Below are 57,671 nucleotides of genomic sequence, written 5' to 3' on the forward strand. Positions count from 1 at the left end.
GTTACTCCCGGTGATCCTGTTAAACCAGTTGGACCCGTCGAACCGGTCATTCCCGTTAAACCAGTTGGGCCCGTTGGAATATAAATTGGGGGAAGAACTGGAAACGTAGGTCCAATGTTTTCAGGTTCTATCATAGCTTTATTTATTGATAATTTATTATCTCGCTTCACTTTAATACCTCGTTCCACATTTTTGTTTACTACTTAACAAAATAATACATTTATCATTTTAGAAAAATTTCATAACTACTTTTTTCATTCTCAAATGATTTTTACATATAGTAAACTTTTTACCGTTGCTATAACTAGTAGTATTAATATAATAAAATGATAGTTCCATTTCAAAATACTAAATCGGTTACGTTCTAATTTAAAAATGAGGTGATTTATATTCAAGATAAGAATGAAAAAATGAAAAAAGAACTATTATCACTGGCTCTTGAAATTATTCTTCCATACAGACTGACAGGTCCTACTGGGCCCACAGGTAATACCGGTCCTACAGGCATTACTGGAACCATTATTACAACAAACTCTATGTTCGCTAATAATACATTAGGTGGTCCCATTTCAGTCATATTAGGTGGAACTAATATTCCACTTTCTAATAACCAAAGTCTCGGTAATTTTACAGTGAACGCTACAAATGATATATATACAATTCCTGTTACTGGAAGATATTATTTAACCTATCAAATTAATACAACAACTTCTCTACTTGCTGGTACAAGGCTACTATTAAACTCTTCGACTCCACTTCCCGGATCTATTTTTTCACCCGCAATATCAACTTCAAACTATAATAATAATTTAATAACCAATTTAATTGCTGGTAATACAATTTCCCTTCAAATATTCGGCGTATTATCCATAGTTAATTTAGTTGGAGGTGGTTCAACAGGTGCCTCTTTAACAATTATACGAATCGATTAATAAATGATTCATTCTTTTTTATAATAAACATTCTTAGCTGCTAAAGTAGTAACTATTACGTCATTCCTAAAGCTAATAATATTTCAATAATTTCACGACAGTGATTAAGCAATAAAAACAATTTGTACTATATTCATAGTAGTAACCATCTATACTAAATTTTCCGTATATACATTATCAATTTACACTTCTCCCTGCCAATGTTACATTGAATAAGAAGACAGTTTCCCAAATGCGAACCATCTCAAAACGTATTTGAGAAACATACTCCAATCCTATACGCGAGAGCAATACTATGTTGACACTCAAACGAGTGTCTTTTTTTATGAATTAATAAAATAAAACCATCTCTTATAGATGGTTTATCAACACACATTTCTTTATACTCTTAAAATAATTATAAGTTTATGCAGCTGGATAATAAATGGTCATACTTAACCGAGTTAGCGTACTTCCGGAATTATGATAAGAGTGCGGTCTATCCGCCTTAAAGCGAATTGCATCTCCGCTATTTAATGTATATTGACAATCATTTATTTCAATTATCAATTTCCCTTCAAACACCGTTATAAATTCTTCGGTCCCTTCTTTATGGCCTTCCGAACTTAATTTTCCTTCTGTTTCAATTTCAACCGTATAGATTTCAAAGTTCCTATCATCTTGAAAAGGAAAGGAAGGATACACTTTATATCTCCCATTGTCTTCTGATAATACTTGTACATCATTTCGTAAAACAACTTTCGTATCTGGTTGCGGATTATTGATTAAAGAAGTAAAAGACACTTTCAAACCATTAGCGATTTTCCATATCGTTGTTAATGTTGGACTTGACTCTCCTCGTTCAATTTGTCCAATCATCGTTTTACTCACACCTGTTAATTGAGAGACCTTTTCTAAACTCATTTTCTCTTTTTCACGTATTGTTTTTAAATTTTTTGCTAAAATAAGTTGAATTTCTTCCATAAGAAACACCCCTACACTATATACAATATAACGACCGTTATGTATAATAAAAAGCACACGTTATATTGTTCTTTTCGGTCATTATAACACACACTAAATAATTAGGGGGTATTAAAATGCCTATATTTTCTTTTTTGTTATTTGTTTTTATAAGTAGCTTCACACCCGGACCTAACAATTTTTTAGCTATGACATACGCCAATCAACACGGTTTAAAAAGGAGTATGCAATTTTGTTTTGGAGTAGCTTTCGGGTTTTTCATCCTCACTTCCTTATGTAGCTTCTTTAATATTGTACTAATTAATATCCTACCCATAATAGAATTCCCTTTAAAAATTTTAGGTGTAGCATATATGCTATATTTAGCTTTTAAAATACTCACTAGTAAAACTAGTACCGATCCCGATGAAAAACATAATAAAAACTTATTCACAGTGGGGATTTTTCTTCAATTTGTTAATCCTAAAGGGATACTATTCGGGCTGACGGTAGTGTCAACTTTTATTCTCCCTTACTATAATTCATATTCAAGTTTTCTACTTTTCTCATTATTTCTAGGTGTAGTCGGGTTAATGAGTACATTTAGTTGGAGCTTATTTGGTTCCATGTTCCAAAAGCTTTTATTAAAGCATACGAAATCATTTAACATCATTATGGCTGTTTTATTAGTTTTCAGTGCTATTTCAATTGTAATCAATTAAATTCAAGTTCTAAATTTCTTTTCTTTTTAAAAGTATGTTTTAAAAATATTGCTAAGATGCCCAATGAATCTCCCCCTTACATGCATTACTTATTTAATTTTAAGGCGGTAATCTTCTATATCTACTCTTATTCATACGAGATAAAATAAAAAGAGGATTACTCATTATAAGTAATCCTCTTTTTTGACTATTGATTTTTAAATATTCTGTTCCACTAAACTAAAATCGTTACTTAACTTCATACCAACAGCCTTTACGATCAAGGTAATCCGTCATTCCTTTAAGTTGCGCATCTGAAGTTGGTTCAGAGATAAAATATGTTAGACCATCAGATTGTAAGATGAAGTTAGCTGTTATTTTTAGTGACGTTAATGCCCCCATTACATCGTCTTCTGTGTTATAAACACAGATCGTTCTTTCCTTGAACTCCATCCCTAACATTCCATCATCACCTAAAAGCTTTACGTTACCCTCCATTCTTTTAACCTCACTTTCTTTTCAAAGGATTATTTTGTTCAGTTCCTTATAAAGTGTTAATATTCTTCATAAAGGAGGTCTACTAATGAAAAATTCCTGGAAGAAAGTTTCTTTAATTGCTTTCATAGTAATTGTCCTTTTAATAATTTTATATTTTGGCGGTATGTCACTTTTTTGGAATCAGCCCTGAATAAAACTCAATATTCCGTCAATACTGTAGACAACCCATTAAGTTACTTTCTCCTTGTTCCCCCTTGGAGAACCAGCCGGGCAGTTAGCTTTTGCTAGCTGCTCTTTTATTCTGTAATCCTCCAAATAATGTTCCTTCTTCAATTTGCTTGAGAAATTCATCATCAACAGCATTTTCTACATCTCTCATAAGTTTAATTAACACCTTATCATCTTCTTTACGGGCTATTTTATCTAAAGTGTCCCAATAAGCACCTTTTATTGAGCTATACATCTTGTACCATCTCCGTTTCAACTTTCCGTTTACAATTCTCAATCACTTTCTCTCTTAAATGCTCCGGTATGTCTTCAATCAACACATTCACATAACATCTCTTTTTGTGGATTTCCAAACTCTTATACAATTTCTCAATATTTTTACGCACCATATATTGCGCTTTAAGAAATGCTCTATTTGAACTAACTGGTGAATGAGAAACGATTTTACCAGTTACCATTTCAGTGATGACAAACATTCTCTTTGAAACGCTGTATCGCGAGAACAGATAAACACCTTCAATATTTCCGCAATACTCTTGTATCTCCACAAACACACCATCAACTGCCCCGAAAACAGCTTTATTAATAATCACACCAACCTCATACTTTTCACCTACATTCAATGGTCCTTGAATTGCATTAAAGTAACGATCTTCCTCATTAAACATATTTGCTACTATTCCTATGAATCTCATATCCATTCCCCTTTTCTACAAAATGAAATTTTTATACAAAAAACACTCAATTAAACAAACGTAACTTCAGATGATATATTGCATTCTTTTTAGGGTGGATAGTCGCTACAGAAGGGCGCTTTCCGAAGCGCTCTTTTTAATATCCCCTGCACTGAATAATTGTTGAATCATATATTAATTTCGAGAACACTCACAAGTCATAGGTTTACAATAGGTCTTGGTCAGAAGAGCACTTATATATGGTGCTCTTTTTGGTATGGAATGTGAAATAGAGACTTGCTCTTAAAACCTTTCATGTGATTTTTATGGTTTTTCCTTACACCCGTATGTCTGCTTGCTCATAAGTTGTTAAAGTATAAATAAAAATTGGCTAGTTATTTATAACGGAGGTGTAAAAATGAGTAAATTTAAAAAGAAATGTCACATCCCATTTCCATGCGCCTTTCCTTTGCCTCAAATCGGGTCTACTGGACCTTCGGGACCTACTGGAGCTACTGGACCTTCAGGTGGACCTCGGGGGCCTACCGGACCTACTGGAATTCAAGGTAACCCGGGACCTACTGGTCCTCAAGGGATTTCTGGACCTCAAGGGATTCCTGGGATTTCTGGATCTATTGGTCCAACTGGACCTTCTGGAATTCAAGGTATCCAAGGCATCCAAGGCATTCCTGGCATTCAAGGTCCTATTGGACCCACTGGAATAACAGGGGTCACTGGAATTCAAGGGATTCAAGGCATTCAAGGGATTCCTGGCATTCCTGGCATTCAAGGGATTCCTGGCCCGACCGGCCCTCAAGGGATTCCTGGCATTCCTGGTTCTGTAGGTCCAACTGGACCTTCTGGAGCTATTGGACCTATCGGCCCTTCCGGGGGACCGCCAGGACCAACGGGCCCGACTGGACCTTCCGGGGGACCACCAGGACCAACCGGAGTGACTGGTCCCACTGGACCAACTGGGTCACCAGGACCAACCGGACTTCAAGGTATCCAAGGCATCCAAGGCATTCCTGGCCCCACTGGACCTCAAGGAAGTCAAGGGATTCAGGGGATTCAAGGTAATCCAGGGCCTATTGGTCCTATTGGACCCACTGGAATAACTGGGGCGACTGGAATTCAGGGTATCCAAGGTATTCAAGGTAATCCAGGACTTATTGGACCTATCGGCCCGACTGGACCAACTGGGCTTCAAGGTATCCAAGGCATTCCTGGGCCTACTGGATTACCAGGAACCGCTGGAGCTACCGGACCTACTGGGCCTGCCGGTCTTACAGTATCTGGTTTATCTCAGTATGCTTATGTTTTCAATACAGCAGCTCAAGTTGTTGCCTTAGAAGCACCTATTCTTTTTAATTCACACGGTAGAATCACATCCGGTTTTACTCATACTCTTGGAACTTCTCAGATGACAGTTATTAATGCTGGAGATTATAAAATTTCTTTTTCTGTATCAGGAGTTGAACCTAATCAATTTGCCCTCTTTTTAAATGGGGCTCCCGTTACCAACTCCATTTATGGATCAGGTGCGGGTACTCAACAAAACAATGGGCAAACAATTCTCACTTTAGCAGCAGGTGATATTCTTACCCTTAATAATCATACTTCCGCTGCTGCGGTTACTTTGCAGACTTTGGCAGGTGGAACACAAACAAATGTAAATGCTTCAATTGTAATTGAAAAGTTAGATTAATTTAATCATTTGTTTCCTGAAACTCTGTCAGTAAATAACTTGGGTTGGATTCTTTTTTCAACAAACAGTTAGCATTTGCTAGCTTCTTTTTGTATGGAGTGGAAAATAAATTTTAAGTCTTATTTCTTTTCTACGTCATATATTTTTAACCTAAACATCCAGCTCAAAGTGTTACCTCCTAATTTAAAGAGCACTTATGCATGGTGCTCTTTTTTATTTTGTTTTCTTTCATTTCTCAACACTTCAGTTATGGAAATTAATTACCTTTTATGGTAATATATTGGTAATTTTACAAACTTCTATTGTTCCATTAAAAGGACCCGCACCCCTAATCAGGTCCTTTTTAATGTTTTCTACTTAAATAGCGTTTTTATATTAAATCTCGAACATTCCTAAAAAACATACAGTATCATGAGGTATTCTTTTTTATTTTTATTAAGGAGCGCTTTAAAAAGCGCTCTTTAGTTTTTAAATAAAGATTTTGTTTTACTTTTGCTAGCTACCCTTCCCTTGTATAAATGCACCTTTTTTTACATACCATATTAAAATCTAAATAATTCTCTTTTAGGACGGTACAAATATGAACAAGGCAGTAAAATACATTTTAATCTTCTTTTGTACGGTGTTTTATATTGTAATTATTGGCGGTATTGTCTATCAAAACTTTGTTCAAGAGCATTTTATTCCTCCAAGCAAGAAATCTAAGATTGAACATAAACATTCATAATTAGCTATAAGAAGCGCTCTACAAGGCGCTCTTTAACTTTAAAATAAGAATTTTGTTTAATTACTATTAACATTTTAGATTTCTTTGAATACATTAATATCAAAAGAAATTCTATATGGTGCTCTGGTCCAGTTACCTTGAATTTCTTGCAGACCTTGTGTGAAGAATCCGTTTATAACAAACGGGTTCTTTTATTTTGGGTTATAAAATAACTATTTTGTTTAAATTTATCTTAATTCACATCAGATTTTCTTAACATTCGAATTAACAACTATATAATTAAACTATTTGTATGAGGGGTGATTATTATGAACTGGAAACAAAAATACAATCCAAAGTATCTCTTTTACCGCATGTATAGTTATATTTATAAAGCCCTTGATGATATATCATGGTCCTTAAAATAATTTAGATTGTTATGAGTACACATTTTTTGTGTGCTCTTTTCATATTCCTATAAAATAACGCTCTCATTTTAAAGTTATATTGTTATTAAATTATCTATTCTACTCCTCTTCTCTTGTTCATATGCCAGGTTCTTTATTCATGAACTAAAAATAATTGACATTACTGAATGGAGGCTAACTAATGTCTTTTGCAAATATTATTAAATACGGACGCGTTCCTCACTTTAATTCTAACTTTCCTTTGATTTTATTTTGGAGTCAGAAAAGTGGCTGTACTTCTCTTGCACATTGGTTTTTTTATCAAATAAATTTATTTAAACAAGCCATAAAATACGATTCCTTCATCCATAATTATGAAAATGAAATATACAAAAACTCCTCGGACTACTTTATTGAACTAGCTGCGGCTTTATATACAAACGGAAAAGATACCTATAAATTAGTGAGAAACCCCTATACAAGAGCTGTAAGTTCATTCTTTTCACTAATTGCTCCCCCTTACATAGAAAACCCAGCATGGAATCCTATTCGGAATTTTTATTATGGTAATGAATTTTGTAATAAGCCTATTTCATTTAAAATCTTTCTCTACTATTTAAAAGCGCAAATGAAAGATTTAGAACAAGTAGATCCACATTTAATGCAGCAATATGAACCAGCTGAGGAAGAATTTGTTACAAAGTATATCTACCTTGAAAATTTCTCTACTGAAATTGCGCACTTAGAACAAACATATCAATTAAAAACTTCTCCTTTACACATACTAACCAAATCATGGCATCATCAGAAGAACAGAGCGATTTTTAGAGGTGATTTTGCAGATGCTGATATTACCGATCCTTTATTCCCACGCCTCCCAACATACGATAGTTTTTATGACCATGAAACTATCCAATTAGTACAGGATATTTTTAATAAAGATTTTAGCACGTACAATTACCCATTAACTCCTTTAAAAAATAAGTGATTTTCTAATTGTAGTCTCATATATTATAGAGAAACTTAAATTCACCTATTTAAGTTTCCTCATAAAACTCTCGTAGTAAGTCGGGGCACTGGAAACAGTGTCTTTTTTAATAAAATTCAAATTGTATTATTTATTAAATCATTAAAACGTATAAATATAACGTGAAACACTCATTAAGGTTGTCTTCGTTCGCTCTATTTGTTCCACTGCCGTTGTATAATCAAAGTTCAATTATTTCACTATTAAATACAAAAAATTCGATTTCATAGTTTACGTCATACTCATGCAACACTTTTTCGGAACAATTTGTACATCCAAAAATTACAAGTAAAAGATTGGGTCATAAAGTTTTTTTCATAACTTTACGCATGTTTTACCTTGGATGCAAGAATACGCAGTTAAAACATTTAGTAAACAACTATTTGAATAATAATGTTTATAAATATAAAAATGCGGTTTCTCCTCCCTGGAGAAACCGCACCATATTAAAGTTTTTATTAAATTTTAAACTGACTCGTATACAGATCAAAGTAAAACCCTCTATCTTCCATAAGAGATTCATGATTCCCTCTTTCCAAAATACTTCCATCTTTTATAACAAGGATTTGATCTGCTTTTTCAATCGTTTTCAGTCGATGAGCAATTACAAAACTTGTTCGACCTTTCATTAAATTATTTAGTCCTTTTTGAATTTGCAATTCTGTTCTCGTATCAATATTAGATGTTGCTTCGTCGAGAATTAATATATCTGTATCTGCTAAAATTGCTCGTGCAATCGCAAGAAGTTGTTTTTGTCCTTGACTTAAATTCGATCCTTCTGAAGCAATTTTTGTTTCATATTGATTCGGTAAATGTTTAATAAAAGAATGCGCAGATGCTGCCTTAGCTGCATTGATTACTTCATCATCACTAGCATCTAATCGACCATAACGAATATTATCCATAATCGTCCCAGCAAATAAGTACGTATCTTGTAAAACTACTCCTATTTTACTTCGTAACGAATTAATATCATAATCTTTTATATCTTTTCCATCGATATGAATTTGCCCTTGCTGTATATCGTAAAAGCGAGTTAGCAAATTAATGATTGTTGTTTTGCCCGATCCAGTTGGACCAACTAAAGCAATTGTCTCCCCTGGCTGTGCCTTAAGACTCACTTCTTTTAAAATCGTTTTATTTTCCTCATAACCAAATGAAACATTCTCGAGTGCAACATGCCCTTGTAAATTTTGTACAATGCATGCATCTTTTTTATTTTGAATTTCTGGTACTTCATCCATAATTTCAAAGACACGTTCTCCACCAGCAACTGCCGATTGAATTGTATTCATTAAAGTTGCGAATTGACTTAGTGGTCTTGAGAATTGACGAGAATAATTAATAAAAGCCGCAATGACACCTACTGTTGTCATTCCATTTAAAACCATAACTGAACCTGTCCCAATTACAAGCCCCATACCTAAGTTATTTATAAAGTTCATACTTGGAAAAATAAAAGCTGAAAATGTATCCGCCTTCGTAGCAGACATTCTGAGTTGTTCATTAATTTTATTAAAATTTTGTACGGTTTCTTTTTCTTTCCCGTATAACGTTGTAACATCCGCCCCAGTTATAGCTTCTTCAATAAAACCATTTAATTCTCCTAAATCTTTTTGACGCTTTGCAAAGTTTTTACCACTATAAGTAACTAGTTTTTTTGTAACGAAAAACATAATAGGTACTGTAATTAAAGTAACAATCGCTAAAATCCAATCTAATGCGAACATCGCAATCGTTACACCTATAAAGGTTAATGCTGATGAAATAATTTGTACAACACTTTGCGTCAACGCTTGATTCAAATTATCTATATCATTTGTAACACGGCTCATTAAATCCCCTTGAGAACGTACATCAAAGAACCGTAAAGAAAGCGTTTGGATTTTCTCAAAAATATCTTGTCGTATTTTTTGTATTGTTTTTAATGCAACGTTAACCATGACAAATGTTTGTAGCCAAGTTAACAATACTGTTACACCGTAAATCGCGATAAGTAACAAACACATTCTCGCCGTACCGCTTAAATCTTTCGGTACAATATATTGATCGATAATTACTCCCATTAAATAAGGACCTAATAACCCAAGTAATGTCGTAACAAATACTAAAAATATAACGAACGTAAGAGCAACCTTTTGATACCCCATATAGTTCCATACTCGCAATACAGTTCCTTTAGTGTTTCTAGCTTCACCCATTTTAGGCGCGTTACGCCCACCTTTATTAGCAAATTGCCCTTGAAAATTACGCATGTTCTTTCCCACCTTCTTTATGTAAATTGCCACCTTGGGAAAGATAGATTTCTTGATATACCTCACATCGTTCTAACAATTCTTCATGTGTACCATCATCAACTAATTCACCGTTATCTAAAACAAGAATTTTATCAGCATCTATTATAGATGAGATTTTAGAGGCAATTAATAATGTTGTTGTTCCTTTATATTCTGTTCTTAATGCCGATTGAATGTTAGATTCTGATTTCGCATCAACTGCTGATGTAGAATCATCTAATATAAGAATGGATGGCCTTCTCACAAGTGCCCTTGCAATTGATACACGTTGTTTTTGTCCACCTGATAAATTCGTCGCACCTTGTGTTAAATGATATTGATATGAATCTTCCAACTTGTTAATAAACTCAGTCGCACAAGCTGATGAAGCCGCTACTTCCAGTTCGTCATTCGTTGCATCTTCTTTACCATAACGTAAGTTCTCTTCTATGCTACCTGAAAACAATAATGCCTTTTGAGGTACAAACCCGATTGAAGCACGAAGTTTTTGTAAATCGTATGCTCTAACATTTATTCCATCAATGCATACTTCCCCTTGATCAACATCGTATAAACGCGGTAACAGTTTTGCTAAAGTAGATTTACCACTTCCTGTAGAACCGATAATTCCTACTTTTTCACCTTTACATATGTTAAATGAAATATCTTTTAAAACATATTCATTATTTTTCGTGTAACTATAACTAACATTTTTAAAGTCAATTTGTCCCTCGATTTGCTTAGGTGCAACCGCATTTGTTTCCGTCGTAATATCAACTTCAGTATTTAAAACTTGCTGTACACGATCCGCAGATGGAAATGCTCGCGCGATTTGCATAAATACCATACTTATAGACATAAGTGACATTAAAATAATATTCAAATAGTTTATAAACGCTAAAATAGCTCCTACTTGAAGCGTTCCATCAAATACTTTTTCTCCACCAATCCATAATGTTGCGACAATCCCGCCGCTTACAACTAACATAATGATTGGCATCATTATGGAAATAAGCTGCACCGCTCGAATATTTATCTTTGTTAAATTTGTATTAACATTTCCAAACTGAGTAATTTCATATTTTTGTCTTACATACGCTTTAATAACACGTACTCCAGATAAATTTTCTTGTAGCTTTGTATTCACTTTATCTAATGCTTCTTGCACTTTTTTGAACGTTCCGCTCGCTTTACTTGCAATGAATATAATCGCAAGTAATAAAATTGGAACAACTACAAGTAATATAGGAAATAACTCGCGTGCTGTTACAAAAACAATTATTATACTTCCGATAAATAACAAAGGACCACGAACAAGTACACGTAATGTCATCGTCATCGCCGATTGAATAGAAGTAATATCATTTGTCACAATCGTTAATAATTTCCCAGTTCCAAATGAATCACGATTTTCACTAGAAAATGTTTCTACTTTCGCAAATACATCTTTTCGTATGTCTGTAGCGAAATTAACAGCTGCTTTTGTAGAATACATCATACACCCAAGTCCTCCAACTAAACCGAGTGCTGCAGCTCCTATCATAAGAAGCCCCATTTTTATTACATAATTCAAATCACGATTTGCTATCCCAACATCAATAATATGTTGCATAATAGTTGGTTGAATTAAGTCCATCGCAACCTCAAGTACCATAAATAGTGGTCCAATAATCGCGAAGAACATGTATGGTTTTAAATAATGTAATAATTTGCGAAATGATTTCATACTTAATCTCCTTTTTCCTATGAAATTACCATTTAATAATTCATACCCTCCTTACTTAAGCCATATAATTTTTGATTTTCCCAGTATTTCTATTATATTATGCAAATTAATATTTAACATTATTAAATGATAAGCATTAATGACTTTCCGGTCAATAAATGTGCTTTATATTACGCAAATAGAAAAACCGTATTCTTAAGTAGAAAGAATACGGTTTTTAATCTATATCTCTTCAATTGTAAAATCTAAAAACTCAGTCTCAAATCCATTGTTTTTAGAAGGACTACACGTATAAAAACCTATTTTAACAGGCGCATTCCCTATATCCTCCATCAAATGAGCAATTCTTATTTGTTCCCATTGACAGCTATTTTTTACATATATTATATAATTGCCACGTTTACGAACAATTCGAAAATGAAGTTGTTGGGTAGCTAATTCTGTTGGAAAGTCTTGTGTTGACCAATCAGAATATCCATTATTCGTTACGACAGCTCCTAAATGAGAAGGGCCATCTGGAATATACTCTAATGAAGTTTTCAACCAACATTTTTCCGAAATCATAACAAAAAGACCTGCTTGATCGTATTTTGAATTTGGATCCATACACAATTGAACTTCAGCTTGAAAGTCTGTCATCATTTCATTATAAAATACATGACCATTCATTACTTCAAAACCATAATGTGTTTTAAGCCAGAAATCTGTTTCTGCTTTCGAACGGACAATAAACGACCGGTTGTCATTAATTTTATAATATTCAGGGACATTCATTATAGTGAGCTGCTCAACATGTTTAGGTATATACGATATATTCATAGTTCCTCCATAATAAAGCCTTTATACAAACCTTTAAAACTCCGCTAATACAGGGAATTTATAACCTTTAAAATCTAACTCTTTATTACTTCGAACCATTAAATACTTATTAGACTGTAATTCTGTAAATTGTACATCCTCAATCCCTAATTGATCTGGTGAGAAGTAAAATTCGATTTCTGTAAATCTTTCAGCGATTTCTCCGCATATTTCATCTAAAACTGGAATTACTGGTGCAAATACTCCATATAATTTCAACTTTTCATTATCTACTTCATACACAATTAGAGCATCTAGTTTCTCTGAATAATACAATTTCTCATTCCATCCCGAATCATACATATTCAAATAAAACGAAGGACTGAAGTTTAATGTTGAAAAATTATTTGAAAGTCTTTGGCTACTATCAATAGTTTCATGTATTAACTTTCTATCCTCTTCCATATAATAATCTAACTTTCTAAGTAAGGAGTCATTATTATTCTTTTTATCATATAGAATAGTCATCAAATACTCCTGCACAACTTTAAACCCAAATGATGCATATAGTTCAGGTTTTTCCGTAAATAATAATGTACATTCACATTTCTTATCAATTTCTTCTATCATTTTACTTATTAATTGTGTCATGAGTCCTTGTCTACGAAAATCAGGGTGAGTCATTACCGTTTGAATGCCGGCTGCATTTATTCTTTCACCATTTACTAGCAATGGTAGCGAAAATACCGCAACATTTGCAATCGCTTTATCGTCATGTAAAAATGATAAAGCTTTGTATGTATCATCCCAATAACCTCTTTCTGAAAAATCATTCAATGTTTGAATTGTAATTCCAAACACTTCTTCAAATAAAGGAAATAACTTCTCTCTTTTCGGTTCTTCTAAAAGAAATTTTTCAAAAATTTCAACATTCCCCATGTTGTCCCTCCATACGTTAATTCCATCAAATTAGATTTAGTTATATAACCTGCTCTTAATGTAATAGGTCTTACCAATCAATATACTATCATAAAATATAAAAAAAGAGTCTAATTAATTTTATGTTTTGACTATTCGAAAATAAGTCGAATAAAACGATATTAAGATTTTTGAATATTAATAAGTTTATTATATAAAAATAGTGCTTTCTACTTCGTTTTTACTCATAGAAATGCACCATTTATAAAAAAATATTTTTTATTATTTTTTTCCTTCTAGTCTCTCCCTCGTATTAATTTCTTCTCCTCTCATTCGCTTTTCAAATGTATTTCTCCAACTTGTAGAAAGTGCATGTACTTCTAAGATCCTTTTTAGCCCTTCCATATTTTGTTTTTCCTTATGCATAATACGATTAGCAAATGCTACTGTAACACCTTTTGGATCAGACTTTATTAACTTTAACGTATCAACAGGTGATACCCATCCTTCTTTTAATACACGAAAATAAAATCCTGTATATCCTGTTTCTTGAAAATAAAGTGGTAACTTTGGAATATTGTATTTCTTAGCTAATTTAAAACAAGGTTGTCTTGGCTGTGTTACTTGTACAATTGCTTCTCCAATTTGAAATGTATCACCAATACAAACATCCTCTTCACACAGACAATTAATTGTTATATTTTCTCCGAATGCTCCATATACAAGGGCCTGATTCAACTCTTTTTCCCAGTATCTATAATGTTCTCCAGAATACACACAAACTGCTTTATCTACTCCACCATGATGAACTAAGTCCGCTTGCCCATCTCCATTAAATTTTAAAAAGGATAAAAACACCGGTTCCCTTACTCGCTTCTTATTTATACCTGTATGAATTACCTTTCCGCCGTATGTAACCTCTTTTGGTAACCCTATATTTAAAGATAGTACCTCATATACTTTATTCATCTTAATCGCTCCTCTTACTTACCCCACAATTTTTCAATAGATTAATTTATACTTTCAAACTCTCTGTCTATTTTTCATTTAAAATGACAAAAGGTCAGCAAATGTAATAACCACTCAAATATCCTTGCTCCGATACTTATCTATCCTTACTTCAAAAACTTTTCAATCCCTCTCTAATAAAGTGATTATAAGCTCAACAAAATCATTGTTCAATCCAATTATTTATATAATAATGATAGGTATAACCTATCATTAAACTTGAGGTGATTCCAATCGAATTAAGACAACTTGAATATTTTTTAGCTGTTTCAAAAGAATTGCATTTCACAAAAGCAGCTGAGAAACTAAATATTTCACAACCTTCTCTAAGTCAGCAAATACGTGCATTAGAACATGAAGTAGGAATGCCGCTTTTCGATCGCATTGGTAAAAAAATATCTTTAACTGATGCAGGAAGGATTTTATTATTACATAGTAAAACCATTTTTCATGAAGTCGAACAAGCTCGTTCTGCAATTCAAGATCTAAACGGATTACAGCAAGGTTCCTTAACAATAGGCTCTTTGTTAACCGTCGTAAATTATTTACTACCACCAGCTATATTAAATTTTAATCATTCATATCCCAATATAGAGCTTTCTGTATTAGGGCTTCGTACAGGAAATATTCGTGAAAAATTATTACAAAACGAACTAGATATTGGCATTACATTTCTCCCGGTGCAAGATAAGGAGATTATTTCTATCCCTCTATACAAAAGTGAACTTACATTAGTCGTACCAACCGATCATCCATTAGCTGAACGTAATCATGTATCTATTGCTGAATTACAGAACTACCCTTTAATTCTTTTACCTAAAAATTTCTTTTTAACCGAACTAATTACATCTCATTGTCAAAAATTTAACTTTAAACCAAAACCAATTTTAGAAATTAGTACGATGGAATCTTTAATCCAAATGGTTTCAAAAGGAATGGGAATTACAGTGTTACCAAAACCGTATATAGACTTTTTACAAAATAAAAACATTCAAGCAATTAAAATAGAAAATCCTACCCCAACAATAGAAATTGGGCTTATTTATAGAAAAGATAAATATATGTGTGCTGCAACTCGAGAATTTATTGAACAACTAAAAAGAACAGTACGTTCTTTACAAAGCTAAACGAACAAAAGAGATTATCCTATAAAACCGTTTCACAACGCTCTAGTAGAATAATCTCTTTTCAAAACAAAATACAACATAACTTTTAAACTCAAATAAATTTCAATGTACCTTTTTAGATATTGGAATATATTTCGTAAAATATGCCCCCACTAGTAATAAAACAATTGAAATTAACCAAATAAAAATACCGCCAAAGTTAAACCAATATGCAAGCAAATTTAAGATTGCTAGTGTAAAGAAACAAATTGAAGTTAACGCACTCTTCAATCCTTTTACCCCTGCTTTTTTCTTTTTTCATAAGTAATATACATTGAAACGGCAACAAATAAGATAAGAACAATCGGTAACATTACTTTTAGCAATGGCAATCCCTCTCGTATATACACCTTACTATTACCATTTTATCTCATTTATTCTTCTTGAATCAATTAATAGCATTCTTCTCTCCAAAAGTCAGTATACGTTTTATTATTAAATTTCACATTTACCTGAGAAAATGAAAGACTTCCTCCAACTTTCAATGAGTACCAGTCGTTGAATAGTGGAGATCCGAAGCAAATATTCATTGTACGATTATGCAAATCAAATAAGACAGAATGCAAAGTTCCAAACCATTCTTCATAATTATGTACTGTCAGCCCAGTAGGATACTCTCTTTCTACTAATTCTTTTAAAGAATCCATGCTCACTTGTTCATTTCGATTTAAATGTTCATACAATGTGTAATATCTGTTTGTAGATTGTTCTAATCTTCTATTATTCAATTTTTGAACAGATAAACTAATCGCATGATTTGTTGATACGATAAAATTTTGGTTTTCCTCATCAATTGTGGTTATTGATTTAAAACCGTCAAATATTTCAATACGTGCTGCGTCTAAAGGATCTGCTACAATTAGATTAATATTACTTGCAATTGGCACTTCATCAACTAGTGATATCGCCTCCTGCACATTTTTACATTTCTCCAATAATACTCGAATTACCGCAAAGCATTGTAAACCACTTAACACTGGCTTTCGTAAGCCTTCAATATTTCCTACTGGTTGACCACATGCTGAAAATGTAACAGATAACCCATGCTCGTTAACTCCTTCTGTTCGACCGAAATAAAAAGTAGAAAAGCCACTATGCACATATTCACCTTCAACATGTGTTGAGCAAAAACGCATATCATCTATTTTTGGTGACAAATCATAATTTCTTAAAACATATGTGTGCTTTGAATCTGTCTTTTTAGGTAATACGACACAATGACTACATCCTGCTTTTAATAGTGTTTGATAATAATACATCAGATTTCTAGCAGGAATTTTCAACACTTCACAAAACCCTTCAATTTCTTCATTAATTCCTGGACAATATTGATTTAATATATTTCTAGATTCTGTCCAATAATTATCTGATACTAAATGTTCTTGCTGTATAAATTGTGGAATGAGATACGGATGATTTTTCACAAACTCCCCTTGTTGCTTTCCAATATCATAATGACTTCCTTTTAATGATGAAAAGTACCCCTTTACTTGGTACATCTAAATCCCCCCTTACATCTAATTTATCCATATCATACCAAATAAATTTTATTCATTCTTGATGTTTTTTACTGTCTTTCAAATCAAATTTGGCTGGAATAAAGAAAACAATTATAAAATAAAAATTAGGAAACTGTAATCATTAACAGTTTCCTAATTTACCTATACTATATTATCCCCTCTTCCACCAACGTTTCTGCAATTTGAACCGAGTTCCAAGCGGCCCCTTTTAATAAATTATCGGAAACAATCCAAAGATGGAATCCTTTTGGTGTATCGGGGTCTTTTCTAATTCTCCCGACAAATGTATCTATTTTCCCTTCTGCATATAATGGCATTGGGTACAACTGTTCACTAGGATTATCTTGCAGTACAACACCTGGTGCATCCAGCAACACTTCTCTTATTTCTGCAACAGTCGCTTCTTTTTCAAGTTCTATATAAACCGATTCTGAGTGCCCGGATACGACCGGAACACGCACACAAGTAGCTGCCATTTTCAAGTTTTGGTCCTCCAAAATTTTCTTCGTTTCTTGAATCATTTTTACTTCTTCAAATGTAAAATCATTATCTGTGAATATATCTACTTGCGGAAGTACATTAAACGCAATTGGATAATGTTTTTTATCTTTTTTCGCTGGTAATATAGTACTCTTTACTTCTTCACCTGTAAGCATAGACTCAGCCTGTTCTTTTAATTCATGAATCGCGTGAATTCCAGATCCTGATACAGCTTGATACGTTGAAACTATAATTCGTTCTATACCAAATGATTTTCGTATTGGCTGAAGAGCCGTTACCATCTGTAATGCTGAACAATTCGGAACTGCTATGATACCGTTATGCTCCTTTAAAGTGTGCGCATTTACTTCTGGAACAACGAGCGGTACATCGTGCGCCATTCGGTATTCACTTGTGTTATCAATTACGATGGCACCACTAGTGACTGCGTGATTAACAAATTGTCTAGACACTTCTCCTCCAGCGCTAAAAAAGGCAATATCAACACCTTCAAAACTAGTTATTTTTGCCTCTTGTATAATTATCTCTCGTCCTTTAAATTGTACTACCTTACCAGCGGATCGTTTTGACGAAAGCAATGTAACTTCAACTATATTAAACTTCATTTCATTTTCTAACAGTTCAATAACTTTCTGCCCTACTGCACCTGTAGCCCCAACTACAGCTATATGATAGCCCTTTTTGATCATCTTTTCTCCTCCAATATCACTTAAATGAATATTCCTACAATTTCATTTTATAAAGGATTTAATCATTTGGAAAATTGAAATACGTGATATAATCATTCACAAATCATGATAATAAAAGAGGGATTGCTTATGGAAATGAGACATGTTAAAACATTTTGTGCGATTATTAAGTATGGTGGTTTTTCTAAAGCTGCTCATGCGTTAGGTTATGCGCAATCTACTGTGACAGCGCATATAAAAGCATTAGAAAACGATTTACGTCTCCCTCTATTCGATCGATTAGGGAAAAAAGTACTTCTTACAAAAGCAGGTCATCAATTTCATCCTTATGCCCTAGAATTACTAGCTATTTATGAAAAAGCGCAAGAAATCCCTCAAAATAGTGATGATTTAGAGGGAACATTAACGATTACATCTAACGAATCATTAGCAGTGTACCGATTACCACAATTATTACGTATGTACAAACAGGAGAATCCGAAAGTAAATATCGTACTGGAAACAACTACAAACGAACAAGCAATGAATAAGCTACGTGAAGGAGAATCAGATATTATTTTCATAATTGGAGAAAGTATGGAACATAATGATTTTATTACGCGTACTTTTTGTAATGAAGCATTTGGATGGATTTTACCTCCCCATTACTCTACACACTCTAATCCATTTTGTTTACTAAATGATACTCAATTTATCTTTACAGAACAAAGCTGCGGCTATAGACCGATGGTAGATCGGTTTTTACGTCAAAGCGGAAATATTCCAGCTAAAACATTTGAAACTTCCAACGTTGAAGTCATTAAACAATCTGTGATGTGTGAGTTAGGAATTTCAATTCTTCCTTACATTGTTGTACAAGAAAGTTGTCAAAAAGAACAACTCTGTTTTCAGCCTATCGAAACTTCAACAGTTATTCAAAGCCATGTAATCTATCATAAATCTAGATGGATTTCACCCGTTTTACAATCGTTTCTTTCCTTACTAGAGCGGGACTAAAAGGTGCACAAAAAAAGAGTAACTGCCTAATAAGCACTTACTCTCTTCCAATAGTATCTTATTTATTAGTCTGTCCCCCATCTGCAATTAATTTACTGCCTGAATAAGTACCTTTTTGCATAAACACTTGATTAATTAACTCTTTTTGTTCCGCTTCTGACATTAATCCTTTTCCTTCGCCTAAATTCCCGCTTTGTAATTTCCAAATCTTGTTGTGATCCGCATCCATCTTTTCATATTTTCCTTGTTTCCATCTCTCTAATATATCTGCATATGTATTTCCTTGTACTAGATCATTACTCTTTACAATATCAAGTAAACTTTCAATTCGTTCTTGTGTGATAAAAATATAGCCCCACTTTTGATCAGCCTTCGTTTTTTGATGTGCCATTTCATGTAATGCTGTCTGTATGTTTTCATCTGTCCACTTAAAATTTTTATTAAAACCACTATTCGGTAATGAATGATTACCATTTTCTAAAAGCTTTGCATCTTCAGCTTTTACATTACTATCAGCTAGTACTTCTGCTGCCGGAGCAGCTGGTGATGCCTTTTTCGCAGCTGGTTTACTATTATTTAGATAATACAGCATACCATATGTTACACCTACGCCAATTACCGCCATACCAGCTAAAATACCTATTATTTTAAAAAATGTTTTCATCTTGCTTGTTTCCTCCCACACATCCCATTTCGTATTTTCTATTTCTTGAACCATATATACATTTCCTTATATTATATTTCTTTTCTTTATAAATTGAAAGATTATTCCGTCAAAATACCCATCTTTTTCAAATGCAGATCCATCTCTAAGCATTTCGTTTTAATTTTATAAAAATATATGCTAGCCTACATATAAAGGAGATGAATAAATATGAGTTTATTGTATAGCGGTTTAACTTTTTTAAACTTTGACGATACATATTTATTACAAAATAAACTTCATTCTTATTCACATGAAGATATTGATTTTAGTCATTTAGAGCACTCAAACCTGTATTGCGAGACTCCTTCTTTAAAGCGAATAAAACGGGAGTTATATCGTAGAAAGCAAAGAGGAATCACCTTTATCGGTTCTGGAAATTATCATTATGTATCTTATTTGCTACTAAAAGAAATAGATGAACCATTTAGCCTTATTTTATTTGATCATCACACTGACATGAACTTAAAAGAAGAAAATGAACATACTCTTATTTCTTGCGGTTCATGGGTATCATTCGCACTTCAAAATAACCCGAAATTAAAGAAAGTAATTATTATCGGACCTTCTTCTTTAACCATTCATTCTAATGATTATTCATGCGTAGAAGTATTCCCGATAGATACAACTTATGAAGTATCTACACATACGATACTTTCGCATATTCATACAGATACTATATATGTAAGCATTGATAAAGATGTTTTAGATTCAAAAGTAACTATTACAAATTGGGATCAAGGACATATGAAACTTTCTACACTATTAAAATGTTTACATTCTCTTATTAGGAATAAAAATGTTTATGGTATCGACATTTGTGGTGAACTACCGGTTTATCCTTCTCAGCTCTTTCTAGCTAAATATGCAAATGCTATTAAAAAAAATGAAAAAGCGAACTTACAAATTTTAAAATCAATATATAATACATAAAAAAACAACGAGTACCTTATAAGGCACTCGTTGTTTTTATGCACGATGCTCTTTTAACCACTTCGTAATCGCATCTAACTTCGAAACATCAAAACGTCTCTCTTCACACACATTTAAACTGTTTAAACTTTTCACAATTTCTAATTCATTCGATTTTACACTTTTCGCATCAATCATTTTGCAATACCCATCTGTAACAGCATTTAAATTTTCATAATAACGTTGAAACGATTTTGATATATGTAAATGTTTTTCAAAGTTTCTTCTTCTTTTTGTCTCGTCAAATTCTTTCCGTTTTCTAAGTTCTTCATCATTCGTATATAAATAAAAATATTGATCAGGAAAACCAATTTCCTTATTGATCAGCTTTTCTTTATAAAAGTTTTCTATTAAAGATAATGGCTGATTAAATATATCAAAATGGAAACACCAATTATAACTAAGTGGCTGATAAATATCACCATCAAGTATTACTAATTCATATTGCTCTGACTTTTGCACTGCTATTTTCCAGCGCTCTACTTGTTTTTCAAAATACCATGTTCTATGTTCGTTTTTTGGTCTTTCAAATAAAAAATTCACTTCAGGTATAATGTATGCACCATAATTTTTTTCTAATTCATGACACGTGCTGCTCTTACCAACCGCACTCGCTCCCTCAAACGCTATAATCCCCATAGTTTCTCCCACTTTCATTAACTTAAATCTCGTTGTTTCTCTTTTCTACCCCATAACTGTCTCCATAAAACAATTGAAGCGATAGAAAGCATGATTGTCGTGATAATTATACTAAGGCTCAATTCAATATAAAGCAAACAAAAAGCCCGTTGTTGCGGCCTTTTCTCTATTTCAAGTTATTTCCTTCAATAAGCCTGTGCATATTATTGATTTCAATCATAGCATCATCAGTGTGTTTTACAAGGTCAGTCAGTAGTGTTGTGATTGTCCCGTGATTACGCTGAAATTCAAAGATTAAATCCTCATGCTCTTCAATTTTCTTCATTATGTCCAAGTAAGCATTTGGCCTTTTCAATTTTTTGAATCTGTTCTGTCATCGGTTCTCGCTTTCTTTACTATTAAATCCATTGTATAATAAAAAATTGTCTATACAAATCAATATGCAAATAAAGCTTATAAAAAAGAATTGAAAGATATTCGAGTGATTTTATTTTCTGAATTAAATCCTTGAATCTAAAACTCCTTTCTATTATTGGCACCGACTATTTTTTAAATTAAATCCTAATTGATTGAGAATAACGAGAAATCGACAGAAATAAAAATAATTTCAACGTAACTTCCAAATTTCAGGGAATCCCTTTTTTTGTTTTGCTATAATAATTTCTATGGGTGTACAGCTCGCTACTTTGAAACTCCTGATAAGTTTATAGAGTAAATACTGGAACAATTTCACAATTTTTTAAGCCCTATCAAGCGGTAGGAATGGCGTTTCTTTTCGCTTTTTGAGTGGGTTAGAAAGATTAAATAACAAAGACTACATTATAAGAAAAAGCTGTGCATGAATTTATTTAACTACATAGATTATAATAATTTTAGGGAAAATCACCAACAAAAAACTCAACAAATGTAAAATATATTCTACAAAACAACATAAAAAAACCACCCTTAAGGTGGCATAATGAACTCAGCTATTAGCTCAAAAATACTTATTCAAATATTTTATTCAATGAGCATTTTGAAACATCGACAAAATTCCCCTTTGAATCTAGCAACCTAACAATAATATGCGTCGGAAAATCATCTTTATTCAAATCAAAACTTATTTGATAATCAGATTCTTTAAATTGATTCCCATCAATTTCAATTCCTTCATTCTTTAATTCTTGCACAATAGCATCATTTACTATATATCCCCAAAAATTTAGGTTTGATGTTCTCTGCATTAACAAAAATGGTACGGTTGACGGATACCATTTTTTAACATATAAACCCTTATTTGCTGTGAAAGATTCATACATTTCATTAAAAAGATTATTTACTCCACTAGTATTTGAGAAGCGGATGCCAATTAAATCAAAAAGTTCTTTTGCAATATCGACCTTGTGGGAATTTATATAGTTTTCCAGTTTTTGATTTTTTAATACTCCTTTTTCTTGAGTGAAAATCTGTTGCCAACCTCCCGCGTTTCCTGAATATCCTATACAATTTTTATAATCAGGATCGAATGGAAGACCATCCTTCAGGGAAGTATGTTTAGCGTACATAGCGCGAGTGGCATTAGAGCAAGAACTATTATTTGCTCCATTTGTAATGCTCACAACACTTCCACAAAATTCACAACAAGCATATTTGCTTCCTTTTTGGTAATAAGGAAATTCTTTATTTGTTATATTTTCAAATTCAGTTACTGAATGTGGTTTATCATTGTTCTCTTTTGATTCATTTATCTTATAGAACTTCTTCATTAATCCGTTCCCTCCAGTATTTTTAATAAGTTAGTAAAATTATACAATGAATTTCCTCATAATACTTAAAATATGGCTCTTCGTTAGTTTCTGTGGAAGAAAAATTGAATAAAGGCAGCTACACCAACTAAAATTACATTAGATATTGAAAGAATTGTAATACCTGGATTTAGCAATTGAAGAAAACCAAATAAAAAGGACGTGACAAAAATCCCAAGAAAAATGTTCTCAGTTTAGCATAAACCTAAATTTGGAATAATATATAAATAAAAGAGATGACTTTGTGCGTTTTACTATTATCACCAAGATTATTCACTGGTATTACCAGCACTTGCTATTTCCCACCATTTGTTGTAAGATAGTAATTAAGGTCAATTTAACACCATATTTCCTTTGCATATTATCAAGTATCAATCAGGATTATTTTGTACTCCTTATGGGTGTTTGATAATATGTGAACTTTTATTTTTCATTCAAATAAGGCCGATCATATTGTAATCTTTTTAAATTTTAGGAGGCATTACCATGACATTAACAGGTAAAGTAAAATGGTTTAACAGCGAAAAAGGTTTCGGTTTCATCGAAGTTGCAGACGGTAACGACGTATTCGTTCACTTCTCAGCTATCACTGGCGACGGCTTCAAATCTCTTGACGAAGGTCAAGAAGTTAGCTTCGAAGTTGAAGACGGTAACCGTGGACCTCAAGCTAAAAACGTTGTAAAGCTATAATTCAAACAATAAAAAGGTTGTTACCAGCTCGGTTAACAACCTTTTTAATATATAACTAAAATTTTTTACATAAAAGGAGTGGTTATATGTATCGCAATCGAAAGAACGATGTAGCTGAAGTACCACCAGAACAAACCCCTGTCTGGGAATGTGAATCAGAGGATTGTTTAGGATGGATGAGAAAGAATTTTTCATTTGAAGAAGAGCCTAAATGCCCTTTATGTAAAAGTAGCATGAAAAGCGGAGAACGTTTATTACCTAAAATAGGTTAATTTTCACTTAACCCCTCTTTTATAAGAGGGTTTTTTTATTATAAATTTATCCCGCTTTAATGGGCAGTAAGACCCCCACCTCAAAATTCAGCGAAAGCAAAGAATTTAGGTGGGGGATCAACTGCCCATAAAAGTCCGATTGGTTCAACTAATAATCAGTGGGGGATGAAGAAAACCCCCACTGATTAAAGTTTCACTTTATATCCTCTACATCCGTTCGAACTATAGAATACAATAGTGCATCATGTTGCTTATTTCCTTGATGAATATATCCACGTAATAACCCTTCCTTATGAAAGCCTATTTTAGATAACATTTTACAAGAAGTAACATTTTCAGGGTATGTAATAGCTCCAATTCTAAATAAGCCTAAATCTCGAAATCCATAATGAATAATTTCTCGAGCCGCTTCTGACGCATAACCATTCCCCCAATAACGAGGATGTAAGTCATATCCAATTTCAGATCGTTTACTCCATAGTTGTAAATTATTTAATCCAATTGTACCCACTAAAGTATTTGTTTCTTTTAATACAATCCCCCATCGTATTGCCTTTTTCTCAAAGTAATTTTTTGAAAAAGATTCAATCATACGTGAAGCTTGTCCAAACTCCGTAAAAGAATTCATACCGTAATAACACGTTACTTCATCCAATGAAAAGATTTCATATATTTTTTGACAATAAGATTGTTCTATTTCAACTAAACGCAAACGTTCTGTTTCTAATATAGGAAACGCCACAGGATCACTCCTTTCTTTCTACTCATTTATTATAGCAGAAAAAGTATTTATAATTAGGAAAGTCCTCAATGTCCCATTTATCAAATATTTCTAGAGAAGCTTATCCTCTTAATTCAATACGAACTAAAAATAACCCTTCTTGCTTTTGCATGATTAGAAAAAATAAAGAGGTGATCAAAATACTATGATCATCTCTTTACACTCTAGTTTTAAAATTAATTGTATTATTTTCATTTCCATCACTCCGCTCGTAATAAGATGTCTTATACTTTCGATTCCTTGCTCACTTTTCCCTGCTAAAACAACACCCTCCCCCATACATTCATGGTAAAATATAGTTAAAATATGTTTTTTATGGAGGTGTATATTTTCTATGTATATATTCATCAGTTTATCCCTCTTACTCATATTACTCATATTTTTATTTGCAAAAAAGTTCGCCCCAAATTCATTCATGATGACTAGTTTTAAAGGTAATAGCTTTATGACATTTTCAATCGGCATGTTAATCGCTTCCACTCTTTCGCTTTCATATGGAATCTATCACGCAGCAACCTATCAACCTAAACATTTAGATATCACATTACAAAATCAAAACTTTACTGTTTTCGGTAATGTCGGAGAGCTTGGATATTTCTCAGAAGTATTACTAAAGAAAGATACAGAAGTTGAACTACATTTTGCCTCTTGGGAAGTAATGCAATTAAATAATCCAGAAATAATAGTTAACTATCCTTCGGGTAAACAGGAAACATGGAAACCGAACATAACATCACTTCCAGCCAATAAATTAAAAGAGAAACATGGCATAAAAGAGCTTTATCAACTCTCATCATATTCATTTAAAGAATCTGGGAACATAGCATTAACGATTACTGAGAATAATACAACTAATAAAAAAATTTCAATTCAAGTGAAATAAATAAAACGTCCCTCCAATATACTGGAGGGACATTTTATTTATTTATTTATTTATTTATTTATTTATTTTTTTATACTATGTTAGTTTGACGATTCATTTAATGTTGCAATTATTTCATTTGCAGTGTTCTTCCCATTTCCAATACACGCACCAATTCCGACACCGTAATATGAAGCTCCAGCTAAGTATACATTAGGATAAAGATCCGTCATTTTTTCTTGTAATATTTGAACAGCTTGATTATGTTCTAAATGATATTTCGGCATTAAATCTTTCCAATTTGTAACTTCAACTACTTCTGGTTTCCCTTTAACCCCCAGGCTCTTTTCAATATCATATAAAGCGACTTGTACCAATTCTTCTTCACTATAATTTTTAATCGTTGCATATACTGGATTTGTACTCTTATAAAACATTCTTACTAATAGCTTTTGTTTTCCCGATGTATGCTTCCACTTCCGGCTTGTCCATGTACACGCATCACAATGTAAATCACTGTTTTCCGTTACGATAAATCCTGTGCCGTCCGCCGGTAATTGTTCATCAAGTATATCAAATCCTAAGTAAATACTTATAAGAGATGAGTTTTTAAATGTATGAAACTGCTCGTTTAACTCATTAGACTGTAATAAAGTTTCTGCGATATCATGCGGAGCTGCTAAAACAACATAATCAGCTTGGATTGATTCATGATTTGCAAAGGAGATTTCATAGCGATCACCTTGTTTCCTTACAGCAGTCGTTACAGCGCCTTTCTTAACGACTGTCTCAGTCAGCATTTCTTCTAAACGATCAATAATCGTAGATAGTCCACCTTTAAATGATACGAACTTTTTGTTTCCTGCTGATTGAAACTGTTTTTTATTCTCTTCAAAACCTTTAATAATACTTCCATATTTATTTTTATAATTCAGTAAATACGGTAATGTCGATGCCATAGTAAGTTCATTCAATTTACCGGAATATACTCCTGAAAGCACCGGAGCAATTTGTCTTTCCACTAACTCTTTCCCTAAAAAGCTTTCTAAAAATACAGCAAGTGAAGTATCTTTTGTAAACTCTTTATTTTTCGTTATAAAATCTTTTAAAGCAACAATTTTCCCTTTCGTTGATACTAGCGTACTGCTAAACAAAGACTCCACACTCATCGGTATCCCAAATATAGTGTCAGATGGAATTGGGTGTAAAGTATTATCAGAATGTATGTAAGAAATACCCGTTTCGTTATATACCATTTCTTCTTCTAAATTCAAATCTTTTACAAGCGGCATAACATGTTCATTACGAGCAACGATAGAATCCGCTCCTGATTCCATAATAAAATCCTTTTCTTCTACACTATGGATTTTACCACCTAAGTACTCTTCTTTTTCTACAAGGATTAAATTTAAATCGATATTATTATCCTTTTTTAATTTTTCTAAATAAAACATAGTAGAAAGTCCCGTTATACCTCCACCGATAACAACAACTGTTTTCATATGTGCTGCGCTCCTAACCGATACAATTAATAATTCCTTTATTATTATACCCAAAAGTCCTTATATTCGACTAGCAGCTTGTGCATTCTGTAAGAAATTAGACAATATATTCGAATATATTTCTGGTTGATCGTTATGCACTAAATGACCAGCAAACGGAATAACAGCAATATAAATATTATCGTTTAATTGTTTGAACATTGTAGTAGCTGTAACTTCATCTTCTGCATCTCCCCCAGCAATACAAAGTGTAGGTATTTGAAGATTAGCTACATCACCTGTTTCATCAAATGGGTACCAATCTTTAACTTGCCACGATTCAAGTAATGCTTTCCAGTCACTTTTCTCATGAATTTCATTCATATACGTTACAACTTCTTCATTTTCCATCAATTGCTGATGGCACTTCGCTTCATACTCCTGGGACTCTTCCCAATTCTCTTTCTTAACCGGAAAGATACCTGAAAAAGTTAATGTTCTCACTTTATCTGGATACTTTTTTGCAAATAATAAAGCGACTAATCCTCCTAGGGAAACACCAACTATATGACATCTATCAATTTGTAAATGTACTAACGTATCATGTAGATCCTTTACAGAACGTAGGAAATAATTCTCCAATGTCCCCCCTGATCTTCCATGTCCTCTTAAATCAGGACGAATTACTTGATAGTTTTTTTCTTGAAAAAATGCTACCTGCTCTTCATACTCTACTAAACCCGTCATACCACCAGAGTGTAAAAGCATAATTGGTTCCCCTTCGCCTGAAATGTGCGTATGTAATATCATATATCCCTCTCCTACAAAACAGAATATTCTATCTATTGCTAGTATATAGAATATACATCTGAATTTCCAAATAAAAAAGAACTATAACATTTTCAAATCATGCCATAGTTCTTTTTATTTTAAAAACATAAAGTAATTAATCAATTTGTCTATTTCTTGACTTAATGCCAATACTTTTTCATGTTGAATTCCGTAATCTGATACTAAATATAAAAGTTCTTCTTTCTTTATTTCAATAGCTTTTTCCAATTTTACTAATTCCATGTCGTTTTACTTCTCTCTCCAATACTAAAATATATGTATTTTAGTATAGCCTATTTACATAATTAGTAAAAGTAAAATAAGCATGTAAAATCTTACAAATATAAAAATAATATACTATCAACAAAAAATTTTAAATTTAACCCTTTATACAGATCATTAGACTTCATTACGTATTAATAACAAATCGAAATTTCTCTAATGTAATATCTTTATATTCTGGGGCTCTCTTTATATGATCAAAATAACTATATGAGAATTTAAAAACATGCCCGAAATCCCAATCAAACGCACTATAGTCTTTTAGCCAAAATTGATTTTCTGTTGGTAATACATAAGCACGTTTTGATTCGATTAAAGGTAAACGATCTATAGGTGAGTGCAAGTTAATTTCAGTATTCGGCATAAGATATTGACTAGCACGTAACACGTATACTAGTTTTAACAGTGGACGTATCCCTCGTTGGAATATATCTCTATGCCCTAAATCATACATAATATTAATTGCATGAGAAAAAGTAAGCAAATGACCAATTAAATCATGATGCGCTTCCGCTCTATAAATAATATTAAATTGCGAGAGCTCCTTTAAAATAAACTTAGATAATTGTTTCGGATTTTTGAATTCACTTTCTATCTCATCGTTTATACTTAATTGTTTTACTTCCTTCGTCGTAAAACCAATCCACGATCTACCAGGAATTGTTTTTCGAAACGATAATATAAGGTTAGTAATCCCTTCAATTGCTTGATTATTCCCCCATTTTTGTAACTCTTTTATAGCTAATAAACTTAATGCAGCATAAATGACATTATGCCCCACCCAATGAAGTTCATCAATTGTATGCTCCAATGATTTTATAATCCGTTTTTCAGCACTTTGAAAATCAATTTCTTCTTTACTATCGATGATTTCACCTAAGTTTTGATTGTTCAACATCATTTTTGATTGGGAATACATACTATGAGTGATCTCTTCTTCCATATTGTTATCTTTCATGAAAAAATAACTAGCAATTGCAGCTGCTCCGAAATGCGCATGCCAAATATCATTTGTTTGTTTTTTACACTGAGAAATAATTGAAAGACCATCTCTTAAAACAGTTTTATTTTCCATCTATTTTTCCCCCGTAATAAAAATCACTTAATACTCATCCTAAAGATGGTGTCAATACAAATAAAATATGATTGGATTCATCACTTTTATTCAAAAAGCGATGTTTCACATTTGGCGGAATACGTACAACATCGCCTTCTTCTAAAAAATATTCTTTTCCTTCTAACTCCACATACACTTCTCCTTTCATAACAACAGCAATCTCTTCTTTATCTTCATGTGAATAGTGACTTTCCGTTGTGTTTGCTTGTTTATTTAAATCCATCATTAGCATTTCAATACGTGCTTTCATAAAATCCGGTGTTAATACATCATATACAATGTGATCATTATTTTCTCGATATACTTTTTTTCGATCTTTTTTCTTAGAAATGAGTGAATCTGTATCAATCTCATTAATAAAAAGTGTAAATAGCGGTACATTTAATGCTTTCGCAATTAATTCCAATACACTTAAAGAAGGATTCGCATATCCTCGTTCAATTTGACTAATTAGTGAAGTACTAATTCCTACATAATTAGCAAATTCACGAATTGTCATATTATTTTTCTTACGATAACTTAATACAGTTTGTCCGAGTCTATCATGTATCATAGTAAAACCTTCCTTTCGTTCATCATATTGCATATTTCGTTGTCTTTGTGCTGACATAGTAAACAAAGGCAAATAATCCTTTCCTATCGCCTTAAGGACTTATATACTTACCTTTGTACATTATATCGTATTAATTTTATTATAATAAACATTGTATCGGAGGGACAAACTGTGAAATCGCCTATTCTTTCATATTGCATCTTATTTTTCGGCGTATTCGCCCTATCAACTTCAGCAATTTTCGTAAAATTGGCAGATGCTCCTGCGGCTATCATTGCTTTTTATCGATTATTCTTTGCTGCACTGATTCTATTACCGTTATTACTATTTAATAAAAATAATCGAAACGAGCTAAAAACAGTAACAAGAAGACAATGGGGATTCGGATTCATATCCGGGCTATTTTTAGCTGCACATTATGTACTATGGTTTGAATCATTACAATATACTTCTGTAGCGAGTTCTACAGTTATCGTAACGTTACAACCTTTATTTTCAATGATTGGTGGTTACTTTCTATTTAAAGAGAGATTTACGAAAGGAGCGGTTATTGGTTGCCTCATCGCTATTTCAGGAAGTATCGTCATCGGATGGCAAGACTTCCAAATTAGCAGAGAAGCATTATACGGAGATATTTTAGCCTTTATTGCGGCCGGAATTATTACCGCTTACTTTTTCATTAGCCAACATGTTCGTAAAGATTTATCACTTATACCGTATTCGGTAATTAGTTATGGAAGTAGCGCCTGTTTTCTCGGTATATTTGCCTACATGCAGCAAGAATCTTTCATCCATTACTCTACACAAACTTGGTTGTGCTTTATCGGCTTAGCTTTCATTGCTACGATTTTAGGTCAAACAATATTCAATTGGTTATTAAAATGGATGAGTGCTACAGTTATCTCTATGAGCATTTTAGGAGAAACGATTGGAACTTGTATACTAGCGTACTTTATATTAAATGAGACTATTTCTTTACAACAAGGACTAGGCATTACAGTTATTTTTATTGGCTTAGCATTATTTTTAGTGCAACCAAAACTGCCTAACAACAACTAACAAATAAAAAGCATGACAGTATAATGTCATGCTTTTCACTATCCATTATGTATGATTAAACCATCAGGTCTAAAACGACTCATCATAATTTCATTAATAAACTTTCCGTGAGCCTTCAAATTCCCTACTTTTATTCCCTCTTCTACAAATCCAAATTTTTCATATAGCGATTTCGCTTTCGGATTCGTTGCTAAAACACCAAGCTCTACTCGCTCTAACATTAACCAATTATCAGCCAAATCAAGCATTTTTGTAAGAAGTGCTTTCCCAATGCCTTTATTATGATATTCACTATCTACCCCCATAAACAAATCCCCCGAATGAGATCTACGTCCTGGGCTTTGGGTTAATCCAACAAATCCGACAACTTTTCCATCATACTCTGCAACAAATTCAAATTGATTTGGCGCTAAATTACGAATTCTATTTTCCATCGCATCTACACGCATACTAGGTAAGAAAACCATATAAGGTAAAACATCATCTTGTATGCATATACGATGAATTGCTCTAGCATCTTGTATTTCTACCGCTCTTAGTTTGATCTCCATATTTTCTCCCCTCCATATTCATAACAATACATATTCATTCTAGACCCCTGGGTGAAACCCCTTCTCTTCTATATTTCTTTATGTTATTTTTACATAATCATTTCAGTATAACATCCAATTTATGAACAGCTTATCTACATTAATGCAGGTTAACTTTTTACTTTATTATATAACTCCAGCAGCTTTTCAATTGGAACACCATCTATTGTCATACCGGTTATATCACAATTTTCTATTTCCATATTTTTTAGATTACTATTACATATCGTACTACCTTCCAAATCACATCTATTAAATGAAATAGGATGTTTACCTTCTCCAAGGTTTGTATCTTTAAAATGAACTCCACCTAAAGTCACAAAAGAAAATTTACTACCGGAAAGATTTAAATCGGCATATAAAGAACTTTTAAAATTTATATTTCTAAACTTTGATTGACTCACATTACAATTACTCATATTCATATGCATTATATTACTACCAACAAATGCACTATTTTTTAAATTTACTTGATAATATTCTGTATTTGTTAGATTACAGTTTTCATATTGGTTATTTTTCATATCATTATTTTTAATCAGGTTCTCTTTAGCTGACTCTACAGTTATTCTTTTTACATAACAATACTCATCTTCAGATTTGAAAATTATTTCATAGCCCATTTTTTTATAAAAATGATGATTATTAATTTGTCTACTAGATGTTTCGAGATCCCAAATCCTTATGTTCGGATATTCCGCCTCTATTAATTTAATAACATGTGATCCAATCCCTTTTCCTTGATAATTAGGATCAACAAAAATACGATCAATTCGACCGTATGACTTACCAGAGATCGTAACTATAATACCCCCGATTATTTCTTTATCCATTATCACATTAAAAGAATCGAGTTCTTCAATCGAATATTTCATCATTTCAACTGAAGAATAACCTGGTGGTTGAATGTTATAGTCAATTACATCACCTTGATCGCTTAGCCAATGTTTTGCTTCTTCATTAAATGTTCGTGTCATTATTTCTGTTAACTTTTCAGCATCTAAAATTGTAGCTTTTTCTATACAGATTATCGTCATTTTTGTTTTCCCCTTCATTGTTACAAAATAATAAGTTTTATGAACGGTATAGTTATAAAATAAAGAAAATTAAAATCAATTATCTTATTTACTATTAAACTACAAATCAACCTATATTTTCCACTGTAACTCAATATTAATGAATAAAATAGAGAACATGCAATATAAACATGTTCTCTTCTTTTATTTATTTTTAATTGTATATTATTAAAAATTAGATATTACTTTAGCCACTCGTTGCAACTATTACTTAACTCCTGTAAATCCTCTAGGAATCGACTCGCATGATACCCATCACAAACCGAATGATGGACTTGTAATGAAACTGGTAGTATAACCTTATTCTCTTCATTAAAATATTTCCCACAAGTTATTATCGGTAATAGAAAATCACCATCATTATTAATATTTAGATTAAATCCAGTAAAACTAGCCCAAGGTATACTAGAAATAGGAAAAGTATTTGGCGGAATATTCTCTTTCGTGAAGAGACCATGAACATTAGCATAGCATCTCATATCTTCTTCATAATTTTTATAGAAAATGTGGAAATCACTAGAATAATCCGTCCATATACTTGAAAAAGATTTATCATCTTTATGGAAGATTGTATAACTTGGTGTCATTTCCTCCCAATAACCTAAAACTCCTTCATCATTAAAACATGTTCGAAATTCTTTATGATTATTTAATACTCTAGAAATTAAATATATAAAAACGGGATAAAATTTTATTCCCTTTTGATGTAATTCCTTTAATAACCTCGTAATATCAACATTCACAGTCATACTAAACGTACATTTCAACTTTAAATAATGTTCAAAATACTGCTCTCTATTCCAATTTTCTCTGTCAATTATATGAAACCTCATTGTAATAGCCTCCTAAAATTTCATTTTATTTTAGAAGGCTAACTTTCTTGTTCTCACCACAACTTTTCACTCCTTACAATTTAAATTTATCCTCAAGTTTTTATTTAATTATATAACATCTGCAAAAATCCATTCACATATTTCTTGGAATCCAACCACATACTATTAATAAATCAACTGACGTTTGGAGGATTCAAACATGAATGACAAAAATGTAAATAAAAAAGATAATGCTATCGCAAACAATACACCTATTCAAAATAATAATACTGTAAACCTTAATGTAGAAGAACAAGCAATGAATGGCTTATACGGAATGCCAGAAACTGCTATTGAAGATGCTGATCATGCTGTAACTGATGATTTGACTTCAAAAAATTAATAAACTACATAGAAGAAAGCCAAGGAAAGTATCCTTGGCTTTCTTAACTATGCATCCACCTTTTGTACTTCTTCACTTTTTCTTGAAAGTTTTCCTGGCCAAAAAGCAAAGCGTCCTAAAACGACCGTAATCGCAGGTACAAGTAATGGTCTAACAATAAAGGTATCTAGTAGTACACCAATTGCAGTTACGATACCAAATTGAACAAGAACTTGAATTGGAAGTGTACCTAACACTGCAAAAGTTCCTGCTAAAATTAAACCTGCTGATGTAATGACACTACCTGTTTGTATAACGCCATTTTTTACTGCATCCAAGTGATTTTGTGTCTTTCTGTTTTTCCATATTTCAGAAACCATAAAGATATTATAATCTTCACCTAAAGCAACTAGAAATACGAATGCATACAACGGTATCGCACCTTGAATGGCTGGCGCTCCCATACCATAATGAAGTAATAGCCATCCTGCTCCTAGTGCCGAGAAGAACGATAATACAACAGTTACAATTAAATAAATCATCGCGACAATAGATCGTAAGTAAACAAGTAATAATAAAGCTATAATACTAATCATTACTGGAATGATAACTGCTTCATCACGTTCCGTAATTTGTTTTGTGTCATATAGTGACGCTGTTTCTCCACCAATCCACAATTGATCTTCAACATTATTAATCCCAGCATCTTTTAATACTTTTTCTACACTACTTTTCAATTTAGGGATTTGATCTAACGCTTCAATTGAGTATGGATTTTCAGCTAAAGAAACCTCATACATTTGTATTTGCTTATTTTCTTTACCCTCTTTTGGGTCTTTTACTGTATTTACAAAAGAAAATTTCTCTAGTTCTTCTTTAATAGGAAGCTCTTTTCTTTTCGTATCAACAACAACTTTTACTTGTGCTAGTTCCCCAGCTGAAAAATGATCACTAATTAACGTAAACCCTTCACGTGAAGGCATATCTTTCGGAAACGATTCTAATAAGTCATATGTGTATTGAATACGTGGTACAAATGAAGCCAATCCACTTAAAACAAATACAGTGAGCATAATTATTGTCCACGGTCTTCGTACTACAACATCTCCAAGTTTTTCACTAAAGGCACCTTTTGATTTTTTAACTTTTACGACTTTCTTTTTCTTTCTTGCAAATTCCTCATTCATTGAAGTTGTTCTCGGTATAAATGGGAAGAATGCAGTTCTACCGAAAATTAATAATAACGCTGGTAAAATTGTTAAAGCAGCAATTCCCATTATGAATACAGCAACACTAAATGGTACCGCAAATCGATGAAAGGCACCGTAATGAGCGAGTAATAATGTTCCTAATCCAAGTACAACAGTTAACGCACTCATTATAATTGCTCCGCCAGAAGCTTTAATTGCAAGTTGCAATGCTTTATATTTACTTTCTTCCTCTAGCAAGTACTCTCTATATCTCGAAATTAAAAATAGACAATAGTCCGTTCCAGCACCAAACAATAATACTGTCATAATTGATATCGCTTGGGCATCTACTTTAATCCATCCGTGATCAGCTAAAAAACCGAGTGTAGGACTAATAATACCGTATGCAAAGCCCACAACAAGTAAAGGTAAAATTGCTAAAATTGGTGAACGGTACAGTAAAATTAATAGGACTAATACGAGTAGTACAGTGGCAATTAATAATTTCACATCTGCTTGACTAAATAAACTAACTGCATCTGTTTGAATGCCTACAGGTCCAGATAATCGAACATGTAAACCAGAATCACTTATTTTTTGTTTAAATGGATCTTCATCGACCTTACTATTCACTATGTTTCTTAAATCATCAAGATTTCCTTTTAATATATCTGTTCCAGCAGCCTTGTTAAAGAATACTGGTGTAACAAATGATGTACCATCTTTTGATGCACTTTTTGATAATACTTGTTCCGGAATTGTATCAAATGGTGGTAACGTTGATTGTTCCTTTAAAGGACTGGCCTTTAATTCTTTATAAACGTCTTGTATGAGTTTATAATCCTGTGACTGTAATCCACCATCTCTATACCATACTACTAACAAAGGATTTCCTGCATTATTCGGAAACTCTTTTTTCATAAGTGCTTCCGCTTGCTGCGACATAGCTGTTTCAGGTAAATTTTTCGGATTCGGTTCTTTCGTACTGTTTACTTGTGGCAATGTAAATGAAAGTAATAATGTAATAAGAATCCAAACCGATAAAGTTATCCACTGTGTATGCTTCCCTGCTACAAGCCTCCCTAACATATGTAACGGGTGCTTTTTCATAAAAACCCACCTTCCTTTTTTCCTCTAACATTAATTATATATACTGGTTGGTTAATTAATCAAGAATGAATAAAACTTTGTGTTATAATTATCTCAACAATACATGTCAGGAGCGAATGGATTTGGAACAAAAACAACGTCCTCTCGGAAGGCCTCGTCAAAATAAAAATACAAAGTCTACAAAAGAAACCATTTTGGAAGTTGCAACTCGGCTATTTCTTACTCAAAATTATCAAGTCGTTTCCATGGATGAAGTTGCAAAAGTTTGTGGTGTGACGAAAGCAACCGTCTACTATTACTATTCAACAAAAGCAGATTTATTTACCGCTACTATGATTCAAATGATGGTACGTATACGCGAGAATATGTCTCAAATCCTTTCTACAAATAAGACTTTAAAAGAAAGATTATTGGACTTCGCTAAAGTCTACTTACACGCAACGATGGATATTGATATGAAGAATTTTATGAAAGATGCAAAACTATCATTATCTGAAGAACAATTGAAAGAATTAAAAGACGCTGAAGACAACATGTATGAAGTATTAGAAAAAGCACTCGATAACGCGATGCAACTTGGAGAAATCCCGAAAGGAAATGCTACATTTGCTGCTTACGCTTTCGTTTCTTTATTATCAATGGGGCATTTTAAGGATGAGAGCCATAATGATTTCCCTTCAAATATAGATAAATTAGCAAAAGAAATCGTTTCTTTTTATTGTTGAGACATGGTTAGGTCATTCATATTAAATAGATTATACTTCAGCACAGTTTAACAAAAAATTCCTCTTCAACTTTTACAAATTTTGAATTTGAATCTTTATATTCTCCTTACTTAATCCCCCATGGTAACAAACTACCGATTCAATATCTAGATTTAAATACTTCTTCAAAGACTGTTGTGCTTCCTTAACATTTAAAGTTGTTGGGGCGTGAATTCCTCCTAACTTTCCATTCACGCTATACATCGAGTCTCCTGCAATAAGGGTTTTACTTTGTTTCAAATATAAACTAATATGACCTGGAGTGTGTCCTGGGGTATGTAGAATTTGTATCCCGCCGCAATACGGAAGTTCTTGCCCATCTATCACCGTATTACTAACTTTTCCTTTTGGTGGATTCTCTACATTTCCATCTTTCAATAAAGGTAACTCTCCCTCAATATATGGCTTATCTAGCTCGTGCGCATAAACTTTAATATCGCTTACACCATTCTTCAACAAATCAGGAAGGCTACCTATATGATCTATATCCTGATGCGTTAAAATCAAAACATTTAGCTTATCAACGGGTATCCCTACTCTTTCCATCTCTACTTGTATGTCTTCAAATTGTCCAGGGAAACCAGTATCTATTAACACTGCCATTTCATCATCCCATAAAAGAATTGGGTGAATAATAAATTCTTGAAACTCAAGTTGTAACATTTCTACCCCTTTAGCAATCTCCATATAGTCAGTCTCCTTTATTGAAAATATGCACAAGTACACTGAAAATATAAAGCCACACTATCTTTTAATATGTTTTGTCATCCCAATAGAGAATGTCTCAAACCCAATAGATTCGTAATAAGATTGCAATTTTTCCACACACATAAGTTGGGGAATAACCTTGTTTTGTTCACAGTGCTGGATTAATCGTTCTACGATTTCTTTTCCAATACCAATGGACTGAAACTTTGGCGATACACATACACCACAAATAACGCCTGTTATTACACCATCTGATATAATACGCCCCATCCCCACTAACTCTTTATCATCAAAAGCATAAATTACATACCAACTTTGTTTACACATTTGTTCCAATTCATTCAGCGTTAAATTAAGAGAATTCCATTCTAAAGATTCATATAAGCTTAATAATCCATTGAAATCTGATGGGTGTTTAATTGTGTAATTTATTCTATTATTCATGTAAATACCCCTTATTCCTTCGTTTGTTTGTATTTTATAAAATTACCCTTATTAATATGAAATTAATTTAAATAAACTTCCATAAAAATAATAAAATTCCTACTCAACATAAAATAAAAAGAAGTTAACCTCACCTCAGTTAACTTCTTTTATAAAAATCTATTATTATATTATCAACCAAAAATCATACAGCTACAGACGATAAGAACAAACAAAACTAATAAACCATTTGAGAAATAACCCATAGAACACTACCCCTTTATTTCATTATGTAAAAGATTTTATCATAAAATTATTTACAACATAATAACTGAAAAAGACATTGCATTCATTACTTATATATATTTAGTAATATTTTATTTTTGGCCATATTCGTCTTTTCTAAAATCACTTCTCATCCTCCTCTTCTTTAGTTCACATAATCTCAAAATAACAAATTAGTAAATGTTAATTTACTATAATAAGTTTAAACATTTGATTTATAGCTAAATTAGTAATAAAATAATGACTAAATCCAAAAAGGAAGCGAAAATAATGTCCCATAAAGAATTATTAAACGAATACATGAATTTATTATTAAATATGTCAGGTACTTTCAAATTACTATCAGAAAAATCCTCTGAATTTACACATTTAGAACAACACGTAGTAGAGTATATCGCCCAGCAAAAAGTACCTGTAAATTCAAAGATGATTGCTAGTTATTTAAACATTCCTAAGCAACAATTAAGTATAACTGTACGTAACTTAGAACAAAACGGATATATTGTAAAAAAGCAAGATACGGTAGATAAAAGAGCTGTATTAATTTCTCTGACAGAAAAAGCTGAAAAGGTACATTATGAGAGATGGAAACAAATTTATAAAAATTTCACAGTAAACCTCGAACAATTATCCGAAGAAGATAGGCGGGATTTAACTTACGGACTATATAAAACAAATACAATGCTCTCAAAAATGTTAAATAACGACTAAATATATTGTTTTATTATGCAACGGAGGATGTTTCATGGTTAAAGAGTTAGATTTACAATCAGTACAAGGTACGATGCTTATTCCCCTATGGGGACGAGCATATGGCAGTGAGAAAAATAAGGATATTTTAGATGATACAGAGGCTATTCGAATAATTAAAGAATGCGATTTTGACTTCTCAACAATAGCAAATACATTTGGCGAATACGGATGTATCACATACATTACTCGTGCACGAAAAATTGATGATACGATAAAACAATTTATAGGAAAACACCCGAACGCCACTATAGTAAATATCGGTTCAGGACTAGATACTACTTTTTCAAGAATTGATAACGGTACAATACATTGGTATAACCTTGATTTACCCGATGCAATCTCTTTTCGCAAGACTTTAATTGAAGATACACCAAGGAATATTAGTATCGCTAAATCATTTTTTGATACTTCTTGGTTTGACGATATAAGATATGATCCAAACGACGGTATTCTTTTTATATCAGCAGGTGTATTTTATTACTTTAAAGAAGAAGATTTAAAAGAGATCATAGTTGCTATGTCAAAACGTTTTCCTGGAGGAGAGCTATATTTTGATGCTGAATCAAAATTCGCACTGAACCTTTCGAATGCAACTGTAAAAAAATCTGGCAATAACGGCGCGATGATGTATTTTTATGTAAACAATCCAAAATCAATAGAAAAATGGTCTTCAAACATAAAAATATTAAGCTGCTCCCCTTTCTTTAAAGGTATACCTACAAATAAAGATTGGGATGGTAGTACACGTATTATGATGCGAGTTGTAAACGTAATAAAGATGTTGAAGTTTGTTCATTTGCGGTTTAAAAAATAATAAATAAAGAAGACCTCAATACATTTATATTTAGGTTATACATGTTAAACTTAAAAAAAGGCAGGAACATATTTGATATGTTCCTGCCTTTTTCTTATGGGGTACCGATACATAGTCATCTAGCTATGAAAAGCAACTACCCCAAAATGAGAAATTTGGCATCTTAACACCCCTCAAGTGGCTTCTGTATATAATACAGTTTAAATTTAATTTTTCTTGATAAATCAAAGATTTCCTGGCATACTCTTAAAATTATTTATGCACGAATAAAATCTCTTCGTAAACGTCCAATTGCACTAAAATATACAAAAATTGAGAAATATGAAAAAGACACTCTTATGAGTGCCCTTCTTAGCAACTAAGTCCGCTGTAGCTTTTACCATAACCCATATGAATTTCGCCTGTAAGAGGAAATTTTAAGTTCATATTTAATTATTAAAATAAACCGCACCAAAGTTTTCATTAAATCTTTTACACCAAACAGAAACCGAACCATATTCACTTACATCTATCCCTTCAGGAATTTCGTAGTTTTGGTCTCCTTTATTTCCCTTTAATTTTCCTAATTCAATATACTGATAGTTTTTTACGTCTTCATTATTTTTCAAACGATTTGTAGGAACTAATACAACTCGTACATCTGGCCCATTTGATGTTGCAAAATTAGAAAGTCGTAAAACACGTTTTCCATCCGCTAATTGGTGAATTTTTGCCGTTCCAGTTGTTTCATGGACACCGTTTTGAAACTGACCTTCCCTTATTACTCGATCACTTTGTTGCCTTACTTCAGTTGATTGTATCTCTGCTTGTGGCAATGATTCATTTACACGCTTATCAATAAATAATTTCTCTGGTCGGAACAATGACCATAAAATCCCCAATACAATTATTAAACCACCTATAAGCCATACATATTTTCTTTTCATAAAGTAAAAAACCTCCTGTAACATACTGTGTAGTAGTATGTTAACAAGAAGGTCTTTCATTTTTCTAACGTAAATGTTACAAAAGTCTTTCAGCATCTTATTTTTTTACTGATGTGATGGGAAGAGTGAACCAAAATTCACTTCCCTGCTTACCATCTGCGCGATTCCTTACGCCAATTTCCCCTTTGTGCATTTCAATCAATGATTTTGCAATAGCTAATCCAAGTCCGGAACCTCCAGATTGTGAACTTCTTGATCGATCTGTTCTAAAAAAACGTTCAAATACACGTAATTGATCATTTGGAGAAATTCCCATTCCTTCATCCCGCATAGTGAATTGGACCTGTTGAGTTGGTTTATTTTCCACTACAGTCAATTCAATTGTTCCAGAGATAGGAGAATATCGAATTGCATTATGTAATAAATTACCTATGACCCTTTCAATTTTACAGGGCATAATCAAAAGCCGAGGTAATGTATCAGGGACATCCAATTGCACATGGATTTGTTTGTCTCCTAATAAGACAGAATGTGACTCTAATACATCTAATAGAACTTTATCTAAATGTGTGAAACTTGGGTGAAAATCTACTTGCTCAAACTCTAACTTTGAAAGATCAAATAAGTCGTTAATTAATCCATTTAATCTTTCTATTTCTTTTAAAACCGTTGCTAAGTATTGCTTTTTCATTTCAGGATCTTCAATCAGGTTATCTTGTAATGCTTCTATCATCATTTGCATACTAGCCATAGGTGTTCGTAAGTCGTGTGAGATATTGGTAATTAGCTCCTTACGAGAGTTTTCTTGTTCCTCTAACTTAGTAAACCCTTCTTCTAATTTTTTTGCCATCTGTTGAAAGGCTGTTGCCAATTCTTTAAACTCACGTGGTTCTTGCCCAATTATATACATCGTTTCAAAGTGTCTATCACTAAATTGTTTCGTCAATTTTATTAAATTTTGTATAGATCTCATGATAGGACGTGTCATTAACCAATAAATAAACGTTGAAATAATGAATGCCACAAATGCAATTACTGTTAATAACCGCGTTTGTTCCGGTTCAAGTAACATTTTGGTCTCACTATACCATATAGCAATTACCATAATACTGGTACTTAATAGATTCATGAGTAACAATTGAATACGTAATCTCATGTTTCATTTCCTCCATTTGGCTCAAAGCGATATCCTATACCCCAAACCGTATGAATCCAACGATTCTTTATCGTATGCTTTTCGAGCTTTTCACGTAAACGACTCACTAACACGGTAACTGTGTTTGATGCCCCTTCATGTCCAAAATCCCAAATTAATTCAAGAAGCTGCGAGCGAGAAAATACTTGTTTTGGATGCTTTGCCATGAGATAAAGTACCTCAAACTCTTTCACCGTTAACTCCACTTCCTTATCACAAACAAGTACATATCTTGTCTTTGGATATATTTTTAAATCTGGAAACTCTATCACTTCCAATAGAGACTCTTTCGCTTGTATTGGTACATGGCTTCCTCTTCTTAGTATAATTTGAACCCTTAATACTAATTCACGGGGGGAAAATGGCTTTGTTAAATAATCATCAGCCCCCATTGTTAAGCCTAAAATTCGATCCCTTTCCTCTCCCTTAGCAGTTAACATAATAATAGGGACATTTGACTGTTGACGAATTTCCTCGCATAATTCCCATCCATCTTTTTTTGGCATCATCAAATCTAATATAATTAAATCTGGTTGATGTGTAAGAAATAAATCCCAACCTTCTTTACCATTTACAGCGGTATAAACTTCATATTCTTCTCTTTCTAAATACCGTTTGCATACTTCTCGAATATTTTCTTCATCTTCTACGATTAAAATTCTTTTCTTCATATACTATCCTCGCTTCTTTTTCACCAATAACACAAAATTTTTTTTTCTATTATCCAATGAAAATTCAGAAAATAAATTTTGTAATACAGATAGTAATCTTAACATTTGATTACTTATATGACTAGATAGGTATTTAAAATAGTAGTTACTAAATTATATAAATTAAAAGGAATGAGTCCGATTCAACATCGAACTCATTCCTTATTAGTAACCTAAATTATTGTATCTAACTTTTCGGATTCAATTCATTTCCGGTCCTCTTTTCAAACTTAGTAACAGAACTGTTACCTATTACTGAACTCTTGATAGATTCCATGCTATAGTATCAGTCCCATTCTCTCCATTACCATATTTCATATAATCGATTAAATATCCTACCTTTAACTTGTTACCATTAGATAGTATGTTCCATTGCTTATGGTATCCAGTGAAATTCTTTGGATATGCATGATTAAATTTAAAAGTACTTGCGTTCTGTTTTTGATCTAAATGGATATAACTATCTTGAAGTTTTAAATATGCATAATCTGAATAAATAGGATTTCGAAATTTAATTAATACCTCTTCATCCTTTTTAATTGGTTTTCCAGGTTTAGGTTGACCTACTCTTTCAATAATTACATTCACTTTTTCATCGCTAGATTTTTCAGCCCAAAGATACTCCCATTTATTCCCGGCATGATGACTTCCCCAATAAGCTGTATTTCCATATGAAGCTACGGTATAAGGAACCCCTTCTGTAACAAATTCACCTGAATTATCTACTACATAATCTTCAAATTCTTTATTAGCTTTAATTTCAGTATCAATCTTTTGTGTAGGGGTTAGATTGTGTGCGTCATTGATTTCAAATGTAACTTTTCTGTGCGCAGCAATTTCAGATTTAATAGGGTGTATATTTTCTCTAGACTCATATGTAAATCCATTCTCACGTTTAACTAGTGTTACTGTTTGTGACGGAGCATTCCATTTCTTACTATAAATAGTAGGAATCTCTTTACTCACATCAAATAAACCAGGTAAAATTGTTGCCCTAATCTTTTGCGTCACAGAATCATAACTACCTTCTACTAATGTTGGTTGCTGTAGTTTTGCAAAAGCACCGTGTACAGAGTCTTTATATAAATAACCGCGATCTCCCTGTCCCGCTTTTAAATCGTTCAATGCATCAGTTCCATTATTAGCTGAAACCACTGATACGTTATTAGTACTTTTAGCCTTGTTTACAATATGATTTACTTTTTTCGTATCTATATTTACATGTTGAAAAACTTCGTTATAGGATAAAACTGGCTTATCAGCAATGGATTTGTCTTTAGGAGTATATACCCTAAACTTTGGTATATTTCCTATATCTGTTTCTAATTGTTCAGTAGCTGCATTTACTCTAGACTCATATCTCCCTGAATCCCCCAAATGCATAATTTCTTCACCTTTTTCAATAGATAAATCCATTGTACTTGTAGGTAAAACTTCAATCGAAAGAAGTTCCCCTTGTTCAACAGCTTTCAATTCATCCAAAGATAAGACAATATTCGCATCTGCTTGTCCTTCTAAACTGTCAATTACTACTTCTGTTTTATTCCGTCCACCTTTTTCTGTACTTAAATAGTTTGCTTTATAACGATCTTGTGTTGCCTTTACAGTATTAATAATTTTGTTTCCTAAACGAATATTAAAATGAGGCGAAACATTTTCAGCGGATGCTGTTCCTACATTCTTATATTCCAAATGTACCCGTAATTTTGCTGCGTTCGCTGTATCCACAGTTGTTGCAGTAGACCAATCAAAATTATTTGTATAACTCTCCGTTTCCGTAGTTGTTTTTGAATATCCGTATCCCACATTTGCTGAAACACTTCCGGAAGGAACAGGACCGGCTGCTGAGCCTTCTACACCACCTGAACCACTTAAACCTACATTAAATGAATGTTGTGTAGATACACTTTTTTCCCATCCTCTGCTAACTGATCCGCCATTATTATCCGTAATGGTTGCAATAGGAATTACTTCAATTCGTTTGACACCAATTTGCAAATTCGGCATGTTGGCAACTATCGGATTGAAATTAGTATCAGAATCGTTGTTATAATTCTCAACCTCATACATATCAGTAAAAGGATCACCATCCGTATTTGCATTCATAGGATTCGATATAAATTTTGGTTTCCCTTTATCCTTCTCGGGATCCCATGCTTTCGCTTCATTTTTTCCAGTTTGTGAATTGAATTCAATTTTATATCCATTCATCTCTAAGTCGTTAGAAATACCATCTTTATCCCAATCGTTGTTTGCCATTTCAATGTTTTGTGTAATGAGTGAACCTATTTCCCCATCAGATCCGAGCGTGAAATTCTTATCTTCTTTTTTTACATTTGCATTCTCTTTGAATATTTCAACTGTACCTCCTGGATTCGGTTGTTTTACATCTGCTAAAGCAGGAGATGCTAAAGTCAGTGCCATCGATACACTACCTAATACACTAATTGCTGGCTTCAATTGTTTCATTGTTATTTTTCCTCCTTGGTTTCTAGGTCAATTAGAACACCTACTAGTAAGATTAATTTCATCATATATAACAAATCTTTCTTTTCTCTCTCATAACTGTTAAAAAAGTCTCTCGTAAATGTTACAAAACACTTACAGAGTTTTTAAAATCTATATATGAAACATTAAAAAGCCGTAATATGAAGAATCGATTACAATATATACAAAAAAGCAGCTAGCCAAAGCTAACTGCTTACTAATTTATAAAATTTCAGTAAAAGAATATATTAATTTTGAAGTGTGCAAATTGGAAGAGTGACTTCAACTATAGTTCCCTTATTCACTTCACTCTCAATAAATACCTTCCCCTGGTGTGTTTCAATAATTTTATAACATACCATTAATCCTAAGCCGATTCCCTCTTCCTTAATACTGTAAAAAGGTTCTCCTAAATATGGTATACGTTCTTTTGGAATCCCACATCCTTGATCGATAAAGCGAATCCTTATTTGATTATTATCAAGTTTATCAAATTGAATCAAAATTTCTCCTCCTGTTGGCATGGATTCAATTGCATTTTTTATAATATTAACAAATACTTGTTTTAATTGATTTCCTTCACATGGAATCAATGGAATACCAGGTGTAAAATCAATTCTAATTTTTATATTATTCATCATTGCTTGAGGTTGCAGTAGCATTAAAACTTGATCCATTAGCACACTAATATCATTAGGTTGTATCTTTAACACCTGTGGTTTGGCTACCGCCATAAATTCATTAGTAATACTTTCTATACGCTCAATCTCTGATGATACTATATTTATATACCCCTGATTATTCTCAGTTTCCGTTGATTTTAGTAATTGCATAAACCCTTTCATTGCGGTTAATGGATTATTAATTTCATGAGCCATTGCAGTCGCTAATTGTCCTACGACAGCAAGTTTTTCAGATTTCCGTAGTAATTCTTCTGTTTTTAGCCGTTCAGTGATATCACGAGAAATACTCAGGAAAACCTTTTTACCATTTAAGTTAAAAACACGGACACTAAACTCAGTTGTTATTATTTTTCCTGTTGGAAAAGCATATTCATCTTGCAAAGTGAAGGAAGTTTGTCCCTCTCTAATTTTTTCTAACAACCTTACAATCATTTTAGAATCTTGTGGTACTACATTTGGAAATGGTAACGAGAGCAGCTCATCTCTACTATATCCAAATCTTTTACAACCAACAGGGTTTACCTCAATGAATCGACTGGGAACATAATTTTCATTCAGCTCTACTACATATACTGCATCAGTTGCTTGTTCGATTAGTGCACGGTACTTCATTTCACTATCTTTTAATTGTTGATGTAATCGATGTCGCTCTCTTTCTGCTTGTTTTCTTTCAGAGATGTCTCTACATATTGCAGATAAAGCTATCATATTTCCTCTTACGTCTAATATAGGAGAAACTGTCAGACTGACATCAAGAAGACTTCCATCGTTACGTCGTCTAACAGTTTCTAATCTAGTAACTACGGATTCTCCTGTTAGAATTTTCTGGATATTTTTGAGTGATTCTTCCATTAAGAAATCTGGTACACAGGGTAATCTCTTACCTATGATTTCTTCTAATGACCATCCAAATATCTTTTCATAAGCTTTATTTGCTTGTAAAATATGCCCTTCTCGATCAGAAATGGTAATAGCATCTACATTATGCTTTATAAATGATTCTAGTAATTCTTTGGTAGCTCTTAATTCTGATTCTACCTTTTTTCTTTCGGTTATATCGACTGTAGAACCAACAACTTCAATAACTTGTCCATTTCGTTTAATCGGCCTAAGTGCAATAAGAATAATTGTTTTATCATCTGGCCAGGGTAATTCGAATATAATTTCTTTCCCTTCCCATGCCTGAAGATAATACTTCATCAATTGTGAAACTAAATGTGGTGGAACAATAGAGGCATCAATAGTCCGTAAGCTTTTCCCTACCACCTGTTCAGAGTAAAATCCTTTTTGATAATAAAACTGTCCATCACATAAAGTGTGTATAAAGTGCTTACCCACTTTTTTAAATTTAAAAATCCCTCCTTGAAGCTCATGTACGGTATCTGTAAGTTCTTGCTTTGATTTTTTTAATTCCCGATTCATTTTAGATAAGTCCTGTGTTAAATAATATAATCTCTGGTAGGCTTCCATAAGAAATAGCCCAATTAAAAGTCCTAACGCTATATATAATAAACCTCCAGAGTAAAGTAACGTAGTATTAAAGAATACACCAACTAACCACTTTATTCCGACAAAAACAGAAAAATATAAAGATGCACTTTTAAAAGGCTGAAGGTTTTTAGAATATGTTTTAATAGTAGAAAATAGAACACTCATACTTAAATATGCAATCACAGGTGGCTCCCAATACCCACCAATGAAAAAGATACGCATTATAATTATGCTAATTAGTGTAATCAAGCCAGCAATGCGACCAAAGTAAATAAAAGATAGAATAAGAGGAACAACTCGAAGATCGTAGGAAAATCCCATGTATGGAAAAGAAAAGAGCATCAAAGTAACTGCAATAATCCCTCCATAGAATTTTTCGAAATATCGCCTGGAATGAATCAAAAACACTTGAATAAATATCGCTGCGCTAACTAATAAAGAAAAAATAGAAAGATTGATGAAATAGTCTTTAATAATCATGTAATGTCCCTCCTTGCATTAAAGATATATTCGACAAAAAAACAGAAAATCCTACAATTATTACAAACAGTTTAGGTGCAAAAAATATAATTCCCTACATGACAGTACATGTAAATAGTATCATATTGATTCAAATCGAAAACCAGGAAATCTTCCATTAGAACCTTCAAATCCCCCAAAAATAAGGTGTTTTTTTAAATGTTATGTACAAAAAACGTAGGAATATTTTATTCCTACGTTTTTTATAAATTAATCAATTCCTTCACTATTACAATTCTTCTAATTCCTCAATTTCGGCTTTTCGCTTTAAAAATATTGCAATATCCTTATTCTCCCTTTCTATTAAACCAAGAGCATGTCTATAATTTAAAGCTAATTCTTTATAACCCCATATATATTCTATTGTTGTCGCTTTACTATGTTTATGATCCGCAAAATACCATTCTAAAGGTTGTAAAGGGTTCGATACTTCAAACAATTCTGCTGGCTACCATGAAGACAAGTTTTCATTTTCACCCAGTCGCCTTCTTTGGGCCAACGAGGATCTGTCATTGGTATTCTCGTTAGAACTATACTTTATGGATTTGAATTAACTTTTTTATTACTTGTTGCTCTTTTAATGTATTTGCAGTGCTTCCACCTGCAGAGCCTCTTCCTAATATTTCAACTTCATATTTTGTATCCTTTGTAGCCTCTTCTAGTCCTTTTCTTTCTTTTCAAGTTCGCCTATATTTCATGTCAAATTACAAGAGTGAGTCAGGCCACTCTAAATCGTAGATTAGAAAAACATGAATAATATTCTTTTTTGAATTGTAATTAAACCTCAGAGTGGCACCTCATACTCAGAACCATTTCCTTACCCAACAGAAGTTAATAAAACATAGTTAATTATTGCTTCACCGCTTTGGCTACAAGTGCTGCGTATGCTTCTGCACCTACTTTGGTTAAATGCACACCGTCAGGTGCAAAGTAGTCTTTCTTTCCAGCACTTGCTGCATACCAATCAACTAGAGTTACATTCGGATATTCAGATGCCGTTACTTTCAGTCTCTCATTCACGATTGATTCCCACGGACGTGGTACTCTCGTATTAATAAATATGATTTTACGTTCGTTTCCAATTACTTTTATTAATGAAACAAGTTGCTCAGTAGTAAAGGCTCCATTTGTACCTAATCCAATAATGACATAGTTTCCTAAATTCCCTTCATATTTTAACTGTTCAACTACCGGAATCGCTTTTGACAGCTGGCGACCAATTTGCGCATCAATCCTAATATCAGAAAAAGTATTTTTTAAATACGGAGTAATATCAATCATAACGGAATCGCCTATCGCAGTAACTGTGAGTGAACTTTTAGGTTGCGCAGAATTTACTTCTCTTGATTCCCCTTGTTTTTGAGGCGTCTCTTGATTTGGATTTTCCCAAACTGCAACTGGATGTGGCGCCGGTTGTGTTTGTGCTACTTCCACCTTATCTTGTTGAGAATTCTCCTTAGCCTTACTAGCTTTTGATAATCCTACGACTGCTATCGACGAAACGAATAATGTACAAATTAAAGCTAATTTAACACCTAAAGTGACATTTTGAATTCTTAAATTCTTAAACTGAATGTTCCGGAGCGTTCCTTCTCGGATTGGTTTTTCAATAAACTTCCATGAAATTTGCGCAATCAATATAATCAAAAGAAATTGAAGGATTGCTCTTATTAGTGAAAAATCCCCAGCATTTACCTTTGGAGTCGTCAATGTAAGAATTGGATAATGCCAGAGGTATATGCCATACGATCTTATCCCTATCCAACGTAAAGGTCTAAATCGTAAAAATTGAGCAATACGACTAGCTGGATGAGCTAGATTTGCCACTAACAATGCTGTTGCAATTGATAAGAGAACCATTCCTCCCTTGTATAGAAATGGATCATATTGATTGGTTTTCCAAAACATAACCAAAATAATAATAAGGGCAATGCCCCCCACTACATCAAGAATGAAACGCGCCTTTGGGATAATTTTATTTGCAAGCCTATTGCTTGGCCAAACTAAGGCAAGTACCGCTCCGATAAGTAAGGAAAAGGCCCTCGTATCTGTACCATAATATATTCTGCTCGGATCAGCTCCAGGTTCATACAAAATTGCCATCGCTAAAGCTGAAGCAACGGCTGCCAGACAAATTAATAAAATCATACGGGATTGTTTTTTTATGTAGTAAAGCCCTAAACTAATAATAAACGGCCAAACAACGTAGAATTGTTCCTCAACTGCTAACGACCAAAAATGATTCAATGGAGAAAGCTGGTTAAAATTATCAAAGTACGATAATTTATGATAAATATACCACCAGTTACTAACATAAAATAATGCCGCTAATGAATCTCCGCGCATTTTTTCAAGTAAAGAGCTATGAAAAACCGTAATCCATGCCAACGTTATAACGAGCATAACAAGCATTCCTGGAAGCAATCTCCTTGCCCTACTAAGCCAGAATTTTTTTAAATCAATTCTCTTATTTCTCTTCCACTCTATGGCTAGAATATCTGTAATTAAATAACCTGAAAGTACAAAAAATACAGTAACTCCTAAAAATCCTCCAGGCATCCAATTAAAATTAATATGATACAAAATAACACCTAGTATAGCTAGGCCCCTTAGACTGTCCAATCCAACCATATAACGACTATTTTTTTTAAAAGGTTTAGTCATCCTACATTCACCTCTTTTTCTTGGAAATTAGGTTAATAATAACGGCACAAAATGCTATTAATCCCCTAAAATCGTATAAGCTAAACTATTACAAACATCTTTTTGTAAGGCTCTTTTTTATCTTTACATGCACAGTAATTAATACTTTAACACGTTATCTGGCTCTGTTGTGAAAATTTTTAAGCTAGATGTTCTTGTTGCTCTTCCGAAAAAGAGGAATATGATATATAACGTATATTTGAACATTTCCCTGCAAAATAACGTTATAAAGAAGGGCTACTGATTATGAGCAGCCCCTCTTTTACCTTACTTCACATATACATATGTTTCTTTTGAAATCACATTTTATGTCTTGCCCTTACTGTCGTGTATTTTATATTGCAGCGAACCTTGCATCAGAACAATATGTGTTCTGATGCAAGGTTTTTTTAACTAGAATAAATTCTGGGAAAGCAAATAAGGAACATGACAGATGTGATATTTTAAAGAAAAATAGTTTAAGAAAAATAATAGTAGCCATTTGCTACTATTATTTTTTTCTTTAAGTTATCGTAATATGCCTGAAATTCTAAAGGGACGTGGTATGTCAATTCATCTAACAACCATTATGTGCTGAGTTCGTGAATACGGAAATTTCATTCGTGATTTTTGAAAAATAAAACAAAAAAGAAAAACTATCTTTGAAAATGGATGAAACCTACATAAATGTCAACTAATCTATGTACGAATTCCTTTGCTTTAGCTAGGTGTTCTAGGAAATAAGGAGCCATATGCCGGTCAATTTTTCAATTAACTTGGTGTCTAGTTTAGTGTACCATCTCCAATTAATGCATTTTTTCGGGTTCAGTTCATTATATTTTCTACTTTGTCTTTATATACAACATATTCTTTTCCATCCACTACTGCTACCACCGCAAATTCATCATTTGGATTGAATGAAAGCCAGTCAGCCCACATGTTTGTATTAGCACCTCCACTCCACATATGATGAACAGTGTTTTTAGTTAAATTCATAACTTTATAAGACGCATTTGGTGCATTTGTTCCAGTCTTTATTTCAAAAGTGTATGCGTTATGGATTTTTTTATAAAAGTAAAAAACGTTTGATGGACGAAGTAGATTCATAAAATCTTGTTCTTTCTTCTCTGCAATTTTTATGCCTTCTAGTAATGTGACAACATCTGTTCTTAATATTTTCCAACTATCTTTAGCTGAATTCAAGTTAGGCTTTAAAAATTTATATCTATTTTGATCAGCTTTTTCATCTGCTTTATCAATATGCCCCAGTACACCCGAATATTGAGAGTCTAAATCATCCCATTGTGTGGACATATAAGTAAGAGCAGTAATAGCACTATCAATCGTACTATGCATATCACTAATATTATGAAATGCAACTCCGACTACACGATTTAATGTAATTTTATAATCTACAGTTTTACGTAATTCTGCTAAAGCAGGCTCTAATCGACCTAAATTATCTCTAGCAGTACCTATCATTATGCCACCAGAAATAAGCGTGGGGATAAAAGGTATTTTCACCATTATTAATCCATCAGATTCTAATTTCTTATAATAGTTTACTTGTCCTAAAACTTCATCTAAACGCTTTTGATCAGTCTCCACATCAGCTCCTTGGTTTTTTAAAATCGATTGCAAGGTCTCTTTATGGCTTCCAAATACTCTAACATCTTCTCCAATAGCGTTTTTAAATTTAGTTAATTCTTCTATTAATGCTTTTGCAGACTTTTGGTTTTGTTGAATTCCCCCCCTTAAATCAGTAATCCCCTTTTTTAAAGTATCCCCATTTCCATTATTGATCGCCTCTACTAATGTTTCATAATAATTTTCAAACTTTGTATCGTATTCAATAATGCCGGTCAATGTATCTAAAAGCTGTTTTTTTAATTTTGTATTCCATATAACAGCATGTGCTCTTGCATTCTTTTGATCCTGTACAATTTTACTAGGTAAATCTGCATACCCATTAATAGAAATTCCTTCAAAACTCACATCCGGATTATTAATTAGCAAATAAGAATATTCATTCATAGCTTTTGCAAATAACCCAGCATCTTGTACAGTTTTTTTCATCTTTTCTTCATTTGCTGAAAGAGACATATCTCCAGTGTTCGTTTGTTCAGTTTCAATTGCAAAGGTTGCTACTGGTGTGACTGCATAGGTAGTTGTCATAATTAAAAATGCTGATACAGCCAGTATTTTATAAGGTTTTTTTTTCATCTTTTCTTATTCCTCCTGTATAGAGTTTGATTTCAAGTCCTATTCTTATTAAAAGACGATGTAGTTGCATAGATTCAATATTATTAAGCAAATCTATATAACCTGTCCTCTATTAATCGATTCTGTTACAAATTTTTTAAAACAAGTAAACTACATGGCTATCTTTTTATTTGGATATAACTTATATATAAGTGAAAGGCGAAGTCTTTAATGAGACTCCGCCTTTTTAATATATAAGGATTTATTAATTAACGCTTTACTGTTTAACAGTGTAATCATAGACTCTCTATGTTATGGTTCACTTTGCAACAGAATTAATATTTCCCTATTTTTGTGGAGTAACAGTTTCCACTTTTAATTCCTTTATCCCTTCTTTTAATGTAACAGCATCTGTTCTTAATGTTTTCCAACTGTCTTTCGCTGCATTTAAATTAGGTTTTAAGAATTTAAATTTATTTTGATCCGCTTTTTGAGCTGCATTCTCAATATGCCCTAGAACGCCCGAATATTGAGAATCTAGATCATGCCACTGCGTGGACATATAAGTAAGAGCGTTAATAGCATCATCAAGTGCCTTGTGCATTTCATTAATATTACTATAAGCAACTCCAACTACACGATTTAATGTTACTTTATAATCCACGGTCTGACGTAATTCTGCTAATAAAGGCTCTAACTTACCTAAATTATCTCTTGCTACTCCTACTATAATACCGCCAATTATCGGTAGACCCAAAATAGCACCCTTCATTACATTAAACCCATCAGATTCTAATTGTTTATAATAGTTTACTGATCCTAATACTTCTTCTAGACGCTTTTGATCGGCTTCAACATCTGCACCTTGGTTTTTTAAAATCGACTGCAAGAGATCTTTATTGCTTCCAAATGCTCTAACATCTTGTCCAATAGAGTCTCTTAATTTAGTTAATTCTTCTATTAGTTGTTGTGCAACCTTTTGATTTTGTTGAATTTCACCTCGTAAATCTGTAATCCCTTCTTTTAAAGTTTCTCCATCCCCTGTATTAATCGCCTCTACCATTGTTTCATAATAATTGTCAAATGTTGTATCATATTCAACAATACCAGTCAATGTATCTAAAAGCTGTTTTTTTACTTTTGTATCCCAAGTAACAGCATGTGCTCTTGCATTCTTTTGATCTTGTACAATTCTACCAGGTAAATCCACATATCCATTAATAGTAATTCCTTCAAAGTTCACATCTGGATTTTTAATTAACATATAAGAATAGGCATTCATAGATTTTGCAAATAAACCGGCCTTTTGCAAGGTCTCTTTCATTCTTGCTTCATTTGCAGAAAGAGCCGTATCTCCATTGTTCGTTTGTTCAATTTCACTTGCAAAAGTTGTTACTGGTGAAACTACATTAGCGGTTGTAATAGTTAATAACGTCGATACAGCGAGTAATTTGTAAGGGATTTTTTTTATCATTTCATTTTCCTCCAATTTAGGTTTTAATTTTCAGTTCTATTCCTGTTTAAAAGCAATATCTTTTGAAATGAATTCTGCATCTTTATGAATATCATTCCAACTTTCTTTAGCGGCTTTTAAATCATCCGGTATTAAAGAGAATTTGTGGTCTTGCATAGAATCGATATTATCCAGTAAATCTGTATAATTTGCGCCCATTGTATTCCATTGCTTTTGAATATTTGTTAGAGACAAGATCGCTTGATCTACAGTCTGATATAGATATGCCAATGTTTCTTTCGCGTTAGTAAGCGAAAGAACTGCTTGATTAGCACGATCTGCTTTCATACTTAACTCTCCGATTTTGTTAGAAATTTCGTTATAGGAGTCCATATGCTTAGATGCCGTGACACCCGCCGCAGTTCCTAGACCGATACCAGCTGCTCCAAGAGCTGAAAGTCCACCAATAACAGCTGGTGTTGCTGTACCACCAGTTACAACAATTACAACTGCTCCTCCAATAGCTGCAATAACTAAAATAGCTGCTCCCAATCCACCACCAATTGACCATGCTAATACATCATCAAAATGTTTTTTCTGAGTAGAACGAAGTTGCTCAATTTCAGCTTGAAGTTGTGGAATCGTTGCCTGTTGACCTGCTAATATTGCAGTTAATCCACCTTTCCCATCTGGACCACCAACATTATTTTTAAAATCTGTAGAATTTTGATATAGTTTCCCTTTGAAGTCTTGTAGCATCTTAATTACATCTGTAACCTCTTTTGAATTTGTATTAATTGTAGTAATTAAATCATTTATGCCCTCTTTTAGACCTGCCTTATCTTTCTTTTGTACAGTATCTACTAAAGTGTCGTAATAATTTTGAAATTGTTCATCGTAATTTACAATATTACGAGCTGTTTTTTGAATCTGTGGCTTCGCTTTATCTAACCAATAATTCGCATTGATTCGTGACAGTTCTTGATTAAGGTGAATATTTTTGAGCAACTCCCCTCCTTCTGATCCTAAATCGATATTAGATAAATTTACATTCGGTTGCTTAATCATTGTTTTTGCGTACAAATCCATTACAAGAATATGAGACCCTGTTTCAGCCAATGCTTTCTTCAGTCCCTCGGGACCTAAAGCATAATTGCCTACTTTTTGTTCTTGAGCGGTCGTTTCTTGTGCAAATGCATGAATAGTGTTACCAGTAGTAGCAGTTATAACCGTTGCCAGAGTGGCTAAAGTTAGCACTTTGAATGGGAATTTTTTCATAACTATTCTCCTTCTTTCGCTAGATTCTTATAATCTTTATAGTTTTTTCAAAAACGTAATATCAAAATTTATATACCTGTTCTTCAAGGTAACTTATTACATTTTTTAATTGTCTTAATGTATCTTTTTGAGACTGCTCGTTAGTTGCATCAACATTAGTAGATAATTTTGTAATGTTATTTTTTATTAGATCCAAATCTTCTTTATAGCGCTTTAGTAGGTCAAGTTCTACATCTACTTGATTTGCAAACGTATGCAAATCATTTTGTGAAATAAGAAGCATTGATTTTTGTAAATCTGCTATTGATAGTTTCGTTGTTAAATCATATATTTTTTGGTTTTGTTTCTCTAAGTCATCTAAATATGCTCGCTGCTCTGCTGTTAGTTTATTTACTTCTGCGAAGACACCAAATGTTTTCTTAATCTTTTCAGTATCAATGGCTTTCATCAGGTCATATTCTTGCGTTTTTGCGGCTGCAGCTGCAGCTATTTCACCTTGTTTGCTTTTCTCAATTGCTTCACGAGCTGCTTTTTTGGCCGATTCAATCTCTAGAGCAGTTTTACCTTGCTCTGTCGCTTCTTGCGCCGCTTTTTTCTCCGCTTCTAGAATAGAGTTGTTAATTTCTTTTCCTTTGTTATACGCTGCCATCCCTGCTTGAGCAGCCGGTTCAATAATTTCTTTTGAAAGACTATAAACTTCTTTGAATATAGCAAATCCCTGCTCATTTAAAGCTCCTGGTATTAATGCAATTTGTTGTAAATCATTTTGAATTGCTTTTTTGGTATTTAATATTTCATTTTTTAACTGATCTATTTTTCCTGTTCCATCTGTACCTAATATGCCTTGCGCAGTTGCCACATTAGTATCGAAATCTTTTAATTTTTTATCAAGCTGTAATTTAAGATCTGTTAATTCATTAATTTGTCGTTGCGCATTTTCTTGATTCATCATAGCCATTTCTTGAAGAACTTCAAGTCTATCCGAAAACCCTTCTCTATCTTCTTTATTGTCTACATACGATTTTAATGTCGGGTAATAGCTATTAAATTTCGTTACAAATCCTTTACTTTTTGAATTTAATAGAATTAACTGTGGATAGAGTTCCGATGACCATTCCTTCATATCTTGTTTGATTAGGAATTGATTGTTATTTAAAGCTGGGACTTCCTCTAGCTGTACATTAGGACTCATTAAAGATTGATCAATATACGTTTGGATTAATTTAGATTGCGCACCTAATTTTCGTAATGATGAAGAAATATCCATGTTTTCCTGTTGAGTTTCTGCTTGAACGATTGGTGTTGCGAGAGTATTGATAGGAATATTCGCTCCAGTTACAATGGATGTTATTAAAAATCCTGTCATTATTTTATTCTTCATTCCGTACACTCCTTTACCATTTTTTTCTATAACTTGATTCATATAACTTGTACGACCTAGCGCTAGGCTCTCTCTTTGTACACGGATGAGGAAAGAGAAGTCTTTCAGTTAGGGTGTTATCCTTATTTTTTACTTCTAATAGGATGTAAGAATTTTACTCATCTCTCATTTAGATACTCTATTTTTCAAAAATAAACAATAAAAATTCATCAGCTATATTTGAATTAGACACCCAATGGGTAGTAAAATATTAATTCTCCCATAGAGTTGCGGTTTAACTTACAGAGCCGCGAGGATAGATAAACCAACG

General features: G+C 32.8%; 52 protein-coding genes and 5 pseudogenes. 17 read left to right on the forward strand and 40 right to left on the reverse strand.

Going from position 1 to position 57,671, the window contains the following annotated elements:
• Positions 1–170: exosporium leader peptide-containing protein (locus tag DN392_RS26190; protein WP_149238115.1), on the reverse strand; the 170-nt coding region annotated here is incomplete at its 3' end.
• A 210-nt stretch (positions 171–380) separates the two neighbouring features.
• On the opposite strand from DN392_RS26190, the gene DN392_RS26195 reads away from it, so the two are divergent.
• Positions 381–932 (forward strand): BclA C-terminal domain-containing protein, encoded by a 552-nt coding sequence (locus tag DN392_RS26195; RefSeq protein ID WP_088321632.1) that lies wholly within the window; start codon positions 381–383, stop codon positions 930–932.
• A 405-nt stretch (positions 933–1,337) separates the two neighbouring features.
• On the opposite strand, the gene DN392_RS26200 is transcribed toward DN392_RS26195, so the two are convergent.
• Positions 1,338–1,952 (reverse strand): helix-turn-helix domain-containing protein, encoded by a 615-nt coding sequence (locus tag DN392_RS26200; protein ID WP_074651067.1) that lies wholly within the window; start codon positions 1,950–1,952, stop codon positions 1,338–1,340.
• 59 nt (positions 1,953–2,011) lie between these two features.
• Here DN392_RS26200 and DN392_RS26205 point away from each other — a divergent pair, with 59 nt between their 5' ends.
• Positions 2,012–2,596, forward strand: coding sequence for a LysE family transporter (locus DN392_RS26205; RefSeq protein ID WP_001121296.1), 585 nt, complete (start codon positions 2,012–2,014; stop codon positions 2,594–2,596).
• 228 nt (positions 2,597–2,824) lie between these two features.
• Here the strand turns inward: DN392_RS26205 and DN392_RS30535 are convergent.
• From DN392_RS30535 to DN392_RS26220, 3 genes and pseudogenes are all read right to left on the reverse strand, one after another.
• Positions 2,825–2,983 (reverse strand): annotated as a pseudogene (locus tag DN392_RS30535) (N-acetylmuramoyl-L-alanine amidase C-terminal domain-containing protein); the annotation flags it as partial.
• A gap of 364 nt (positions 2,984–3,347) precedes the next feature.
• The gene (locus tag DN392_RS26215; protein WP_000287392.1) at positions 3,348–3,536 is read right to left on the reverse strand and encodes a hypothetical protein; all 189 of its coding nucleotides are present in this window, start codon (positions 3,534–3,536) and stop codon (positions 3,348–3,350) included.
• A complete protein-coding gene (locus DN392_RS26220; protein ID WP_001210994.1) occupies positions 3,529–3,996 on the reverse strand; it encodes a hypothetical protein in 468 nt (155 codons plus the stop codon). Before DN392_RS26220 ends, DN392_RS26215 begins: the two co-directional genes overlap by 8 nt.
• Before the next feature lie 397 nt (positions 3,997–4,393).
• On the opposite strand from DN392_RS26220, the gene DN392_RS26225 reads away from it, so the two are divergent.
• From DN392_RS26225 to DN392_RS26230, 3 genes are all read left to right on the forward strand, one after another.
• On the forward strand, positions 4,394–5,683 hold the full coding sequence (locus tag DN392_RS26225) for a BclA C-terminal domain-containing protein (RefSeq protein ID WP_064056590.1): 1,290 nt from the start codon (positions 4,394–4,396) through the stop codon (positions 5,681–5,683).
• Positions 5,684–6,263: 580 nt separating this feature from the next.
• Positions 6,264–6,410 (forward strand): hypothetical protein, encoded by a 147-nt coding sequence (locus DN392_RS30540; protein WP_001030513.1) that lies wholly within the window; start codon positions 6,264–6,266, stop codon positions 6,408–6,410.
• 588 nt (positions 6,411–6,998) lie between these two features.
• Positions 6,999–7,784, forward strand: a complete 786-nt coding sequence (locus DN392_RS26230) for a sulfotransferase family 2 domain-containing protein (protein ID WP_088321634.1) — start codon at positions 6,999–7,001, stop codon at positions 7,782–7,784.
• Positions 7,785–8,281: 497 nt separating this feature from the next.
• On the opposite strand, the gene DN392_RS26235 is transcribed toward DN392_RS26230, so the two are convergent.
• From DN392_RS26235 to DN392_RS26255, 5 genes are all read right to left on the reverse strand, one after another.
• A complete protein-coding gene (locus DN392_RS26235; RefSeq protein WP_064449125.1) occupies positions 8,282–10,078 on the reverse strand; it encodes an ABC transporter ATP-binding protein in 1,797 nt (598 codons plus the stop codon).
• Positions 10,071–11,825, reverse strand: coding sequence for an ABC transporter ATP-binding protein (locus DN392_RS26240; protein ID WP_048566426.1), 1,755 nt, complete (start codon positions 11,823–11,825; stop codon positions 10,071–10,073). Before DN392_RS26240 ends, DN392_RS26235 begins: the two co-directional genes overlap by 8 nt.
• Before the next feature lie 222 nt (positions 11,826–12,047).
• The gene (locus tag DN392_RS26245; protein WP_061672982.1) at positions 12,048–12,644 is read right to left on the reverse strand and encodes a DUF1349 domain-containing protein; all 597 of its coding nucleotides are present in this window, start codon (positions 12,642–12,644) and stop codon (positions 12,048–12,050) included.
• Between the two features lie 33 nt (positions 12,645–12,677).
• Positions 12,678–13,562 (reverse strand): GNAT family N-acetyltransferase, encoded by an 885-nt coding sequence (locus DN392_RS26250; protein ID WP_000528652.1) that lies wholly within the window; start codon positions 13,560–13,562, stop codon positions 12,678–12,680.
• Positions 13,563–13,823: 261 nt separating this feature from the next.
• Positions 13,824–14,510: an MOSC domain-containing protein gene (locus tag DN392_RS26255; RefSeq protein ID WP_071742593.1), complete on the reverse strand. Its 687-nt coding sequence runs from the start codon at positions 14,508–14,510 to the stop codon at positions 13,824–13,826.
• A gap of 263 nt (positions 14,511–14,773) precedes the next feature.
• On the opposite strand from DN392_RS26255, the gene DN392_RS26260 reads away from it, so the two are divergent.
• On the forward strand, positions 14,774–15,676 hold the full coding sequence (locus tag DN392_RS26260) for a LysR family transcriptional regulator (protein ID WP_000612230.1): 903 nt from the start codon (positions 14,774–14,776) through the stop codon (positions 15,674–15,676).
• 102 nt (positions 15,677–15,778) lie between these two features.
• Here the strand turns inward: DN392_RS26260 and DN392_RS26265 are convergent.
• The 3 genes and pseudogenes from DN392_RS26265 to DN392_RS26275 all read right to left on the reverse strand — a co-directional run bounded on the left by DN392_RS26265 (position 15,779) and on the right by DN392_RS26275 (position 18,425).
• Positions 15,779–16,041, reverse strand: a pseudogene (locus DN392_RS26265) (hypothetical protein).
• A gap of 66 nt (positions 16,042–16,107) precedes the next feature.
• Positions 16,108–17,214 carry a C45 family autoproteolytic acyltransferase/hydrolase gene (locus DN392_RS26270; RefSeq protein WP_000285206.1) on the reverse strand — a complete coding sequence of 369 codons (1,107 nt, stop codon included), beginning with the start codon at positions 17,212–17,214 and terminating at the stop codon, positions 16,108–16,110.
• Between the two features lie 167 nt (positions 17,215–17,381).
• Positions 17,382–18,425, reverse strand: coding sequence for an aspartate-semialdehyde dehydrogenase (locus DN392_RS26275; protein ID WP_000591693.1), 1,044 nt, complete (start codon positions 18,423–18,425; stop codon positions 17,382–17,384).
• 129 nt (positions 18,426–18,554) lie between these two features.
• On the opposite strand from DN392_RS26275, the gene DN392_RS26280 reads away from it, so the two are divergent.
• Positions 18,555–19,421, forward strand: a complete 867-nt coding sequence (locus tag DN392_RS26280; RefSeq protein WP_071742595.1) for a LysR family transcriptional regulator — start codon at positions 18,555–18,557, stop codon at positions 19,419–19,421.
• Between the two features lie 58 nt (positions 19,422–19,479).
• Here the strand turns inward: DN392_RS26280 and DN392_RS26285 are convergent, their stop codons facing one another.
• Positions 19,480–20,085, reverse strand: a complete 606-nt coding sequence (locus DN392_RS26285) for a PRK06770 family protein (protein WP_033658853.1) — start codon at positions 20,083–20,085, stop codon at positions 19,480–19,482.
• A 210-nt stretch (positions 20,086–20,295) separates the two neighbouring features.
• Here DN392_RS26285 and DN392_RS26290 point away from each other — a divergent pair, with 210 nt between their 5' ends.
• Positions 20,296–21,057 (forward strand): arginase family protein, encoded by a 762-nt coding sequence (locus tag DN392_RS26290; protein ID WP_000055488.1) that lies wholly within the window; start codon positions 20,296–20,298, stop codon positions 21,055–21,057.
• Positions 21,058–21,093: 36 nt separating this feature from the next.
• Here DN392_RS26290 and DN392_RS26295 read toward each other — a convergent pair whose 3' ends face one another.
• From DN392_RS26295 to DN392_RS31305, 3 genes and pseudogenes are all read right to left on the reverse strand, one after another.
• Positions 21,094–21,735 carry a hypothetical protein gene (locus DN392_RS26295; protein ID WP_000511260.1) on the reverse strand — a complete coding sequence of 214 codons (642 nt, stop codon included), beginning with the start codon at positions 21,733–21,735 and terminating at the stop codon, positions 21,094–21,096.
• A 986-nt stretch (positions 21,736–22,721) separates the two neighbouring features.
• Entirely contained in the window at positions 22,722–23,480 is a 759-nt protein-coding gene (locus DN392_RS26305) for a hypothetical protein (RefSeq protein WP_088321635.1), read from the reverse strand.
• Positions 23,481–23,593: 113 nt separating this feature from the next.
• A pseudogene (locus DN392_RS31305) lies at positions 23,594–23,704 on the reverse strand (CPBP family intramembrane glutamic endopeptidase); the annotation flags it as partial.
• Positions 23,705–24,005: 301 nt separating this feature from the next.
• On the opposite strand from DN392_RS31305, the gene cspD reads away from it, so the two are divergent.
• Together cspD and DN392_RS26320 are read left to right on the forward strand one after the other, a co-directional pair.
• Positions 24,006–24,209: a cold-shock protein CspD gene (gene cspD, locus DN392_RS26315; protein WP_000176365.1), complete on the forward strand. Its 204-nt coding sequence runs from the start codon at positions 24,006–24,008 to the stop codon at positions 24,207–24,209.
• An 86-nt stretch (positions 24,210–24,295) separates the two neighbouring features.
• Entirely contained in the window at positions 24,296–24,481 is a 186-nt protein-coding gene (locus tag DN392_RS26320) for a cold-shock protein (protein ID WP_000286202.1), read from the forward strand.
• 193 nt (positions 24,482–24,674) lie between these two features.
• Here DN392_RS26320 and DN392_RS26325 read toward each other — a convergent pair whose 3' ends face one another.
• Entirely contained in the window at positions 24,675–25,223 is a 549-nt protein-coding gene (locus DN392_RS26325) for a GNAT family N-acetyltransferase (protein WP_000885384.1), read from the reverse strand.
• A 373-nt stretch (positions 25,224–25,596) separates the two neighbouring features.
• Here DN392_RS26325 and DN392_RS26330 point away from each other — a divergent pair, with 373 nt between their 5' ends.
• A complete protein-coding gene (locus DN392_RS26330) occupies positions 25,597–26,145 on the forward strand; it encodes a hypothetical protein (RefSeq protein WP_002108316.1) in 549 nt (182 codons plus the stop codon).
• A gap of 80 nt (positions 26,146–26,225) precedes the next feature.
• On the opposite strand, the gene DN392_RS26335 is transcribed toward DN392_RS26330, so the two are convergent.
• The 5 genes from DN392_RS26335 to DN392_RS26355 form a co-directional block, all read right to left on the reverse strand.
• On the reverse strand, positions 26,226–27,626 hold the full coding sequence (locus DN392_RS26335; RefSeq protein ID WP_071742597.1) for a protoporphyrinogen oxidase: 1,401 nt from the start codon (positions 27,624–27,626) through the stop codon (positions 26,226–26,228).
• Positions 27,627–27,686: 60 nt separating this feature from the next.
• A complete protein-coding gene (locus DN392_RS26340) occupies positions 27,687–28,415 on the reverse strand; it encodes an alpha/beta fold hydrolase (protein WP_071742599.1) in 729 nt (242 codons plus the stop codon).
• 114 nt (positions 28,416–28,529) lie between these two features.
• Positions 28,530–28,679: an aspartyl-phosphate phosphatase Spo0E family protein gene (locus DN392_RS26345; RefSeq protein ID WP_000424360.1), complete on the reverse strand. Its 150-nt coding sequence runs from the start codon at positions 28,677–28,679 to the stop codon at positions 28,530–28,532.
• 166 nt (positions 28,680–28,845) lie between these two features.
• Entirely contained in the window at positions 28,846–29,793 is a 948-nt protein-coding gene (locus DN392_RS26350; RefSeq protein WP_000428951.1) for a hypothetical protein, read from the reverse strand.
• Positions 29,794–29,827: 34 nt separating this feature from the next.
• Positions 29,828–30,388: a helix-turn-helix domain-containing protein gene (locus tag DN392_RS26355; RefSeq protein ID WP_071742601.1), complete on the reverse strand. Its 561-nt coding sequence runs from the start codon at positions 30,386–30,388 to the stop codon at positions 29,828–29,830.
• Between the two features lie 171 nt (positions 30,389–30,559).
• On the opposite strand from DN392_RS26355, the gene DN392_RS26360 reads away from it, so the two are divergent.
• Positions 30,560–31,447 (forward strand): DMT family transporter, encoded by an 888-nt coding sequence (locus DN392_RS26360; protein WP_048566432.1) that lies wholly within the window; start codon positions 30,560–30,562, stop codon positions 31,445–31,447.
• Positions 31,448–31,485: 38 nt separating this feature from the next.
• Here DN392_RS26360 and DN392_RS26365 read toward each other — a convergent pair whose 3' ends face one another.
• The 3 genes from DN392_RS26365 to catA all read right to left on the reverse strand — a co-directional run bounded on the left by DN392_RS26365 (position 31,486) and on the right by catA (position 33,946).
• On the reverse strand, positions 31,486–31,998 hold the full coding sequence (locus DN392_RS26365) for a GNAT family N-acetyltransferase (protein WP_048563037.1): 513 nt from the start codon (positions 31,996–31,998) through the stop codon (positions 31,486–31,488).
• A gap of 149 nt (positions 31,999–32,147) precedes the next feature.
• Positions 32,148–33,092 carry a GNAT family N-acetyltransferase gene (locus DN392_RS26370; RefSeq protein WP_116891179.1) on the reverse strand — a complete coding sequence of 315 codons (945 nt, stop codon included), beginning with the start codon at positions 33,090–33,092 and terminating at the stop codon, positions 32,148–32,150.
• A 203-nt stretch (positions 33,093–33,295) separates the two neighbouring features.
• Complete coding sequence (gene catA, locus DN392_RS26375) at positions 33,296–33,946, reverse strand: type A chloramphenicol O-acetyltransferase (protein WP_048566434.1); 651 nt, start codon at positions 33,944–33,946, stop codon at positions 33,296–33,298.
• 199 nt (positions 33,947–34,145) lie between these two features.
• Between catA and DN392_RS26380 the strand changes: the two genes are divergently transcribed.
• Positions 34,146–34,328: a DUF4021 domain-containing protein gene (locus DN392_RS26380; protein WP_000998381.1), complete on the forward strand. Its 183-nt coding sequence runs from the start codon at positions 34,146–34,148 to the stop codon at positions 34,326–34,328.
• A gap of 47 nt (positions 34,329–34,375) precedes the next feature.
• Here the strand turns inward: DN392_RS26380 and DN392_RS26385 are convergent, their stop codons facing one another.
• Positions 34,376–36,607: an MMPL family transporter gene (locus DN392_RS26385; protein WP_071742603.1), complete on the reverse strand. Its 2,232-nt coding sequence runs from the start codon at positions 36,605–36,607 to the stop codon at positions 34,376–34,378.
• 116 nt (positions 36,608–36,723) lie between these two features.
• On the opposite strand from DN392_RS26385, the gene DN392_RS26390 reads away from it, so the two are divergent.
• Positions 36,724–37,332 (forward strand): TetR/AcrR family transcriptional regulator, encoded by a 609-nt coding sequence (locus DN392_RS26390; protein ID WP_149238116.1) that lies wholly within the window; start codon positions 36,724–36,726, stop codon positions 37,330–37,332.
• 72 nt (positions 37,333–37,404) lie between these two features.
• Here DN392_RS26390 and DN392_RS26395 read toward each other — a convergent pair whose 3' ends face one another.
• Complete coding sequence (locus DN392_RS26395; protein ID WP_071742604.1) at positions 37,405–38,058, reverse strand: MBL fold metallo-hydrolase; 654 nt, start codon at positions 38,056–38,058, stop codon at positions 37,405–37,407.
• Positions 38,059–38,115: 57 nt separating this feature from the next.
• On the reverse strand, positions 38,116–38,523 hold the full coding sequence (locus DN392_RS26400; protein ID WP_001065227.1) for a GNAT family N-acetyltransferase: 408 nt from the start codon (positions 38,521–38,523) through the stop codon (positions 38,116–38,118).
• Positions 38,524–39,057: 534 nt separating this feature from the next.
• Here DN392_RS26400 and DN392_RS26405 point away from each other — a divergent pair.
• Together DN392_RS26405 and DN392_RS26410 are read left to right on the forward strand one after the other, a co-directional pair.
• Entirely contained in the window at positions 39,058–39,498 is a 441-nt protein-coding gene (locus DN392_RS26405) for a MarR family winged helix-turn-helix transcriptional regulator (RefSeq protein ID WP_000018440.1), read from the forward strand.
• Positions 39,499–39,532: 34 nt separating this feature from the next.
• Complete coding sequence (locus tag DN392_RS26410) at positions 39,533–40,354, forward strand: class I SAM-dependent methyltransferase (RefSeq protein ID WP_048566438.1); 822 nt, start codon at positions 39,533–39,535, stop codon at positions 40,352–40,354.
• Between the two features lie 428 nt (positions 40,355–40,782).
• Here the strand turns inward: DN392_RS26410 and DN392_RS26415 are convergent, their stop codons facing one another.
• The 7 genes and pseudogenes from DN392_RS26415 to DN392_RS26445 all read right to left on the reverse strand — a co-directional run bounded on the left by DN392_RS26415 (position 40,783) and on the right by DN392_RS26445 (position 51,029).
• Positions 40,783–41,280, reverse strand: coding sequence for a DM13 domain-containing protein (locus DN392_RS26415; RefSeq protein ID WP_000824738.1), 498 nt, complete (start codon positions 41,278–41,280; stop codon positions 40,783–40,785).
• A 97-nt stretch (positions 41,281–41,377) separates the two neighbouring features.
• Complete coding sequence (locus DN392_RS26420; protein WP_001239402.1) at positions 41,378–42,436, reverse strand: sensor histidine kinase; 1,059 nt, start codon at positions 42,434–42,436, stop codon at positions 41,378–41,380.
• Complete coding sequence (locus DN392_RS26425; RefSeq protein WP_000746049.1) at positions 42,433–43,146, reverse strand: response regulator transcription factor; 714 nt, start codon at positions 43,144–43,146, stop codon at positions 42,433–42,435. The genes DN392_RS26420 and DN392_RS26425 overlap by 4 nt, the downstream gene beginning before the upstream one ends.
• Positions 43,147–43,437: 291 nt before the next feature.
• Positions 43,438–45,654 (reverse strand): binary toxin-like calcium binding domain-containing protein, encoded by a 2,217-nt coding sequence (locus tag DN392_RS26430; RefSeq protein WP_000811544.1) that lies wholly within the window; start codon positions 45,652–45,654, stop codon positions 43,438–43,440.
• 266 nt (positions 45,655–45,920) lie between these two features.
• Complete coding sequence (locus DN392_RS26435) at positions 45,921–48,326, reverse strand: PAS domain S-box protein (RefSeq protein ID WP_048566439.1); 2,406 nt, start codon at positions 48,324–48,326, stop codon at positions 45,921–45,923.
• Positions 48,327–48,594: 268 nt separating this feature from the next.
• Positions 48,595–48,846, reverse strand: a pseudogene (locus tag DN392_RS26440) (hypothetical protein); the annotation flags it as partial.
• Between the two features lie 368 nt (positions 48,847–49,214).
• Positions 49,215–51,029, reverse strand: a complete 1,815-nt coding sequence (locus DN392_RS26445; RefSeq protein WP_048566440.1) for an acyltransferase family protein — start codon at positions 51,027–51,029, stop codon at positions 49,215–49,217.
• Positions 51,030–51,508: 479 nt separating this feature from the next.
• Between DN392_RS26445 and DN392_RS30985 the strand changes: the two are divergent.
• Positions 51,509–51,685: pseudogene (locus tag DN392_RS30985) on the forward strand (IS6 family transposase); the annotation flags it as partial.
• Between the two features lie 187 nt (positions 51,686–51,872).
• Here DN392_RS30985 and hblB read toward each other — a convergent pair.
• The 4 genes from hblB to hblC all read right to left on the reverse strand — a co-directional run bounded on the left by hblB (position 51,873) and on the right by hblC (position 57,361).
• Complete coding sequence (hblB, locus tag DN392_RS26450; RefSeq protein WP_048566441.1) at positions 51,873–53,270, reverse strand: hemolysin BL regulatory component HblB; 1,398 nt, start codon at positions 53,268–53,270, stop codon at positions 51,873–51,875.
• A 325-nt stretch (positions 53,271–53,595) separates the two neighbouring features.
• On the reverse strand, positions 53,596–54,723 hold the full coding sequence (gene hblA / locus DN392_RS26455) for a hemolysin BL binding component B (RefSeq protein ID WP_000591974.1): 1,128 nt from the start codon (positions 54,721–54,723) through the stop codon (positions 53,596–53,598).
• A 36-nt stretch (positions 54,724–54,759) separates the two neighbouring features.
• Positions 54,760–55,980, reverse strand: coding sequence for a hemolytic enterotoxin HBL lytic component L1 (gene hblD / locus DN392_RS26460; protein WP_048566442.1), 1,221 nt, complete (start codon positions 55,978–55,980; stop codon positions 54,760–54,762).
• Positions 55,981–56,041: 61 nt separating this feature from the next.
• Positions 56,042–57,361, reverse strand: coding sequence for a hemolytic enterotoxin HBL lytic component L2 (gene hblC, locus DN392_RS26465; RefSeq protein WP_048566590.1), 1,320 nt, complete (start codon positions 57,359–57,361; stop codon positions 56,042–56,044).
• Between the last annotated feature and the right edge of the window lie 310 nt (positions 57,362–57,671).

The organism is Bacillus sp. BB51/4, assembly GCF_008368845.1.
GTDB classification, from domain to species: Bacteria; Bacillota; Bacilli; order Bacillales; family Bacillaceae_G; genus Bacillus_A; species Bacillus_A wiedmannii.

Excerpts from the sequence above, each read along its gene's own strand:
- DN392_RS26205 (WP_001121296.1), top strand. The coding sequence starts at position 2,012 with ATGCCTATATTTTCTTTTTTGTTATTTGTTTTTATAAGTAGCTTCACA.
- DN392_RS26215 (WP_000287392.1), bottom strand. The coding sequence starts at position 3,536 with ATGTATAGCTCAATAAAAGGTGCTTATTGGGACACTTTAGATAAAATA.
- DN392_RS26220 (WP_001210994.1), bottom strand. The coding sequence starts at position 3,996 with ATGAGATTCATAGGAATAGTAGCAAATATGTTTAATGAGGAAGATCGT.
- DN392_RS26225 (WP_064056590.1), top strand. The coding sequence starts at position 4,394 with ATGAGTAAATTTAAAAAGAAATGTCACATCCCATTTCCATGCGCCTTT.
- DN392_RS30540 (WP_001030513.1), top strand. The coding sequence starts at position 6,264 with ATGAACAAGGCAGTAAAATACATTTTAATCTTCTTTTGTACGGTGTTT.
- DN392_RS26230 (WP_088321634.1), top strand. The coding sequence starts at position 6,999 with ATGTCTTTTGCAAATATTATTAAATACGGACGCGTTCCTCACTTTAAT.
- DN392_RS26235 (WP_064449125.1), bottom strand. The coding sequence starts at position 10,078 with ATGCGTAATTTTCAAGGGCAATTTGCTAATAAAGGTGGGCGTAACGCG.
- DN392_RS26240 (WP_048566426.1), bottom strand. The coding sequence starts at position 11,825 with ATGAAATCATTTCGCAAATTATTACATTATTTAAAACCATACATGTTC.
- DN392_RS26245 (WP_061672982.1), bottom strand. The coding sequence starts at position 12,644 with ATGAATATATCGTATATACCTAAACATGTTGAGCAGCTCACTATAATG.
- DN392_RS26250 (WP_000528652.1), bottom strand. The coding sequence starts at position 13,562 with ATGGGGAATGTTGAAATTTTTGAAAAATTTCTTTTAGAAGAACCGAAA.
- DN392_RS26255 (WP_071742593.1), bottom strand. The coding sequence starts at position 14,510 with ATGAATAAAGTATATGAGGTACTATCTTTAAATATAGGGTTACCAAAA.
- DN392_RS26270 (WP_000285206.1), bottom strand. The coding sequence starts at position 17,214 with ATGTACCAAGTAAAGGGGTACTTTTCATCATTAAAAGGAAGTCATTAT.
- DN392_RS26275 (WP_000591693.1), bottom strand. The coding sequence starts at position 18,425 with ATGATCAAAAAGGGCTATCATATAGCTGTAGTTGGGGCTACAGGTGCA.
- DN392_RS26280 (WP_071742595.1), top strand. The coding sequence starts at position 18,555 with ATGGAAATGAGACATGTTAAAACATTTTGTGCGATTATTAAGTATGGT.
- DN392_RS26285 (WP_033658853.1), bottom strand. The coding sequence starts at position 20,085 with ATGAAAACATTTTTTAAAATAATAGGTATTTTAGCTGGTATGGCGGTA.
- DN392_RS26290 (WP_000055488.1), top strand. The coding sequence starts at position 20,296 with ATGAGTTTATTGTATAGCGGTTTAACTTTTTTAAACTTTGACGATACA.
- DN392_RS26295 (WP_000511260.1), bottom strand. The coding sequence starts at position 21,735 with ATGGGGATTATAGCGTTTGAGGGAGCGAGTGCGGTTGGTAAGAGCAGC.
- DN392_RS26305 (WP_088321635.1), bottom strand. The coding sequence starts at position 23,480 with ATGAAGAAGTTCTATAAGATAAATGAATCAAAAGAGAACAATGATAAA.
- cspD (WP_000176365.1), top strand. The coding sequence starts at position 24,006 with ATGACATTAACAGGTAAAGTAAAATGGTTTAACAGCGAAAAAGGTTTC.
- DN392_RS26320 (WP_000286202.1), top strand. The coding sequence starts at position 24,296 with ATGTATCGCAATCGAAAGAACGATGTAGCTGAAGTACCACCAGAACAA.
- DN392_RS26330 (WP_002108316.1), top strand. The coding sequence starts at position 25,597 with ATGTATATATTCATCAGTTTATCCCTCTTACTCATATTACTCATATTT.
- DN392_RS26335 (WP_071742597.1), bottom strand. The coding sequence starts at position 27,626 with ATGAAAACAGTTGTTGTTATCGGTGGAGGTATAACGGGACTTTCTACT.
- DN392_RS26340 (WP_071742599.1), bottom strand. The coding sequence starts at position 28,415 with ATGATATTACATACGCACATTTCAGGCGAAGGGGAACCAATTATGCTT.
- DN392_RS26345 (WP_000424360.1), bottom strand. The coding sequence starts at position 28,679 with ATGGAATTAGTAAAATTGGAAAAAGCTATTGAAATAAAGAAAGAAGAA.
- DN392_RS26350 (WP_000428951.1), bottom strand. The coding sequence starts at position 29,793 with ATGGAAAATAAAACTGTTTTAAGAGATGGTCTTTCAATTATTTCTCAG.
- DN392_RS26355 (WP_071742601.1), bottom strand. The coding sequence starts at position 30,388 with ATGATACATGATAGACTCGGACAAACTGTATTAAGTTATCGTAAGAAA.
- DN392_RS26365 (WP_048563037.1), bottom strand. The coding sequence starts at position 31,998 with ATGGAGATCAAACTAAGAGCGGTAGAAATACAAGATGCTAGAGCAATT.
- DN392_RS26370 (WP_116891179.1), bottom strand. The coding sequence starts at position 33,092 with ATGAAGGGGAAAACAAAAATGACGATAATCTGTATAGAAAAAGCTACA.
- catA (WP_048566434.1), bottom strand. The coding sequence starts at position 33,946 with ATGAGGTTTCATATAATTGACAGAGAAAATTGGAATAGAGAGCAGTAT.
- DN392_RS26380 (WP_000998381.1), top strand. The coding sequence starts at position 34,146 with ATGAATGACAAAAATGTAAATAAAAAAGATAATGCTATCGCAAACAAT.
- DN392_RS26385 (WP_071742603.1), bottom strand. The coding sequence starts at position 36,607 with ATGAAAAAGCACCCGTTACATATGTTAGGGAGGCTTGTAGCAGGGAAG.
- DN392_RS26390 (WP_149238116.1), top strand. The coding sequence starts at position 36,724 with ATGGATTTGGAACAAAAACAACGTCCTCTCGGAAGGCCTCGTCAAAAT.
- DN392_RS26395 (WP_071742604.1), bottom strand. The coding sequence starts at position 38,058 with ATGGAGATTGCTAAAGGGGTAGAAATGTTACAACTTGAGTTTCAAGAA.
- DN392_RS26400 (WP_001065227.1), bottom strand. The coding sequence starts at position 38,523 with ATGAATAATAGAATAAATTACACAATTAAACACCCATCAGATTTCAAT.
- DN392_RS26405 (WP_000018440.1), top strand. The coding sequence starts at position 39,058 with ATGTCCCATAAAGAATTATTAAACGAATACATGAATTTATTATTAAAT.
- DN392_RS26410 (WP_048566438.1), top strand. The coding sequence starts at position 39,533 with ATGGTTAAAGAGTTAGATTTACAATCAGTACAAGGTACGATGCTTATT.
- DN392_RS26415 (WP_000824738.1), bottom strand. The coding sequence starts at position 41,280 with ATGAAAAGAAAATATGTATGGCTTATAGGTGGTTTAATAATTGTATTG.
- DN392_RS26420 (WP_001239402.1), bottom strand. The coding sequence starts at position 42,436 with ATGAGATTACGTATTCAATTGTTACTCATGAATCTATTAAGTACCAGT.
- DN392_RS26425 (WP_000746049.1), bottom strand. The coding sequence starts at position 43,146 with ATGAAGAAAAGAATTTTAATCGTAGAAGATGAAGAAAATATTCGAGAA.
- DN392_RS26430 (WP_000811544.1), bottom strand. The coding sequence starts at position 45,654 with ATGAAACAATTGAAGCCAGCAATTAGTGTATTAGGTAGTGTATCGATG.
- DN392_RS26435 (WP_048566439.1), bottom strand. The coding sequence starts at position 48,326 with ATGATTATTAAAGACTATTTCATCAATCTTTCTATTTTTTCTTTATTA.
- DN392_RS26445 (WP_048566440.1), bottom strand. The coding sequence starts at position 51,029 with ATGACTAAACCTTTTAAAAAAAATAGTCGTTATATGGTTGGATTGGAC.
- hblB (WP_048566441.1), bottom strand. The coding sequence starts at position 53,270 with ATGAAAAAAAAACCTTATAAAATACTGGCTGTATCAGCATTTTTAATT.
- hblA (WP_000591974.1), bottom strand. The coding sequence starts at position 54,723 with ATGATAAAAAAAATCCCTTACAAATTACTCGCTGTATCGACGTTATTA.
- hblD (WP_048566442.1), bottom strand. The coding sequence starts at position 55,980 with ATGAAAAAATTCCCATTCAAAGTGCTAACTTTAGCCACTCTGGCAACG.
- hblC (WP_048566590.1), bottom strand. The coding sequence starts at position 57,361 with ATGAAGAATAAAATAATGACAGGATTTTTAATAACATCCATTGTAACT.